Genomic DNA, 56,393 nt, shown 5'->3' with positions numbered 1-56,393 from the left:
CATCGCGAGCCTGCTCCGCAGTGCAGGAAATCGCGCCGCCGCGTCGGAGGGTTCGGTAACCGCCGTAGGCTGAACGCGGTATCCAGCCTGCGACACCGTCCCGGCTGACCCCTACGCTCAGTGGGTGCATCTGGAGCTGATCACCATCGTGGTCGCGGAGTACGACCCGGCCATTGAATTCTTTGTGCGGGTTCTGGGTTTCGACCTGATCGAAGACTCTCCGTCATCGACCAACGACGGTCGTGCGAAGCGGTGGGTGGTCGTCCGGCCGCCCGGCGCGGTGACGGGAATTCTGCTGGCGCGCGCCGATGGAGAGGTGCAGCGCGCTGCGATCGGGGATCAGGTGGCCGGCCGGGTGGGGTTCTTTCTGCGGGTCGAGGACTTCGGCGAGGCGTACCGCCGAATGAGCAGCGCCGGGGTGGAATTTGTGACCGAACCCCGCACTGAGCCCTATGGGCAGCTTGCTGTCTTTCTCGATATCGCCGGCAATCGATGGGATCTCCTCGGTCCGAGCGAGCAATAGCGCAGCGATGAGTTTCGGGTGGCCGCGGCGTCTGTGTTGTGGATGGGTTTCCTACTGCATCGAGGAGAGTTGTGGCTGACCACATTGCTGATGGATCGGTGGCGGGTCCTGGGCTGGTCGATGTCGCTGAGGTGACGACGGCCGTTGTTCGCGGCACGGTTCCGCCGTTCGGACTGCGGGACTTCTTCGATACCTCGTTCCGTGTGCTGCCGGAGGTGGTCGCCGCACAGGGGGTGGCCATCGGCGGACCGGCATTCGGGCTGTATCGGGGGGTCTCGGGCGAATCGATCGACCTCGAGGTCGGGTTCGCGGTCGACAAGGCGGTGCAGCCGGAGCGTGGCGTCACCGCCGGGCGCCTGCCCGCAGGCCGGGTTGCCCGGGTTGTCCATGCCGGCAACTTCGACGGGTTGAACGACACATGGGATCGCCTGCAGGCGTGGATCGGCGAGCAGGGCGGCGTGGCCGGTCCGGTGCGCTGGGAGGTCTACCACACCCAGCCGACCCCGGACATGGATCCTTCGGATCTGCGCACCGAACTCAACTGGCTCTTGAGCGACTGACGAGCGGCAACGAGGTTTTGGCGTTCCAGAGCACTCGCGCACTGCCGGGCGGATCGGTGGAGATCATTCAACGACTCGTCCGGCAGACGGGACTTCCGTTGCGCGCCAGGCGGGTTGGCTTCCGGCATCGCAGTGGTCGGCGGTCAGTCGGGCGCGCCCAACTGCCGACTGTCACCCGCAGATTCTCCCACCGAGGGTCGAGAGGTCGATGGCGTCGGCCATGGCCTGGTAGCCGGTCAGATTGGGATGGAGTCTGTCGGGCCCGGCAAAGCGCGGATCCAGCGCATTGGGATCGGCGGGGTCCTGGACGGCGGCGGCGAAGTCGATGACCGTGTCCGAAAGGTGCTGGGTGCGGATCCAGTCGTTGATGCGCAATCGAATCGGGTTCTGCCGCGGGGCGATCACGCTGCCGATGAACGATCCGCCCGCCGGCATCAGGGTGCCGAGGTGGACGCGCAGTCCGGCGGCCTTCAGGCGGGTGATGATGTCGGTGTAGGCGCCGATGAGACGGTCGTAGTCGGCGCCGACGGGGGAGTCGAGGTCATTGATCCCCTCCAGCAGAATGACATCGGTGACCCCCGATTGGTCCAGGACATCGCCCGCGGCGCGGGATACGGCGCTCGGGCCGAACATGGGCAGCACTCCGTCGTCGTCCAGCGCATTTCCGGAGATACCCGCATTGAGCACGGCCAGTGGAATTCCCGCCGCGTCGAGCCGGTGCTGCAGAAAGTCCGGATACCGTGCATTGGTATCGGGCAGCGCCGGATTCTGCGGTATGCCGAGGTAATTGGCGGAAACGTAGCCGTCGGTAATCGAATCACCCAGTGCGACAACGGATGAAACGTCGCTGGAAGCCGACACATCCACGGTCGACACGAGCGGAACCGCGGTGGTGTTGAAGGCATACGCCGTCCCGGCCGAATCCCCGGTGCTGTCACCCGCTCCGGGCGCGGTGTAGTAACTGGTGGCATTGCCGTTGAAGTGCTCGGTCAGCAGAGGTGCAGTCCCCGGCAGATATACGCTCACCGCGATCGGAGCCCACGCCGTCGCGGCGAATTCGACGGGATCGCTGAGGATCTCCGCTCCCGGCGCCAGCGTGATGCCCGCCTGCCCGGCGAAGGTGATCGCCCGCATGGAGGCCGCATCCACCTCGGCTCCGGCTGTGCGGTCGGCGATCGTGGCATGACCGACGTTCAGCGGCAGTGACCGGAACCGATTGGTCAGCCGAATCCGCACCTGGCCGCCACCGCGGTGCGGCGTGACCACGATCCGATAGGACTGCTCACCCACCGAAAGTATCGGCTGCAGTGCGGGATCGATGGCCTCGAGCGCATCGGAGGGGCTGGCCGCCCAGGAACCCACCCAATGCGTGGCCGGGCATTCGGCGGCGCCGGGTCCGTCGGCCGCGGCCGGTCCGGCGCTTGCGGTTGCGAAGACCGCGAGCGCGGTCAGGAGCACCGCCCGTACCCGAATGGAATTCGGATCGTTGGTCATCAGATGTCCTCCCCTGGTACGCACCGCCTGTCCGATATCAGCTGGACGGGTGCCCACATTAGCCGCGCGCGACTCCGCACGGACCCGATCCGGAAAGAAGCCCGAGCCGCCATCCGAATCCGATTTCAAGTTCATTTCGCGGTATCGCCGCGAGCCGGTGCGCGGCGAATTTCAATGGACTCACACCGGGTGGCGTAGTGATGGAGGAACGGAATGGAACCGATCGTCGAAGTGAGCGGCGGCAAGATCCAGGGACGTACGACGACGGGCGTCAGCGCATTTCTCGGAGTCCCCTATGCGGCGGCTCCGATCGGACTCACACGCTTTCTCGCACCGCAGCCGGTGGTGCCGTGGGACGGGATTCGCGCGGCGAATGCACTGGGCCCCACCTGTATTCAGCCCTCGTACCCACCCGGTATCGAGGAGATCCTGGGTACCTACACCGTGCCCGGCGCGGAGTACCTCAATGTGAATGTGTGGACCCCGGACCCCGGCGGCTCGGGTCTGCCGGTCATGGTCTGGATTCACGGTGGTGCGTTCGAGCACGGTTCCAATGCCGTGCCGGCCTATGACGGCGCTGCCTTCGCCCGCGACGGCGTGGTGCTGGTATCGGTGAACTACCGCCTCGGCATCTCCGGTTTCGCGGTACTCGGCGGCGGCCCCGCCAATCGCGGGCTACTCGATCAGCTCTACGCCCTGGCCTGGGTGCAGGACAATATCGCGGCCTTCGGCGGCGATCCGGCCAATGTCACGGTCTTCGGCGAATCGGCGGGTGCGATGAGCGTGGCGGCGCTGCTCAGCGCCCCGGCCTCGCGTGGCCTGTTCGGCAGGGCGATCATGCAGAGCGGCAACGGCAGCGTGGCGGTGACCGCGGACGATGCCCGGCTGATGAGCGCGAAGTTGGCCGAGAAGCTCGAAATAGCGCCGACCGCAGCGGAATTCGCGCACGTGACGCCTGCCGATCTACTCGCCGCTCAGCAGTCCGTCCATGCCGAATACTCCTTGAACCCGGACCCGGCGCGATGGGGCGCCTCGGTGGTCGCGGCAGGTGGCGGCGTCATGAACCTGATGCCCACGCTCGACGGTGAACTGCTGTCGGCGCTGCCGATCGACGCCATCGCCGCCGGATCCGCCCGCGGCATCCCGCTGATCATCGGCGTCACCGCCGAGGAATTCCGCCTCTTCACCGTTCCCACGGGCCTGGCGGATGCGGCCACCACCGACATGCTGCCGTTCCTGCTGGCGCGCTTCGGTATCGCGGCCTCGATCGCCGAGGAGTTCGCGGCCGCGCGCCCGGACGATACCCCCGGAGACATACTCGCGGCCGTCATCACCGACGGCATGTTCCGCCGTCCGACCGCCGAATTGGCCTCCGCACAAGCCGCCACCGGAACCCCGGCCTACGTCTACGAATTCGGCTGGCAGCGCACCGATGGCCACCTCGGCGCCTGCCATGGCCTCGAAGTCCCGTTCGTCTTCGACACGCTCGCGAATGCGGTTCCGCTCGCCGGTCCCCACGCACCGCAGCGCCTCGCCGACGAAATCCACTCGGCCTGGGTCGCTTTCGCCACCACCGGCGAGCCCGGCTGGGAGCAGTACAGCGCCGATCATCGAGCCCTCATGCGATTCGGCGATCCCCGATCACAGCTCGTCACCGGCCCGGCCGGCGGCGCGTGGAGCACCGAGCCCTTCGCAGCGGCCGATACCGCCGTGCCCGGCGCGGAACGATAGACCCGGAAAGTCGAGGAAGACATGACCGAATGGATGACCGACGAGCGGTCACAGGCGCTGCGAGCGATCTGCGACACCATCGTCCCGGCACTGCGGCGACCTGATGACCAGGATGGTTTCTGGGCGCGTACCGCCTCCGAACTCGGTGCGGATCAAGGCATTGTCGCCTATCTGGCGGGCATGCCCGAGGACCAGCGCGAGGGTCTGCTCGGGCTCATCGATGCCCTCGGCGCACAGGGCATTGTCACGGCCTCGCCGCTGTCCCGCGAGGAATTGCTCAGGCGCACAGCACTGCTCGGTCCGCTGACCGGCGCCGGAGTCGGCGTACTGATCTCGCTCACCCTGTTCCTCACCTACGGCCTGCCGGACCCGGCCACCGGCCAGAATCCCATGTGGCGCAGATTCGGCTTCCCGGGCCCGATCGGCGCACCGCAGCAGGGCACCAAGGCCCTGCACATCACAGTGCCGCAGCCTGATTCGACCATCGAGGCCGATATCGTGATTGTCGGTTCCGGCGCGGGCGGTGGCGTGATCGCCGGGCAGCTGGCCCAGGCCGGACTGCGCGTCGTGGTCCTGGAGGCAGGCGGTTACTTCGACGAATCCGACTTCAACCAGCTCGAACTCTGGGGCTTCCAGAATCTCTACTGGCGCGGCGGCCCGACCCCGACCGCCGATTTCAATATCTCGCTGCAGGCCGGTGCGACCCTGGGCGGCGGCACCACCGTCAACTGGACCAACTGCCTGCGCACCCGTCCCTGGGTACGTGAGCAGTGGGCGCGCGAACACGGGCTGAAGGATCTCGACGGTCCCGAGTTCGACCGGCACCTGGACGCAGTGGCACAACGCATCTCGGTCAACGAGCAGTGCTCCGATTTCAACGGTCCGACCAAACGCTTCGCGGAAGCGGCCGAGCATCTCGGCTGGTCGTTCGCCACCATCGCCCGCAATACCGATCCGGCGACCTACGATCCGGCCAGCGCCGGATATCTGGGGTTCGGCGACCAGTCCGGATCCAAACAGGGCACCATGAAGACCTACCTGCGCGACGCCTCCGACGCGGGCGCGCAGATCATCGCGCGCACTCGCGCCGATCGGGTTCTGGTCGACAATGGCCGGGCCGCAGGTGTTTCGGCGACCTACACCGATCCGGCGACCGGCGATGCCGCCACCTTCACCGTCCGTGCGCCCCGGGTGGTCGTCGCGGGCGGCGCGCTGGAATCACCCGCGCTGCTGCTGCGCTCCGGCATCGGTGGCCCCGCGGTCGGCAAGTACCTGCGCCTGCACCCGGTCGCCGCCGTCGCCGGTATCTACGCCGAGGATCAGCAGGCGTGGTGGGGCGCCCCGCACACCGGTCTGATCGACGAATTCGCCGATACCGGAGACGGTTACGGCTTCCTCATCGAGACGGCGCAGTACACGACCGGTCTGGGAGCCTCGGCTGTGCCCTGGGCGTCCGGCGCCGCGCACAAGCAGTTCCTGAGCCGCTATCGCAATGCGGTGACCAGCCTGGCGGTGCTGCGCGACCGCGGGCACGGACAGGTGAGCATCGATGCCGACGGCAATTCGGTGGTGTCGTACTCCATCACCGATGAGCTCGACCTCGCCAATCTGCGCCGCGGCGTGGAGGCGCTGGCCATCATGCACGAGGCCGCCGGCGCGGTGCAGATCGTGGCTTTCGCCGAGGGCTTGCCGACCTGGCGCTGGGGCGACGACCTCGACCCCTACATTGCCGCGATCAGCCGAATCCCCTTCCGCGCCGGGGGCTATCGCATGTTCTCCGCACATCAGATGGGCAGCTGCCGCATGGGCACGGACCCGCAGACCAGCGTCGCCGGACCCACCGGCGAGCTGCACGACACCCCCGGCGTCTGGATCGGCGACGGCAGCGCGTTCCCCACCGCATCGGGCACCAATCCCATGCTGTCGATCATGGCGCTGGCACACCGCACCGCCGAAGCGATCGCGGCCGATGCGGGCGCGACCATTCGCACCGGCGTCACGGCGAAGTAGAGACGAGGACGATATGACCACCACCGAACCCGCCGTACAACTGCACAACCGGGCCTATATCGGCGGCGAATGGATCACCCTGTCCGGCACCGGCACCCACGATGTCGTCAACCCCGCCACCGAGCAGACCATCGCGACGGTCCGGCTCGGCACCGCCGCCGATGTGGACACGGCGGTGCGGGCCGCGCAGGCCGGTTTCGAATCCTGGTCGCGCAGTACGGTCTCCACCCGCGCCGAGGTGCTGGCCGCCATCGCCGCCGGACTCGAGGCCCGCGGAGATGAACTGGCGGCACTGATTTCGCAGGAGGTCGGCACCCCGGTCGCCGTCTCCCGGCTGCTGCAGGCCGGATTACCCGCCATGACCTTCTCGGCGGCTGCCCGATTCGTGAGCGAGCTGCCCTGGGAGGAGGAGCTCGGCAATGCCCTGATCGTCCGGGAGCCGGTCGGAGTGGTCGGTGCGATCACCCCGTGGAACTATCCGCTGCATCAGATTGCCGCCAAGGTCGCCCCCGCACTGGCCGCAGGCTGCTCGATCGTGGTGAAACCCAGTGAGGTGGCGCCACTCTCGTCCTTCCTGTTCGCCGAGATCATCGATGCGCTCGGCCTGCCCGCCGGTGTCTTCAACCTGGTTCCCGGCACCGGACCTGTGGTCGGCGAAGCACTGGCCGCGCATCCCGGCGTGGATATGATCTCGCTGACCGGTTCGGCCACGGCGGGTGCGCGGGTCTCCGAGCTGGCCGCGCGGACGATCAAGAAGGTCGCGCTGGAGCTGGGCGGTAAATCGGCCAATGTGATTCTCGACGATGCCGACCTGATGACCGCGGTCGTCGACGGCGTCGGCAAATGCTTCCTCAATTCCGGCCAGACCTGCACGGCGCTGACCCGAATGCTGGTGCCGCGCAGCCGATTGGCCGAGGTGGAAGCCATTGCGAAGGCCGCGGTCGAGGCCGCCGTTGTGGGCGATCCCTTCGACCCGGCCACCGCCGTGGGCCCGATGGTCACCGCGGCGCACCGCAATCGGGTGCTCGGATACATCCGCCGCGGCATCGAGGAGGGCGCCACCCTGGTGACCGGCGGCACCGATCCGGTCGAGGGCCTGGAGCGCGGCTGGTTCGTGCGCCCCACCGTCTTCTCCGAAGTCGATCCGGCCATGACGATCGCGCAGGAGGAGATCTTCGGTCCGGTGCTGGCGATCCTGCCCTATGACGATGAGGACCATGCCGTCGCGATTGCCAATGGCACGCACTACGGCCTGTCCGGGGGAGTCTGGTCCGCCGATCCGGAACGCGCCCAGCGCGTGGCCCGGCGACTGCGCACCGGACAGGTCGAAATCAATGGCGGCGCCTTCAGTCCCGTCGCTCCGTTCGGCGGCTACAAGCAGTCCGGAAACGGCCGTGAACTCGGTCCGTACGGCGTGCTGGAGTTCCTCGAGACGAAGGCCATGTTCCGCTAGCGGTGACCTGGGCGGGCGTAGTCCCTATTCGGACAACCCGCCCGCCGAGCCTCGCGATGCTACGGTGTTCACCTGCGCCGGAGCCGAATTGCCCCATTCGGAGCCGGGACCGGACGGTACTTTCCTGGGAGTGGTTCACAGTTTCGGGTGATATCGTCTCGCCGCCGCAGAGGGCACATGCGGCCGGCGGTTTCGAACCGGGACGAATCGGGTCGGGACCGCGCGCCGGAGAGATCGCGTAGGAGGCTCGGTTCTGTTGCACGGCAATACTTCCTGGACTGCTGGTGGACGATCGGGTGCGCACCGGAAACCTCCGGCCATCACCATCCTGAAGGGGCGTGCGGTCATTGCCGCCGTGGCCGCCGGTGCGGCGGTCGCCGCCGGGCAGGCCGGTCTGCAGGACGTGGGCGGGCACAAGAGCACCACCACCGCCGAACCCACGACACAGGAGATTGCCGCATTGCAGCCAGCGGCCCTCACTGGCACGGACGCGCACTTCCCCGAGATCCTGGACGCCGCGCAGCCGGAGGATCCCGCGCAATACCAGGACATTCTGGAGAACGGCCAGCAGTTCGCGGCCGATATCACGGCCCGCGCGGAATCGAAACTGCGCCCGCTGTTCGTGAAGTTCGCCTCGGGCACCTTCACCTCCGGCTTCGGAACCCGCTGGGGCGCCGAGCATTTGGGCGTGGATGTGGCCGCCCCGATCGGCACTCCCATCTACGCCATCATGGACGGCACTGTCATCAGCGCCGGTCCCGCCGACGGCTTCGGCATGTGGGTCCGGCTGCAGCACGATGACGGCACCATCACCGTTTACGGTCACGTGGACACCGCGACAGTCTCGGTGGGCCAGCGGGTCCTGGCCGGCGACCAGATCGCCACGGTCGGCAATCGCGGCTTCTCCACCGGCCCGCACTGCCATTTCGAGGTATGGCTCAATGGCGCAGACAAGATCGACCCGCTGCCCTGGCTCGCCAGCCGCGGCATCTCCCTCGGCCCGGAAATCGACTGACCGTCAGGCAGTGCGCACCCGCAGCCGATCCACCCCGCGCAATGCCGGCTCGATCACCCGCGCGGCAATGGGACCCAGCACCGCCATGATCAGCACATAGGTTGTGGCGAGTGCGGCGAACTCCGGGGGGACCGCACCGGCGGTGACCGCGAGACCCGCGATGACAATGGAGAATTCGCCGCGCGCGACCAGCGCTGATCCGGCGCGGGCGCGACCGTAGCGCGAAGCCCCGGCGCGCTCTGCCGCCCACCACCCGGTGGCGATCTTGGTCGCGGCGGTCACCAGCGCGAGCGTGAGCGCCCACCCGAGCACCGGCGGAATGCTGGCGGGATCGGTGCTGAGGCCGAACAGCACGAAGAACAGCGCGGCGAACAGATCCCGCAGCGGTTCCAGCAGTTTGGCGGCATTGTGCGCGGTGGAGCCTGAGATGGCGATGCCCAGCAGGAAGGCGCCCACCGCGGCGGAGACCTGTAGCGATGAGGCCAATCCGGCGATCAGCAGGGCCGCGCCGAGCAGTTTGAGCAGGAAGATCTCACGATCGTCGCTGTCGACGATCCGGGAGACGTACTTGCCGAAGCGCAGTGCGACCACCAGTACGACCGTCACCGTCACCAGTGCGATGCCGACGGTGGTCATCCCGGCCGCGAAGCCCGCGCCGGCCAGCACCGCGGTGAGCACCGGGAGGTATCCGGCCATGACCAGATCCTCGAACACCAGAATCGACAGGATCGTCGGCGTCTCCCGATTGCCGAGGCGGCCCAGATCATTGAGTACCTTGGCGACAATGCCGGAGGAAGAGATATAGGTGACCCCGGCCATGGCGACCGCACCGGTCAGGCCCCAGCCCAGCAGCAGCGCCACCGTCACACCCGGCGCGGCATTGAGCACCAGGTCGACTACACCGGCGAGCCATGAGGTGCGCAGACCGGTGACCAATTCGGTTGCGCTGTATTCCAAGCCCAGCAGTAGCAGCAGCAGTACCACGCCGATCTCACTGGCCAGTTCGATGAACTGGTCCACATGCTCGAGCCTGATCAGACCGCCGGTGCCGAACACCAGTCCGCCGATCAGATACAGCGGTATGGGCGACATGCCGATTCGTGCGGCGAGCCGCCCGAGCAGTCCCAACCCGAAGAGCACCGCCCCGAGCTGGATGAGAGACAGCGCGGTTTCGTGTGCGACCACCGGACTCACCCGTCCGTCAGGATGGGCGCGGCGGTGCGCCCGTCGGTGGTGCCGTAGTCGCGTATGCGGAAACCGGATATGTGTGTTGCGGCAATGTTCACGCCCCTACCTTAATCGGACAAATCGGTCAGATTGACCAGTGGGGTCGAAGTGCCTACCTGCGGGTAGTGGTGAACAACGCATGGGGGCAACACAATTCGGATCAGCACGGGGGTTTCGGGGCCATCTCAGGTGCGAGAGCGGCTCGCACCGCACGGGGGCAGGGCGGGGCAGGTGAACGGGGAGTGGATCGCACATGGCATTGCCTGTTCACCTTCCGTATGGGCGCGATATCTTGGCTATACAACTTTCGGGCCGAGTGTGTGTGCTGCTGCCGGGACGTTTTCGGTTCCCGGTCGCTCATGGAATGCCGGATCCAGGAGTTCACTAGTGCGTATCGCAACTGCTCGCAATGTTGGAATCTGTCTTGTCGCAGGGGCTTTGGTCCTCGGCGTGGGCGCCTGCACGAAGAAGTCGGACACGTCGGCGGGTGGGGCCGCGACGGCGACTTCGGCTGCGGATCTCGGAGGAATGGACGCGCTGGTGGCCGCGGCCAAGAAGGAGGGCACGCTGAATCTCATGGCGCTGCCCCGTGATTGGGCCGGTTACGGCGCGCTGATGGACAATTTCGGCGCCAAGTACGGCATCAAGGTCAATGACGATAATCCCGGCGCCGCCAGTGCCGATGAGATCAATGCGATCAAATCGCTCAAGGGCCAGGATCGCGCGCCCGACGCGGTCGACGTCGGCACCTCCTTCGCCATCAGCGGCGCCAAGGACGGGCTGTACGCGCCGTACAAGGTCAGCACCTGGGCCGATATCCCGGACTCCCAGAAGGATTCGACCGGCACGTGGTACGGCGATTACGGCGGCTACATCTCCATCGGCTGTGATGCCGCGAAGGTCGCCGTCTGCCCCACGACCATCGCCGACCTGGCCAAGCCCGCGTACAAGGGACAGGTCGCGCTCAGCGGCGACCCGCTCAAGAGCAACTCCGCGCTGATGGCGGTGTGGACCGCGGCCCTGGCGACCGGCGGCTCCGCCGACAATATCCAGCCCGGTATCGACTTCTTCGGCAAGCTCAAGTCCGAGGGGAACTTCGTTCCGGTCAAGGCGACGGCGGCCACCGTGCAGTCCGGCGAGACGCCGATCATTATCGACTGGGACTACCTGAACGCCGGAATCGCTCAGACACTGGGCAATACGAACGTGAAGTGGACCGTCGCGGTGTCCACCGATGCCTCCATCGGCGGGTACTACGCGCAGGCGATCAGCAAGACCGCACCGCATCCGGCCGCGGCGCGACTGTGGCAGGAGTACCTCTACAGCGATGAGGGCCAGAACGGTCTGCTCAAGGGCTTCGCGCGCCCGGTGCGACTGCCCGCCATGCAGAAGGCCGGCACGGTAGATCCGGCGCTGGCCAAGGTGCTGCCGGCCGCCAGCGACAAGGCCGTCTACCCGACGGACGATCAGGCCGCGAAGGCCAAGGACACGCTCACCCAGAACTGGGCGAACACCGTCAAATGAGAACATCGGTTCGTTCGGCCCGGGCCCTCGGCTGGCTCGGGCTCGTTCCGTTCCTCGGCTACGTCGGTGTGTTCTTCCTGCTGCCCACCGGCGTGATCGTGTATTCGGCCTTCCAGGTCGGTGACGATGCGAATTCGTCCTTCGGGACCGCGAATGTCACGGCGGCGCTGAAGGGCGCGTATCTCACCGGGCTGAAGAACAGTGTGGTGCTGTCGCTGGTGGTCGCGATCATCGCCGCGGTGCTGGGTGTGATTCTGGCGTACGCGATTACGAGCGGACGCGGGCAGATGCTGCAGCGGGTGGTGTCCACCAGTGCGGCCGTGCTCGCGAATTTCGGCGGGCTGCCGCTGGCATTCCTATTCGTCGCGGCGATCGGCAATGCCGGTGTGCTGACGAAACTCCTCCAGGATCACCTGGGCGTTTCCCTGCGCGATGATCTGCATCTGGATTTGTACTCCCAGGCGGGCGTGCAGTTCGTCTATCTGTATTTCCTGGTGCCGCTGATGGTTCTGGTGATCACTCCGGCACTCGAGGGATTGCGCCCGGAATGGCGTGAGGCGGCCGAGAGCCTCGGTGCGCGCGGCTGGCAGTACTGGCGCTATGTCGCCGGACCCGCCCTGCTGCCGCATTTCCTCGGCAGTGTCGCGCTGCTGTTCTGCACCTCCTTCTCCTCGTTCGCCACCGCCGATGCGCTCACCAACGGCACGCTCTCGATCACGCCGCTGCAGATCGAGAGCGCCGTGTCCGGCAATGTGCTTGTCGGACAGGAGAATCTGGGCGCGGCCATGGCTCTGAACATGATCGTGGTCGTGGTGCCGCTCACCCTGCTCTACCAGTACATGCAGAACAGGACCTCGCGATGGCTACAGTGACCGATCCCGCGGCCGTGGTGGGCGGCCCGGCGGTGCAGCCGAATCCCGCCCGGCGATCGACCCGCCGGATCGCACCGCCCACGGCGTATTGGCGCTGGATTGTGCTCGGCCTCGCCGCGATCTACTTCATCGGGCCGTTCGCGGTGGCGTTCTGGTTCACCATCAACGACAAGAACGGGGTGAGTTTTCGCGTTTATACGCGAATCCTTTCCGCGAACGGACTTTCCGGCACGCTGGGCACCTCGCTGGTGCTCGGCCTGATCGCCGTGGTCATCACGCTGGTGCTGATGGTGCCGACAATGCTGCTGGTGCACTTGCGTTTACCCGCCGCGCGCCCGCTGGTCGAGCTGTTGTCCCTACTGCCGTTGGTGATTCCGCCGGTCGCCCTGGTCGTGGGTGTGCGCAGCGTGCTGTCGTGGGGCAACAACAGCGACTATGTCGAAGTGTCCCAGGTGTTCACGGCATTGCAGCAGCAGCCGCTGTCGTTGATCCTGGCGCTGGAGTACGTGGTCATCGCGCTGCCGTTCACCTTTCGTGCGCTCGATGCCGGAATCCGGGGTTCGCGCATCGGCGTCCTGGTCGAGGCCGCGCAGAATCTCGGCGCCGGATGGACGATCGTCATGTGGCGGGTGGTGCTGCCCGCACTGCGCACCTCACTGCTGAACGCGGCCTTCCTGACCTTCGCACTGGTCATGGGGGAGTACACCATTGCGAAGATTCTCATCTTCCGCACCTTCCCGGTGTGGCTCGCGCAATCGGCCAATTCCGATGGCCAGCTGCAGGTCGCGCTGTCGATTTTGAGCCTGGTACTCACCTGGCTGTTACTGCTCGTTGTCGTCTCGATCGCCGGTCGATCCCGAAAGGCCCCCCGATGACCGCCCAACCAGTTCCCGAGATCAACAGCACCGCAGTGGCTTTCGTGGATGTGCATCGCGACTACGGTTCGGTGCGGGCCCTCGACGGGCTGAATCTGGATATCGCACCCGGGGAATTCGTCGCGCTGCTCGGCCCGTCCGGATGCGGGAAGACCACGGCGCTGCGCATTCTCGCCGGATTCGATCACCCGACCTCCGGGGAGATTCTCGTCGATGGTCGCGATGCGTCCGCCATTCCGGCGAACAAGCGCGATATGGGCATGGTCTTCCAGTCCTACAGCCTGTTCCCGACCATGTCGGCGCTCGACAATGTCGCCTTCGGCCTCAATCTGCGTGGGCGGCCTGCCAAGCGGCGGCGGGAGCGGGCGCAGGAGCTGCTCGATATGGTCGGGCTCGCCGATCATGTGGCGAAGTTCCCGCATCAGCTCTCGGGCGGGCAGCAGCAGCGCGTCGCTCTGGCGCGTGCGCTCGCCATCGCCCCGCGGGTGCTGCTGCTCGACGAGCCGCTGTCGGCGCTGGATGCGAAGGTTCGCCAGCAATTGCGGGAGGAGATCCGCCGTATTCAACGGGAATTGGGCGTGACCACTGTCTTCGTGACCCACGACCAGGAGGAGGCGCTGGCGATCGCGGACCGGGTCGCGGTCATGCGCAATGGCCGGATGGAGCAGTGCGCCAGTCCCGATCAGGTGTACCAGCGGCCCGCGACACCGTTCGTGGCCGAATTCGTCGGCACCATGAATCGCATTCCGGCGACCGCGGTCGATGCCACCCATGTGCGGGTGGGGGAGCAGGTGCTGATGTGCGATGGCGAGGCGACGTGCACCGGCGAGGTGACGGTGCTCGCCCGCCCGGAGGCGGTGCTGGTGCACGAATCCGCCGAGGGCACAACGATTGTGGAGGCCGGGACCTTCTACGGTGCGACCACCCGCCTGCACCTCGCTCGGGCTGACGGGACGCACTTGCTCGCCGATATCGCCAGCCATCGCGCCGGCGACCTGTCTCCGGGTACCCGGGTCACGGTATCGCTGCTCGACCGGCCGGTGCTGCTGGCGGCGGATCCGCAGTGAATAGAGTTGGCGTGTGACCACTGGACAGCCGAAGGTGCCGCGGTATCGGGAGATCGCCGAGCAATTGCGCGAGGCGATCGAGAACGGTGAGTTCGCCGACGGTGAGTCACTGCCCTCGGAACACCATCTGAGCGAGCGCTACGGCGTCTCGCGCGGCACCATCCGGCAGACCTTCGCGTATCTGCGCGCCTCGGGGATCGTCTCGTCGCGGCAGGGCGCGCGCCGGCAGGTGCTGCGGGGTCCCCGCGCGCAGCCGATGACCGAACTGCTCAGCTTCTCGCGCTGGGCGCGCAGCATCGGCGAGACGCCGAGCAGTCGCACCGTCGGCACCGAAATCGTCACACCCTCACCGGAGGTCCGGGAGCGGCTCGGTCTGACGCAGGGGGAGAAGGCTTTTCACGTCGAGCGGGTGCGCTTGCTGAGCGGGGCGGCGATCATGCTGGAGAGCACCTACTACCCCGAACGACTCGCCGCGCCGATTCTGGCCATGGATCTGGATGCCGAGTCGATCACCGACAATCTGGAGGACTACGGCATCGTCTTCGTGGACGCCGAGCATTCGATCGAGGCGATCGGCGCGACCGCGCGCGTCGCGGAGCTGCTCGGAATCCACATCGGCACACCGCTTCTGCGCACCATGCGCCGGACCACCGACCCGGCGGGCGAGGTGCTCGAGTGTTCGTTCGACACCTACCTCGGGTCGGCGGTCGCCTTTGTCGTGCGCAATTCGGTGGCCGCGGGTGCGGTCAGCCGGGTCAGATCGAGGCTGTCGAACTGAGCGTGCGATCCATCGCCTCGATATCGGCGCGGAAATCGGCGAGGGTCAGCTGCGGTGCGTTCGGATCCTTACCGGCATCGTCGAATCTGCGCAGTGCCGTCGCGGCGTCGCAGTGCGGTTCGGCGGCGAAGGCCGCGACCTCCTCCGGGCTCATATTCCCGCCCTGTACAGCCATGGTGAATTTCGATGCCTGCGAAAGCCGTTCGTAATAGGTCGAATCCGTGGCGCACAGGTAGCGTTTGGCGGCCACGTGCAGGCGGACCGGTTCGGTGACCGCGGCGTCGAACCACTGCGAAAGCCATTCGGCGGCAATCGTGTCATGGTGATTGTCATTGCCCCGCATGAGTTCTCGGCCGCTCATCGTGCCGGAGAAATGCCCGACATCATGCACCACCGCGGCGACGACCAATGCCGTGGGAGCACCCGATTCGCGGGCCACCCGAGCGGTCTGCAACATATGTGTCGCCATCGAAACCTGTTCGCCGAGATAATCGTTCGCGCCCTCGCCCTCGAACAGGCCGGCCAGGATCTCATAGGCATGCGTCATCGCGGCTGCTCCTCCAACGTCCGCAGGGTGCTGGAAAGACCGTCCAGATCGGCATAGGCGCCCTGCAGATGGCGGCCGCCGGCGGCCGCGAAAGCCGTGCGGGCGTGCAGGGTCCGGATGTTGTCGAAGATCAGGCAGTCGCCGGTGCCGAGCCGGAAATTCAGCTGGGCCTCCGGTGCGTACAGCAGTTCGGCGAAGGTGCGGTACGCGGTGTAGAAGTCGCGCACGCGGGCGGGATCGGCCAGCGGCACCTCCATCGACCGGTTGTTGAATCGGACCTCGCGAATCCGCTGCTCGGCATCGAGACCGATCAGGGGCGCTACCGCCGCCAAGCGGGTGCCGTCACCCTCGTACCGATAGGTGACCGGGGTGCGGGTGAGCACCTCGAAGGCGGCGGGATCATGCGCACGCAGGGCTGCTGCCGCCGCGAAACCGTCGACAAGACCTGAATCCCCGCCCTCGGCGGCATTGTGCAGGCACAGCAGCAGCTGCAGCGTCGGCACCGGATCCCGGTACGGGTTATCGGTGTGCGGGGTGATGGCCAATCCCGTGAATGCCAGGTTCACCGGGTTGGGTTCCACCCGGACATCGAAGATCCGGCCGTAATTCGTCTCGCGTACGTACCCGAATGTCTCCGCGACCTGTGTGACCTGGCCGAGTTCGGCCGGGACGCCGCGCAGCAGCACGAATCCCCACTCGACCACCTGCCGCAATGCCGGAGCGGGATTCTGCAGGTATGTCTGCCAGGCGACCGGCTCGAGGTCTGCTGCTGCGTCGGCCTGTGGCCAGAGCGTCTTCGACCGTTCGCTGCGATGGTCGAGATCGCCGCGGTCGGAATCGCCCAGCAGGGTGCCGATCGCGAAGGACGTACGGTGGCTGCCCGGTGCGAAGACGACCTCGAGCCGATCGCTGCTGACCCCGGCGTCCGAGACGCGTACATCGGCGGGCAGATCCACGATGTTGAACAGCCGCTGCCCGCTCGAGGTGTCCCGGCTGAGCGCATCAGGGGCGTTGTCCCGCAACCACATTGCCGGAATCTCGACCGTGCGCCCGGCGGTCGTCAGCCACACATCCCCGTCCACGACGACGACCTCGACCGCCGCCCCGTTCTCAACTTGGCTATACATGTTGAGGAGTATGGCACGGCCTTCCCGGCCGCCTGGGTGGTCTCGTCCTGAATATCGCGTGAACAGCTTCCTTCTCCGTAGCAGTTGAGCGGGGGCGTAGCTGAAAATATCGATGTGAGTTCAGAAATGATCGTTCTTTTGATCGTGATCGTCACCGCGTTGGGATTCGATTTCACCAACGGTTTCCATGACACTGCCAATGCAATGGCGACGTCGATCGCCACCGGAGCCCTCAAGCCCCGGGTGGCGGTCGCCATGTCGGCGGTCCTCAATTTGCTCGGCGCCTTCCTCTCGGTGGAGGTCGCCAAAACTGTGTCGGGTGGTCTGCTGAATATCGGCAATGTGAACCACATGGCCATGCTGCACATCGTTTTCGCCGGCCTGGTCGGTGGAATTCTGTGGAATCTGCTCACCTGGCTGTTCGGTATTCCGTCGAGCTCCTCACATGCGCTCTTCGGCGGCCTGATCGGTGCGGCCGTGGCCGCGCTGGGCGCCAGCGGCGTGATCTGGACCGGCAATGAGAAGACCGGATTGATCAGCAAGATCATCGTTCCGGCGGTGCTGGCGCCGTTCGTCGCCGCGCTGGTCGCGGGACTGGGCACCTTCCTGATCTACCGGCTCACCCGCCGCTCGGCCAAGAAGCGGGTCGACGACGGCTTCCGCTGGGGCCAGATCGGTTCCGCCGCACTGGTTTCGCTCGCACACGGCACCAATGACGCGCAGAAGACGATGGGCGTCATCTTCATGGCCCTGGTCGCGCACGGCACCTTCAGCAATAACGACGATATTCCGCTGTGGGTGAAGTTCGCCTGTGCCTCCGCCATTGCCCTGGGCACCTACCTGGGCGGCTGGCGCATTATCCGCACGCTCGGCAAGGGGCTCGTGGAAATCGATCCGCCGCAGGGCTTCGCGGCCGAAGCCTCTTCTGCCGCAATCATTCTCACCTCGGCGCAGTTCGGCCTTCCGCTTTCGACCACGCAGGTCGCGACCGGCTCGATCCTGGGCACCGGGCTCGGCAAGCCGGGCGCGGAGGTGCGCTGGGGCGTGCTGGGCCGGATGGCGACCGCCTGGCTGTTCACACTGCCACTGGCGGGCCTGGTCGGCGCGCTGTGCTGGGGGATCGCGGATCTGTTCGGCGGACTCGGCGGCGTGCTGGTCGACTTCGCCCTGCTGATCGGCCTGTCGGTCTACATCTACCTGCGCTCCCGCCGCAATCCGGTGGACACCAGCAATGTCAACGACGAATGGGACGGCGGCCTCACGCCTCCGTCGGACGTCAAGGTCGCCGCCGGCGCGACGGTCTGAGGAGAGACGGTCCATGCATACGTTCAATGCCATCGCCAAGTCACTCGGTGAAGTGACACTGATCGCCCTGCTGCTCGGGGCCGGGCTGCCGCTGATCTTCACCATCGGCATCCGGTTCTGGTCGATGGAGACCGTCGCGGCGGACGGGGCGCCCACCGGCGCCCGCAATCCGGCCGCACTCGCGGTGGCCTACCTCTGCTTCGCGGTCGTCGTGCTGGCGATCGGGGCCGGAATCCTGTACATCGCAAAGGATTTCATCAGCCACTCGTTCGACGTCCAGCTCTTCGGCGCCAAACCTCCCAAGAAGTGAATCCATGACAATTTCGAATACGTCAATTCTCGGAGCGGTACTGCGCTGGCTGCGTGCGGGATACCCGGACGGCGTTCCGCCCGAGGACTACGTGGCCCTGCTCGCGGTACTGCACCGCAGACTCACCGAATCCGAGATCACTCAGGTCGTCGACGAACTGGTGGCCGAGAACACCGGCGGCCGCATCGATCGGGACCGCATCGAAGCCGCGATCGCCGCGCTTGCCCTGGAAAAGCCCGGCGACGAGGATGTGAACCGGGTCGCCGCACGGCTCGCTGCCGCCGGTTGGCCGCTGGCCCGTCCGTCCGAGGACTGATACCTACCGCGGAGGCTGGAAGTCCCTATGGCGTTGTCTGCACTGCTGTCCCGCATCGTCGCCTGGCTGCGTGCCGGATATCCGCAGGGTGTCCCGGATACCGATTACATCCCGCTGCTCTCGCTGCTGGCGAGGCGACTGCCCGAGGACGAGGTGCGGCAGGTCGCTGCCGCACTCGTCCAGCAGGGCACGATCCCGGCCGACAAGGCGGACGTCGGGGTGGTCATCACCAAACTCACCGATGAATTGCCGACCGAATCGGACCTGGCCCGGGTGCGTGCGCACCTGGTGGCCTCGGGCTGGCCCATCGAGGACGAGTGGAACGACATCGGCGAGTGACGGCGGTTACCGCACTGCCGCTACGGCATTGCGGGTCGCCTCCGCGATCACAGTGCTGTCCGCCTGCGCCTCTTTGGCCGGGTGGGTGGACAGCACCGCGATGACGATGGGCGCGGTGCTGCCGGTCGGCCAGGTGACGGCAACATCATTGGCCGTTCCGTAGCCGGAGCCGGTGCCGGTTTTGTCGCCGGTTTTCCAGTCGTTCGGCAGGCCCGCGCGAATACGCTGGCCGCCGGTGGTGTTGGCGAGCAGCCAATCGGTCAACTGCTTGCGCTCCGGGGCCGGTAGTGCGTCGCCGACGGTGAGGGCCTGATAGTCGTGTGCGATGGCGGCCGGTGTTGTGGTGTCCTGCTCATTGCCCGGGATCGAGTCGTTGAGCAGCGGTTCCCAGCGGTCCAGCCGGCTGACCTGATCACCGAGGGTTCGGACGAACTGGGTGACGGCCTGGGGTCCGCCGAGCAGTTTCAATACCTCGTTGCCCGCGACATTGTCGCTGTAAGTGATTGCCGCATCGCATAATTCGAGTACCGACATGCCGCTGGCGACCCTGGCGCCGGTGACCGGTGCGCCATCGGCCGCGGTGACGTCCGCATCGGTGAAATGGATGATCTGGTTGAAGTATCCGGTGTCGAGCGGGTGGGCGTGCAGCAGCGCGCCGCAGGCGAGGGTCTTGAACGTCGAGGCCATGGGGAAGCGCTCGTCCTGGCGGTAGCCGACCGTCTTTCCCGTTGCGGTGTCGAGAGCGAACACCCCGAGGCGGGCCTGCGCTTGCTGTTCGACGGCGGCCAACTGTGCGTCGGCGGCAGTGGTGGTGCTGGTGGCTGCGGGCGCTGTGGTCTTCGCGGTGTCCGACGTGTTCCCGCACGCAGCGATCGCGGGCAGCGTCAAAGTCATCATCGCGGCGAATATCCGGCGGGCCGGGGTCAGCCGCTTCCTGCTCTGAGTCATGGTGACACGACAACACGGAAGCGGTACGGCTGTCCAAGACCACGCCGATATCCACCGATATCCGAATCGATATCGGCGCAGGGTCAGTGCCGGTTCCGGTGGGCACGGGCATGGAAAACGTCGCGGTGTGTGGCGACCACATCGGGCCAGAGGGCGTGCGCCCCGGCGCGGGTGAGGCCGTCGGCATGGAGAACATCGAAGGTCTGCCAGGCGTCGAGTGCGTGGTGAGTTGCCTTCGCGCGCAATGCCTGCGGTGGTGCTCCGGCGGCTGCCTGCAGTTCCGCGGCCGCGGTGGCGGCATTCCGCAGTGCGTCGGTCAGATGGGTGATGGTGACGGGCCGCCGGAACATATAGGCGGCGACCAGTGCGATCGTGGCGCCGAGGGCTGTTTCCCAGGCTCGCGGGCCCATCGACTGAGCCGCGACGCCGGGGTGCGCGAGCTCGGGCATCAGTAGCGCCAGGGGAGTGACGAAAGCTACTGCGACGCCGTAGTTTCGCGGGAAGAACAGCTGTGCCACGAACATGCAGACGGCGATGACCGCGAGGAGCCCGGCGACATTCGGGGCGATCCAGAGCACCGCGGCGGTGACGGCGATGCCGAGCAGCGTGCCCGCGGCGCGCTGCAGGGCGCGGTGGAAGATCATGGTGGTGTGCGCGCCCTGCAGGACCGCCGCGGTGGAGACGGGCACCCAATACCAGTGCGGCATATGGGCGCCGAGAGCCAGGGCGGCGGCCAGCGCGGTGGGCACTGCCATGCGTTCGGCGTGTACGCGGGCGATCGAGTGCCGATCGGTCACGTGGCGGCGTATATCTCGCAGCAGGCTGGTGCGTGAGTGTCGCCGGTGTGACCGGCCGCCGGGTGCTGTCTTGCCGTGGCAAGTTGTCGTCGCAGCCGCGATCGTCGCATCGACGGGCCGACCTCCCGCCGTTGCGGCGGATGCCCGAACCCTCTTCCCACCGGCGAGGGCGGCGAGAGTGTCACGACGGGAGTTGTTGGCGCCGTCGTTGATCAGTGCCGTGCGATCGCCGATCAACTCGTCGAGGATCAGATCCGCCTGCTCCGCAAGGAGAGTGAGCCGCGCGACCCGGTGGTGCTCGCGCGCGGGCAGCGACAGTGCCGTCTGGACGGCTACGGCTGCCGCATGCCGTGCCGCGTCTTCTCCGGGAGTGCCCATTGCGCCGGTGAAGCGCGAAAGCTGAAGGTAGGCATGGGAGATCGCCGCGCGGTACGGGCGGGCCGGGGACGCCACGACGGAGAGCGCGGTAATCGCTATCGCGAAGCCCGCACCGGCGGCCGTCCACAGCGCGCGCTGGCCGGCCTGGTGCGGTTCGACGGGCAGCGCCAGCGCGATGCTCGACGCGATCAGGATCAGGATCATGCCGGGTTGCCCGGCGCGGGCCACGTCGATGACGAAGGTGGCGAGTCCGGCGACAACGGCAATGAGAACCGCTGCGACCCAGAGTGATCCCGCGACGGCGGAGAACACTGTGACACCCGCGACGATGGCGAGACCGGCCGCGCCGCTGATGCGCAGGCGACGTGCGCTGGGCTCGCCGATGCCGTAGACGACCGCGAATCCGCCTGCGACCGCGAGCAATCCGGCGGCTCGACCGGCAAGGGCGTTCACCGCGAGAAACGGCACCACGGTGGCGAAGAGCGCCAGCACGGCGGCCTCCCAGGCCCAGGGGCCGGGCCGGTGCGCTACGAGCGCGCGCAGCAGCGGCGGATGTGCCGGGGCGGGCGGGAATTCGGTGGCGATCGCGTGGGTCATCGAATCGCACCGGTGATCACGAATTGCAGCGTATTGCCCAGGACTTCCTCGAACTGCGCGGCGGGCAGGGAGCAGGCCGGTTCGAAGCGGAAGACATAGCGCTCCATGATCGTTCCGATGAGCAGGCAGCGCACCAGCGCATTGCGGGACGGGCCGGTGCCCTCATCGCCGAAAATGGCACGCAGCGGGGTGGCCAGCTGCACGTCGAGAACCGATCGCATGATCTGCTCGCTCGGCGCATGCGTCATGGCCGAGCGCAACAGCGCCTGCCAGGGATCGTCGGCGCTCATGTGCTCCCACCGTTCGACATAGCGCCGTGCCAGCCGGGCGCCCAGGCCCTCGAGCTCCCCGGGCAGGACGTCGTCGCGTAGTCGGAGATCACTGACGATCTCCCGGAACAAGGCCTCTTTGCTGCCGAAATAGGTGATCACCAGTGCCGGATTGACATCGGCGTCGGCGGCGATGGCGCGAATCGAGGTCTGGTCGAAGCCGCGCTCGGTGAAAAGCCTGCGCGCGGATTCCAGGACGCTGCGGCGGCGGCCCTCCGGATCGTGCGTCCGCTTGCGCTTGGTGGTGTGGTGCTCAGCGGTCGCCATCCTGTCAATCTAAACGCATGTTTAAAAAGAGTCTATGTGGGTTGATTCACTCCCGGGTACGGGCTGGTTAACTGGCCGTGTGGCTAACCCCTTCATCAAGATCTGCGGTTTGAAGACCGAAACGGATGTCGACGCGGCCGTAACCGCCGGGGCTGACGCGGTGGGGTTCGTCTTCGCGCCGGGGAGTCCGCGCACCGTCGACGCCGGCACCGCTCGGCGTCTGTCCGAGCGGGTACCGGCGAATGTGCTCACAGTAGGCGTCTTTCGCGGTCAGTCCGTGGCGGAGATCCGGCGATTCGTGCGCGAGAGCGGTGTGCGCGCAGCGCAGTTGCACGGGGAGGAGGGGCCCGAGTTCTTCGAGGCGATGCGAGATGAGGGAAAGACATTGCTGCGGGCCACCTCTCAGCATGTCGAGAAGTGCGGAGAGTACGGCGAGGATCTGCTCCTGCTCGATGCGCCCGATCCGGGTTCGGGCACACCGTGGAATTGGGGATCGGCGCAGTTCTCCGCGCCTGAGGGACAGTGGTTGCTGGCAGGCGGCCTGAGCCCGGCCAATGTTCGCGAGGCCCTGGAGCTGACGGGCGCCTGGGGCGTCGACGTCTCCAGTGGCGTCGAGAGCGCGCGCGGTGTGAAGTCGCCGGACCTGATTCGCGCGTTCATCGCGGCGGCCCGCGACGGCAGGCCGGTGACCTCCCGGAATTGAGTCCGGTCCGTGGGTCGCCACGCTGCGGTCATCCCTCGCGCGGGGGACCCGAGATCACCCGCTCGAGCGATGTTCCGGCCGGTTGCGCTGGTTAGCGTGGCGGTATGGAGCCTGCTCAGGAAGTAACCCGGCGGCAACCGCTCGCCGGCCCCCTGCGGCAATTCGAGCGCAGACATGTGATCGATGCGCTGGTGCCCAATAGCGCCTTCCTGCTCGGATATGTCATTGCGGGACCACTGATCGGGGTGACCGCGGCGCTTGTCGTGGCCTCGGTGCTGGTGCTGGTGCGGGTGTTGCGCAGCGAGCAGTTGCGACTGATCGCGATGTCCTTCGGCGCTGTGCTGCTGCAGGCCGCCCTGGTGCTGGGCACGGGGGAGGGCCGCAACTTCTTCCTGTCCTGGTTGGTGGTCAATACCGCGCTGGTTGTCCTTTTCGCGGGATCGCTGGTCCGGGGCCGCCCCATTACCGTGCGCATCGCGCGGCGCGCCGGATTGCCGGAGGACCCGGAGATTCATCAGCGGCTGACCGGCTACTGGCTCGGACTGTGGGCGCTGCACCTGGCGGTAGGGCTGCCGCTGTATCTAGCGAATCAGGTTGTCGCGCTGGGTGTTGCGCATTTTGTGCTCGGTCTGCCCCTGCTGTTCGCGCTCGCGGTGCTGTCGTGGCGTCTCCTCAGTCGGCCCGCCGCACCCGCACCCGCCCTTTACCACCGAGAGGAAGTTCGATGAAAACGCAGTCCAGTACCAAGATTCCGACTCTCGGCCGGGCACGGCTGCCGGTGTTCGGCGATATCGGCGGTTTCGCGGGGCAGCGCACGGCATTCGAATTGCCCTCGGCCTTCGGTGAACTCGGCAGTCTGATCTCCGCCAACCGGTTCGGGCGGCAGGTGCTGCTGGCCGGACGGGTCGATGTGGTCAGTGATCTGTGTGACGACTCGCGGTTCGTCAAATTTGTCGGCCCGGCGCTGAAACTGTTGCGCGGCAATATCGGCGGCGGATTGTTCACCGCCGACAATGCGGACCCGAATTGGGCGAAGGCCCACAACATCTTGATGCCCGGCTTCGCGATGGACGAGATCGACAGCTATCACCCGGTCATGCTCCGGGTCGCGGACGCGCTGATGGGCAAATGGGATGCGGCGGCAGATCGCAATCCCGTCGACGTTGTCGGTGACCTGACCGGATTGACCTTGGACACCATCGGATTGGCCGGATTCGGTTACGACTTCGGGTCCTTCGGCAGGGCGACCTCGCACCCGTTCGTCGAGGCGCTCCGTGAGGTGCTGACGAGCACTCAGCAGCGACTGCGACGTCCACCGGGCAGCGATCGGCTGTTCCGGCGGCAGGATGCCGCGCAGCGCGAGCAGACCTCGGTCATGTTGTCCACCATCGATGATGTGCTGCGGGCCCGCCGAGAGCGGGATGACACTTCGACCGATGACCTGCTGGGGCTGATGCTCAATGCGGTCGATCCGCGGTCGGGCGCGGGGCTCGACGACACCAATATTCGCGATCAGATCGTCACCTTCCTGGTCGCCGGGCACGAGACAACCTCGGGCGCACTGTCTTTCGCGCTGTACGAGCTCGTCAAGAATCCGGTCGCACTGGCCCGGGCCACCGCGGAGGTGGATGCGCTGTGGGGTGCGGCCGACAATCCGCGGCCCACCGCCGATGATGTGCGCGGATTGCGTTATGTACGACAGTGTCTCGACGAATCGCTGCGGCTGTGGCCGACGGCTCCCGGATTCAACCGGGTCAGTGCGACCGATTCGATGCTGGCCGGCCGTTACCCGGTTCCCGCCGGACAGCAGGTGCTGGTGGTGCTGCCCGCGCTGCATCGCGATCCGTGCTGGGGTGAGAATGTCGATGCCTTCGATCCCGATCGCTTCACCCCTGAACGCACCGCGGCGCGCCCGGTGCATGCCTACAAGCCCTTCGGGACCGGCGAACGTGCCTGCATCGGAAGCCGTTTCGCGGTGCACGAGGCCACGCTGGTGCTCGGACTGCTGTTGCACCGCTACGCCTTCGACGATCACCGCAATTACCGGCTGGAGGTCGCGCAGACGCTGACGGTGAAGCCACGCGGGTTCACGCTGCGGCTGCGTCGCCGTACTCCGGCTGAGCGGGCCGTTGCGGAGCTGCCCGCCGCGATTGCCGTCGAGAGTCCGAAAGCGTTGCGCGCCAAGGGGGCACCGCTGACCGTGCTGCACGGTTCGAATCTCGGCGTCACCGCGCGGTGGGCCGATACTCTCGCCGCCCGCGCCGCCGAGGCGGGGTTCACGGTGCACCGGGGCAGCCTTGACGATGCGGTCGACTCACTGCCGGCCGATCATCCGGTGCTGCTGCTCGCCGCATCCTACAACGGCCGGTGCACCGACGATGCCGCGCGGTTCGTCGAGCGGCTCGAGCATGCCCGGGACGGCGAGTTCGACGGTGTGCGGTTCGGTGTTCTCGGTGTGGGTGACCGCAATTGGAGCGCCACCTATCAGCGTGTGCCGACCTTCATCGACGAGCGGCTCGCGGCGGGCGGTGCGCAGCGGCTGGTGCCACGCGGTATCGCGGACGCCGCCGTGGGGCTGGCTGTCGCCGCGGATCCATGGATCGAGGAGGTGCTCGGCACCCTGCTGCGCGAATTCGGTGAGCCGGTCGAGGGGCCGGTCGGTGCCATCCCCTCGGGTCATCGGATCGTGAAAGTCACTGCTACCGATGCCGCTACGGCGTTGACCGCCGGATTCTCGAGCTTCACCGTGGCGGCCAATGAGCCGCTCACCGATCAGGGTCGGCCGGGCCGCACCAAAACGATGCTCCGTCTCGAGCTGCCCGCAGGAAGCGAGTACCGCACCAGTGATCAGCTTGTGGTGCTCGCCCCCAATCCCGATCGGCACGTCAAAGGCGCGCTCGCCGCGTGTGCGCTCGAGGGTGAGCAGCTGGTTGTCGTCGAACCGACGCGTACGGCCGGTGAGTCCCGCATTCCGGCCGGTATGCCGATCACCGTGGAAGATCTGCTGCGCCACACCGTCGACCTGCGTATCCCGGTCTCGGACGCGATCGTTCGCCGACTGGCCGAGCTCAATCCCTGTCCGCCGGAGGCCCGCGCGCTGGCCGATCTGGCCGAGTCGGCGGCCGAACTCGCCAGGCCCACTCTGATCGAGCTGGTGGAGCGGTATCCGGCGCTCACCGGTCGCATCGATCTCGCGACGCTGCTCGACCTGCTGCCACCCCTGCGCCCTCGCACGTATTCGATCTCCTCGAGTCCGGCGGCGAGTCCGCGGGCTGTCGAACTGCTCGTCGCGGTGGTCGAATCCGAGGTGGGTGAGCGCGGCACCGGATCCGGCTACCTCGCCGATCTCGCGCCCGGTGATCGAATCCGGGCGCGGTTGCAGCCCTGCCGTGAGGTCTTCCGCGTCGATCCGGCCAGTACGGTGCCGACGGTGTTGATCGCGGCCGGGAGTGGGCTGGCGCCGTTCCACGGCGTTATCGCGGACCGGCTGCACGCTCTGCGTCAAGGTGTGGAATTAGCGCAGGCCACACTGTATTTCGGCTGCGATCATCCTGATCTGGATTATCTGTACCGGGATGTGCTGGCCGCTGCCGAAACCGCAGGTGTGGTGCGTGTGCGGGCTGCGTTCAGCAGACAGCCCGTCGAGAACGCCCGCTACGCCCAGGACCGTCTGGCGCAGGACGCCGACCAGATCTGGGCTCAGCTGCAGGCGGGTGCGCGGGTTTACGTCTGCGGTGACGCGCGTCGTCTCGCGCCCGGTGTGCGCGAGGCGCTCATGCGGATCTACCGCGACAACACCGGTGCCGATGCCGGCCGAGCCCAGCAGTGGCTCGGTGACCTTGGGCAACAGGGGCGCTACGTCGAGGACGTCTACGCGAGCTGAGGCGCCGCACCGAATAGTCGAAAGTACCTGTCCCGCCTGCGAATATCGCAGGCGGGATTTTCGTCGTCACCCTCTCGGATGGTTTCGCATCCCCCTCGAGAGGGATATTCATACGGAAAAGTCGGTGAGAATTCAGGGTTGTGGATCACGAATGTCTTATATGAATGGCGAATTCGATTTCTATACAGGTGAATTCACGGGACGCGTTAAGTGATCTCTCAGCTGCGGTAGGCAGAGTGGGCCGTGTCAGCAGCGAAATGTAATGGCTGGCAGTGTATTCCACTATTGAGAGGCGATCGAATGATTCCCGTTATTATCAACACCGGCAGCGCTGCTCTCGGAGGTCTGCTGAACACCGGAAGCGCGGCACTGGGAGGGATCCTCGGTACGCTCTGGACCGGTTCGTTCGGCTGACAGTCGCCGAACGAGGAGTCCTGGGCGGCAGCCCTGACAAGGCGCCCAGGGTGCCGGAATACGAACACCCAGGACTCGGCCGGTCCGGAACCAGTTTCCGGACCGGCCGAATTGTTTGTGCGGGGCTGTCGATTCCTTTGGGTGGCGGCGGTGGTCTACATGGTGGAGGTGCGGCACAGGCCGGCCTCGCTCACCCGGTCGAGTAGAAAGCCGAGTACCTTGACGCTTCCCACCACCATGCGCGCCCTGCGGCAGATGTCCCTGAACGGTCCGCAGGACCTGCGCCTGATCACCGATGCACCGGTACCGGTCCCCGGCCGGGACGAGATTCTGCTGCGAGTTACCGCCGCAGGCGTCAACTTTCGCGATGTCTCGCAAACCCGGGGGACATCCGGGGGTGGCCCGCAGCCGCCGTATCTGGCGGGTTTCGAGGCTGCCGGTGAGATCGTCGCCGTAGGCGCGGCGGTGACCGGTCTGGAACTCGGATCCACCGTAATCGGTGTCGGATACGGCGCTTTCGCCGAGTACATGGTCCTGCCCGCGGCCGCAGCGGCGCCGGTGCCGCCGGGCTGGACCGCCGAGCAGGCGCTGGGCCTCGTCGTGAATCTGCCGACCGCTCTGGCCGCACTCAGGCCCCTCGGTCAGATCGCTGCCGGGCAGACCGTCCTCATCCATGCCGCAGCGGGTGGCACCGGCCAAGCCGCGGTGAAAATGGCCAAACACTATGGCGCGACGGTCATAGCCACCGCCGCGCCGAGCAAGCACGACACCGTGCGGGCTTTGGGCGCCGACCACATCCTGGACTCCCACACCGCCGATATCGCCGCCGAAGTACTGCGGCTGACCGGCGGCACGGGAGCCGATCTGGTGCTGGAGTCGCCCGGCGGCGCCACCTTCGCCGCGAGTCTGGCTGCCGCCAAGCGCGTCACCGGCCGAGTCATCGTCTTCGGCCTGGCCGGCGGCGAGGCCTCGATCACCAACTGGGACCTGGTATATCAGCACCAGGTCCACCTCATCGGCCTCAATATCGGCGTGCTGATCCAGACCGCACCACAGATCTTCGGCGAACTCATGGGCGAGCTGTTCGGGCTCATCGCCAGTGGCGTCCTCGCTCCGGGAGAGCCGACCTCGTACGAATTGGCCGACGGCCCCAAAGCTCTCGCGGAGCTGGAAAGCCGTGCGACCGTGGGCAAACTCGCACTGGTGCCCTGAAGTGGTCATCGGGCGGGTGCCGCGGCGCGATGGCCGATACCGCTGCCGTGCGATGGCGGACACGCTCGCGGTCAATCCGCGAGCGTGTCCGGGAAACCGAATGTCGTGGTGATCAGTTCGGGATGGTGGAACGCGACCGCACGGGTCACACCGGTGGCGGTGGTTTCGAGCACCACCACGCCGTATGCCTGGAGTCGGCCGTCCGGGTCACGGTGGTAGACAACAGCGGCGGGCTGGCCATTGGCGCTGGTCGGGAGCATGTGCCAGTCACCGGGGTCGCCGAGTACGTACTCGGCGAGCACGTGGATGCACATCGTCCGCCCGGCCTGCCAGTCGCGGAACGGCGTCGCCTCCAATGTGGCGTCCGCGCGCAGCACCTGCTCCAGCAGGACGGCATCGGACTGTTCGAAGGCGGCGATGTAGCCGTCCAGCAGAGCGCGGGCTCGCGGATCGGCCGGTTCGAGCAGTTCCGCGGGCTGGGGTCCGAGGTCGTCCAGCCGGGCGCGGGCGCGCTGCAGGCCGCTTTTGACTGCGGCGGTGGTGGTTTCGAGGATCTCCGCGGTTTCGGCCGCGGAGAACGCCAGCACCTCGCGCAGGATCAGGATGGCGCGCTGGCGGGCGGGCAGGTGCTGCAGGCTCGCGATGAGGGCCAGTCGCACCGATTCGCGCGCGACTACCACCACCGCCGGATCGTCGTCGGCCGGGAAGATCCAGCCGTCCGGCAGCGGTTCCAGCCATGAAACCTCGCCTGGCGCAGCGGGACTCGGCGGGCGATCGGGGCCGTCGTAGGGTCCTGCCAGGCCCGAGGGGAGAACTCGAACTCGTCGCGATTGCAATGCGGTCAGACAGACATTGGTGGCGATTCGATAGAGCCAGGACCGCATCGACGACCGGCCTTCGAATCCGGCGTAGGACCGCCAGGCCCGCAGGTAGGTCTCCTGCACCAGGTCCTCGGCGTCGTGGGCCGAGCCGACCATCCGATAGCAGTGCGCCAGCAATTCGCGGCGGAATCGCTCGGTCTCCGCCGCGAACCGGTCCTGGTTCGGCGCCGGCCGCAGATGCGACGTCATGCGCCGAGCCTAAGCTGCCGGAGGCCTCCCGGCCGGTACACACTCGCTGCTGACTGCCTGCCTGCCATGCGCGTCCTCCTTCTTCGGGGCCGGTCCCACGGGACGGAACCGTTCGCCATTACGACCGGAGCGCCTCATAAAAGGAATCGAATCCCAGGTCAGGACACCTTCGAAGACTCGGCGAGAGGTTGCGGGATCGCTCGTCCGCCGCAACTATGGCGGTAGTGGCGAACTCCGGGGCGAGGCCGGGGTGATGAGTATGGGAGAGCTATGACCGCGATCGCGCGTTTCGGAGCGATTTCGCTCGACAGCCGAGATCCTCGACGTCTCGGGCAGTTCTATCGAGCATTGCTGGACTTCGAGATTCGATACGAATCCGAGGAGCTGGTGGTGCTTCGAGGCGACGGAGTGACGCTCACAATCGAACACGTAGCCGACCATCAACCACCGGACTGGCCCGGCAACCAGGTCCCCAAACAAATGCACCTGGACCTCTTCGTGACAGACCTCGACACCGCCGAGCGGGCGGCCATCACCGTCGGTGCGCTCAAGCCCGCTTCCCAGCCCTGCCCGGACCGGTGGCGAGTCCTGCTGGACCCATCGGGTCACCCCTTCTGCCTCACAGTGATGACCAGCGGCGGTGAGTGAATCCTGATGTTCGAGTTACTCGACGACAATGCCAAACGGGTCATCCTGCTGGCAACGAAAGAAGCCGAAGCGCTGGGTGACGATCACATCCGTCCCGAGCATCTGCTGCTCGGCATTCTGAGCGCGCAGAAGACACCGGCCTTGGCCGAACTCATCAGGTCCATCGGCCTGCGGGTGGACCGCGCCCGACTGGACATCACGCCGATCGATCCGAACCCCGGAACCCCCGCCGGAATCCTCCCGTTCGACGACGACGCCAAACACGCACTGCGACAAGCGCAGCGCGCAGCCCTCTCGCTGACGCACACTCACATCGTTCCCGAACACCTACTCCTGGGAGTGCTCGGCACCGCCGCCAACGACCGCGTCCGCGCCGCAGTCGAACCACACCTGTCGGTCACCGAATTCCGACTCCGCGTCGACCAAATCCTGCGCGATGCAGACTGATTCCGAGAACGGATTCACTCCTCAGACAGTTCGTCGATTGAACCGAGTGCGACGATGTCGTTGGCGCTGTGGGCGAATTCGGTATCGAGGGTGATCAGTTTGTCTGCCTGTAGCTGCGAGCCAGATGCACAACAGCGCTGCAATCAACAACGAATCTGGTCACTGCGCCCGCTCCTGTCCTACCGCGAGGTTCCGCCTTCGATCGCTTCCAAGGATATGGTGCGAAGTTTCCGACCTGCGAGCGGTCTCGGGCGAATGGCGGCAGGATGGCGGGTATGCGTCTTCTGATTCAGCTTCGCCCGGCGGCCGAACTGGTTGCGGCAGTGGCAGATCCCGGGGTCACGGTTCGCTCTTCCGACATTCTCGGCGAATCGGGCGGGCTTGTGCTCGATGATTCGTTCGCGCCGATTGTGGTGCCCGGACCTGCGCCCAGTGGTTCGGCGGGGCCTGAGTACTCGCTGGCGCCCGAACATGCGACGGTGCTGGTGCGTGGTGAGATTCCGGATGACGACGTTGCCGCGGGGATTCGGGTGCTGAACCAATCACCCACGATCACAGGGGTATTCGCGGATCCGGTGATCGAGACGTGCCTCACGTGCGGCGGTGATCGGGCGGTCGGGAACTGGCACGATATCGAATCCCGGCTGCACGTCGATCAACTCACCGCTGCCGGGCTCAACGGTGCGTCCGTGGCGCTCGCCATTGTCGACACCGGTATCAATGCGGCGTTTGTCGGAAAGGTTCGCGGCACACCGCCGATCATCGACAAGACCCGCAGCTGGAATCCCTCGGGAGTGACCGGTACGGCGGGGGAGTTCCCCGTGGCGCACGGCTCGATGTGCGCATTCGACGTGCTCATCGCCGCACCGCAGGCGACGCTGCTCGATATTCCGGTCATGCAGAGCACCCGGCACGGCAGCACGGTCATGGACGGGCTCCTGTCCGATGCCGTCGCGGCCTACGCGCAGCTGCGCACCGTGCTGAGCAATCAGCCGGATTCCTCACGGGCACTGGTGGTCAGCAACAGCTGGGGGTCGTTCTCGCCGCAGTGGGATTTCCCGGTCGGCAATCCCGGTAACTACTCCGACAATCCCGCGCACCCGTTCAATGTCATTGTCGGATCACTCGAAGCCGCCGGGGCGGACATTATCTTCGCCGCCGGAAATTGCGGCCGGGACTGCCCGGACGCACGCTGTGCCTACCCGAGTCAGCCGATCGGCGGCGCGAATTCGCATCCGAGCGTGCTGAGCATCGGCGGTGTCGATGACACCGGCACCCGGGTCGGCTACTCCTCGCAGGGCCCGGGTCGCCTGAGCGCGCAGAAACCCGATATCTGCTCCTACACACACTTTCTCGGGTCGACGGCCTTCGGCGCGGGCGAGCCCGATACCGGCACGTCCGCCGCCTGCCCGGTGACGGCCGGTGTGGTCGCCGCCATCCGCACCGAATGGTCCGCGACCGCACTGCCGCCCGCCCAGCTGCGGGCCCTCCTGCGCAGCACCGCCACCGATCGCGGAACCCCGGGCTTCGACAACGATTACGGATTCGGCGTCATCGATACCGCCGCCCTGCTCACGCAGCTGCGCAGCACCGTCCCGCACGCGTAGCGTGAAACCATGCCGCTGCTGACCGTCCGGCTCGCCCAGGACGCGACTCTCGAGCTCGCCTTGCGCACCCTCGGGCTCGCCGTGAGCGATGTCGACGCCGGTTACGGTCTGGTTCCACTCGATCCGGCGCAGGGTCTGTACGCCCTGCGCGTCACCGATTCCGCCGCATCTCGCCTGGCGACCGCCGACGACGCGGGGGTAGGCGTCTTCGCCGACCCCCGCATCGAACCCAGCCGTGAGGGCCCCGAATCTGCTGAGTGAGAACGCATTCGGGGCGCCTCGCGACTGTCAGCGGCAGATCTTGGCGGCGACGTCGGCGGGGACGCCGATCTCGGTGCAGTGCAGGGCGCTGCCCAGATCCGCCGGTTTCCACCCGCCGTCGGCCGCGACATAGTGGAACAGGACCTGGGCGCGATTGACGGTGTTGTTGTGGGTTCCGCTGTGCGCCATCGCCCAATCACCGGCACAGTCGATCTGATCCTCGAGCTCGATCGGCTTCGCCAACCGCGACTCGATATCCGTACCCTTCAATGCCGCGAGCAGGGTGGTCTTGGAGACCGGGCACGCGGCCGGGGCCGGGGCACCTCCCGAATTCGGATCCGTTGCCTGCGTGGGGAAGTCGCGATCGGGAGTCACCGTGTGATTGTCCGAGCCCAGCGTGAGCGTGACGGTCACCGGCCCGCCCGAGGGGCAGCAGCTGGCATCCTGACCCGCCAGCCAGCGGTACTGCACCTGCACGCTCCGATCCGACGACCCGACCACCGTCGTATAGGCGGTCGAATTCTTGGTCGCGGTCCCCAGATAGCCGGCGTGATTGAACAGCATCACCTGCCAGGGCGAGCTCGCGGTGCCGTGCGGTGTCCCGGCGAGCACCCACAGCAGGCTGGGGCAGGAGCCGACCGCGGCATCGGTGCCGCTGTCCGCGTAGAACCCATCGCCGCCGACATTGGCGCCGAGCCTGCCGAGCGCCGCGGTGACCACCCCGGAGGTGAGGTCCACGCATTTGCCGTTCCCGGCGGTGGCGGGAGCATCATTGCCACCGGGCTGCGCGCCGCCCGGTGACTTTTGTCCGGAACCCGGTGACTGCTGCCCGCCGCCCGGTGATTGCTGGGTGGTCGATCCCTGGGCCGATCCCGGCGGGGCGGCAGTGACGGAAGGCGACGCCGACGACCCCCCGGCCGCAGGCGTCGTCGTGCCGTCCTGGCATGCCGTCGCCAGGGCCACCACGGCGATCGCCGCGATGATTCCGACAATTCGCTTCATGCGCTTCCTTCCACTCGGTACTACCCAACACGTCGCGCCGGAGACGAAAAACGTTGCGCCCCCGCTTTTATGGGCATACCCGGCGGACACCGTGCTGTCGAAGTCGGCGACGGGCCGCGCCGGCGAGTTATCCCGCCGGTTATCGTTGATTCATCACGTGGCGCCGGTGCGCAGATACGGCTCCGGTCCGCAGTGGGAACGGGGCGGAAACAGTGTGGCGGTTCTGAGGGAGAATACGGACATGAGTGACGCGGTAAGACAGAAGTTCAGAGATCAGCCCGGGCTACCGCCAGTAGTTGCGATGACGGGTGCCACGGCATCTGTCGGCGGTTAGCTCGATGTCGGACCAGGAAGTTCCGGGACGGGGATCCCTGCCGGGGCCCGGCGGGAACCGGTTCGATGCGGTGGAACGGTTGCGCCGGAAGCTGGAAGGCCTGAAGGCCGCCGAGACCGGTTCTCCCGAGGCGGGGCCGGACGGTTCGAAACTCACCCGCCTGCCGCGCCGCCCGCGGCGGATGACGGAGGAAACCGACGAGCGTCCCCGCAAAACGTGGCATTCGGAAATCGGCTCCGTCTACGATCCCGCACCGACCAGGCCGGTACTGCGATCGGAACTGCAGCGTGAGACCGGATGGTGGCAGGTCGATCCCGGCCAGGCCCCGCATTCCGCCGCGGCCGATGAGCCGGGCAGAGCCGAGCATGACGCGAGTGTCATCGATCTCGGCGCGGTACGACGGAAACGAGCCGGTGACGACGCCCCGGCCGCAGGTATGCGGCGTATGCCCAGACCGCGCCGAATCGGATCCGATAAAAGCGAGGAATCGGGCGGCGATCCGGACGGTGGCCAGAGCGGCGACCCCGGTTCTCCCCAGCCGGGCGGACGTTCTCCGCGGCGCTGATTTCTGCTTCGTCACAGGTGGATTCGCGGTTTTTGTCAGTGAATGACGTCGAAGACGTTCTTCTGCAGGCCGTTCGAGTAGGTCTCGGACTCGACCAGCTTCAGCTTCTGCGTGTCCTTGTCCGTAGTGCTGAACAGCCGCTTGCCCGCGCCGAGCAGGAGCGGGAACACGAGCAGGTGGTAGCGGTCGATCAGGCCCGCGTCGGACAGGCTTTGGTTCAGCGCGGCGCTGCCGTGGACGATGATCGGGCCGCCCTCGGTCTCCTTCAGCGCGGCGACCTGGTCGAGTGAGCGCAGGATTGTGGTCTCGCCCCAGTTCGAGACCAGGTCGTTCTCGGTGAGGGTGGTGGAGACGACGTACTTCGGCATCGTCTTGTAGTCGGCGAAATCTTCCATATCGGGCCATACGGGGCTGAAGGCCTGGTAGCTGACCCGGCCCAGCAGAATCGCGCTGGATTCCTTCTGTTCCCGCCCTTTGATTTCGAAGGCGTCGGGGACGAATTCGATGTCCTTGAAGGTCCATCCGGAATTGCGGTAGCCGGGTTCGCCGCCGGGGCCCTCCACGACGCCGTCGAGCGAGATGAAGGCGGTGCTGATCAGAGTGCGCATGGTTGTCTCCTGTGGTTGGTGAATGTCAGCTGACGAGCTTGGTGAGCCACTGCTGCCAGGCGGCTTCCGCCCCAGCGGTTTTCGGTGCGAACAGGTGATGGAACATCAGCGCCATACCGGTCGGGCCCTGGTGGAAGGAGTAGAGCCCGTCGGCGGTGCGAAGCCCGATGCGCTCGTCATCCGCCCAGACCACTTCGCCGTCCAGCGGCGGCAGTTGCTCCGGCGCCGCCTGCGCGCGTGCGCCCACGGTGAGCGGGGAGGGCAGTGCCAGCCCGCGCAGGAGCGCCGCGCGCACGTCCTGCGCCGACTTCCCGTGTGCCACAGCGAAAACGGGGACTCCGGTGCGACCGGGGAAGTGTGTCAGGTACTCCTGCAGCGTGTGCAGGTGGAAGGGCCAGCCACGGCGCAGGGCGTCGTACTCGTCCTGCCAGTTGTCGCCGAGCATGCCGCTCTGCACGACCCGCAGTACGGTGCTGCCGCCCTCACGGCCCTCGATCAGATACTCGAAGGCCATGAACCGGCCGTCCTCGGCGGCGGCGGTGCGAGAGGCGAGACGCTTACCGGGCTCGTAGGCGGTGATCACCGCTTCCTCCCGATGGCCGCCGGTGTCCATGGCGGCCACCCCGCCCTCGCATGGCTCGATGTCATTGCGCCCCATGAACCAGGAGTCGACCCCCGGTCCCGTGGCGATGGCCTCCCAGACCTGTTCCGGGCTCGCCGGCAGTGTCGTCTCCAGTTCGATCTCGAACGGATGCGGCATTGTCAGTTCTCCTGTCCTGCTTCGGTTTCGGAAATTTCCGGCAGTTGTCTCGGGGCTGTCGGCGTGGCCGGGATCTGGTGGAGTCCGACGACCACGCGGTGGGTGCGCCCTCCCGCGGCGGACTCATCGTGGTAGCGGCCGACCAGGGTTGTCACCGCCTGGGCCAGCTCCTCGGTGAACGCCGCCCGATCGGCCGCGGAGGCGAACCGCACCTGGGCGTCGATACCGAAGGTGGCGACCCGCTGTTTCGCGCGCTGGGCGCCGGTCAGCAGTGCGCCGACCTCCTGCAGCAGCCGGGAGCCCAGGGCCAATAGCCAGTAGCCCGACAGCTGGTCGGGGGACCGGGCCGGGTCCGGACTGATGGCCCCCAGCGCGCTGGGGGAGATCACGTACGAGCCTGCGGTGGCGCGGTACACCCGCTCGGTGACATTGCCCTTGCGGCGTTCCACCTCGAGCTCGACCAGCCCGTGCCGTTCCAATTCCTTGAGGTGGTAGTTGACCTTCTGCCTCGGCAGCCCCAGTCGAACGGCCAGCATGGCAGCCGAGCCGGGCTCGGCCAGTGCGGCGAGGATCCGGGACCGGATCGGGTCCAGGGACGCCTCGGCCGCAGCGGGTTCTTCGATCACTGCTACGTCCAGCACGGCTCCATCCTGCAACCGACGAAAAAAATTGTCAAGGACAATTCTGTTGTCATTGCAGGTAAGCGAAATAGATCCTCTTAGGTATCCGATACTTATCGGTATCCGTTATGCTGTGCGGGTGCCCAAAGGTGTCACCAAACGCAGACCCATCACCGTGACCGCACTGCTGGATGCGGCGCTGGCGCTGTTCGCTGAGCAGGGATTCGGGGCCACGTCGATCGCGGAGATCTGCGCGCGCGCCGGATTGACCAAGGGCGCCTACTACTCCAACTTCAGCGATAAGGACGAACTATTTCTGGCGCTGTTCGACCGGGAGTGGAACGTCCGGCTGCAGCGGCTGCGGCAGGCGCTGCCGTCCGGTACGGACGGCAGCGCCGCACTGAGCGATTCGGCGCTGCTGCCGACGGTGATGGATGAGGCGGAACGGCGGTGGCTGCTGGTGTCGGCGGAATTCGGTCTGCACGCGGTACGCCGGCCGCCGCTGGCCCGGATGCTGCTCGAGCACGAGGCGCGCGGGCGCGCGGCGCTGGCCGCCGTGCTGACCGAGGCGCTCGCGGCCGCCGGGCGCGTACCGCTGCTACCGGTGGCCGACCTCACCCGGCTGATCGTGATGGTCGTCGAGGGGGAGAACCTGCATACTCTGACCGAGCACGCTGCGGGACATGCCGAATCGACCACTGCGCGTTGGGGACTCGTCGAAACCCTGATGGATCGACTGTCCGCTCCCGAAGGAGACATAGATGACTGACCAGGCAATCAGCCCGGATATCGCCGCCCTGGACCACGTGGCCGCCCTGGACGGCCTACTGGCGAACCTCGGAATCGCGGCCGAAAATGTCGGCGGCAGTGTCAGTTTCGACGGTCAGGATCCGATTCTGCCGGCCCGGCATCGGCTCGGCGCCAGTATCGGTATTCCGATCATGGCCGCGGCCGTCGGCGCGGTCGCCCTGCATCGCCGCCGCGGGGGTCCGGATCAGGATGTGCGTCTGGATCTGCGGCAGGCCGTGCACGGCATCACCCCGCATGCGTTCTGGCATCCCACGCTGGCCGGTGAACTGCCGCCGCATCCACTGGTCGCGGACAATCCTTTTCTGCTCGCGCCCTACCGCACCGCGGACGGTCGCACGGTGATGGCGTCGGGCGTCTATCCGCACCTGGCCGCGAAATGGTGCCGATTCCTCGATGTCCCACCCGATTACGCGAAGGTCGCCGCCGCCTTCGCGACCCGCGAGGCGGCCGAACTCGAGGAATCCGCCAATGCGGCCGGGCTGCCGCTGTGCATCGCCCGCACCCCCGAGGAATGGCTCGCCCACCCGCAGGGCACGCTGCTGGCCGAGCAACCGGTGATCGGTCTGCGGCGTATCGGCGATGCCCCTGTTCACGATTTCGGCCCTGCCGCACGGCCTTTGGATGATATCCGGGTGCTGTCGTTCACCCACGCCATCGCCGGACCGACGGTCGGGCGCACCCTCGCCGAGTACGGCGCGGAGGTGCTGTGCGCTACGCGCCCGAACGACTACGAGCACGACTTCATCTATGCCGAAGCCAATGTCGGCTCTCGCAGTGCGTATCTCGACCTCACCACCGATGCCGGGCGTGAGCGCGCCGACCGGCTGCTGGCCGACACCCACATCGTGGTCAACAACCATCGCGGCGACAAACTCGAGAAGCTCGGCCTCGACCCGGAGCAGCTCGCCGCCCGCTATCCGGGCATCATCGTCGTCTCGGTGAGTTGCTACGGTTCCGAAGGACCGTGGCGCACCCGCGGCGGCTTCGATATGAATGGTTCGGCGGCCTCGGGTCTGATGACGCTCGAAGGCAGCCCCGAAAACCCGAAACTGCCTGTCACCGGGATGATCAACGATTTCATCACCGGCTATATGGGAGCGATCGGTGCGCTCGCCGCACTCGGCAAGCGAGCTGGTGAGGGCGGCTCCTGGCACGTCACCGTCAACCTGACCCGCACCGCCATGTGGTACCAAACCCTCGGCCTGGTCGACCCCGAGGGCGCCGGCATCGGTGACCAGCACACGCTGCGCGAACCCGCCGCCTACGATGCCCCCAGCCCGCTCGGCGACATCCACATGCTCGCCCCGCCGGTCCAGTTCTCCCACTTCACCCCCGCATGGCCCGACCCGCCGCTCGTACCCCGTGGCTCCAGTCGGCCCGAATGGCAAGCCGGCAAGCGTGAGTGACACTCGAATCCGCCCATGTCAGACGGTAGCGGCATGCCCGATAATGATGTTGCCGTACGAGTTTCGTGCATAGACCTGCACGGTGTCCTGTCCCTGACCGACCGCCGCCAGCTGGTTGTGCACGCTGCCGTTACGGGTGGTGGTCTCCAGCCGTGCCGTGCTGCCCGGGCTGATGCCGACTTCCAGTTCGCCCATGCATGTTTCGAGCTCGAGCACACCGTGTGAGGCTTCGCCGATGCGGATATTGCCCTTGGCGGTCTTCGCGGTGACCGATCCGCGCACGCGGTCGATGGTGATATCGCCTGCGGCCAGCTCCAGTTCGCAGGGCCCGAGTTCGCCGACGCTCCGCAACACGCCCATACCGGCGATGGCTGTGAGCCGGGAGCCGCTGGGGACCTGAATGGTGACCTCGATCGAGGGGTTGCCGCTGAAGGGCGTGTAGGTGCGCCACCCCTTCGGCGTTTTCACGGTGAGGGTACCGGCGGAGAAATCGACCTGCGTGTGCGTGGCAGCGCGCACGTCGTCTCGCTTGGACTGATCGGTGGGGTGGATGTCGACGACGGTGTCGGTGCGGTCGGAGGCGACGACGGTGACGTTGCCGTACAGCACATCGACGGTGATGGCGATCGGTTCCGGTGTGGCGAATGCGATGTTGTTCATGTGAATACTGTCGCGAGTAGCGCTGATACCGCCCTGATGCCGACCTGACACGTCCGAGATCGGGTGCGAACTATGAGGATCTGGACTGAAAGTGCTCTAACGCTTGCTTCGGGTAACCGTTGGACAGGTCTCGTCAGTACTGTCGGGGGTCGTGCGGCGTCCCGGCCGGGTGGCTGTGACATTGCGCGACAGATTTACTCGAACGCAAAGGATGAGTAGTTGACGTTTCAGAAGACTGGACGCATTGCGATCGCGGCGCTGGCTGCCGTGACCGTGCTCGGGTTGTCGGCGTGTGGCAGCGGTGACAAGACGACGAGCGCCAAGCCCGCCAAGACCTCCACGTCGCAGACGGTGGCCGCCCAGACCTTCCCGCCGGCCCCCACCGCGGCGGACCTGAACACCGCAATGCAGAGGGTGCTCGACCCCAGCGTTCCCGACTCCGAGAAGCTTGACCTGATGCAGGGCATGCAGGCGGACCCGGGCCTGCCCACGCGGATTATCGACGCCTACAAGCAAAACAATGCCACCATCACCGTCACCAGCGTCACCGACTTGGGCAACGGCACCCTCACCGCCGACGCACAGGCCGCGATCAATGGCGGCGCACCGCAGCAGGCCGTGGTGCCGTTCGTGGTCGAGGACGGTAAGTGGAAGGTCCAGAAGGAATGGATCTGCAACATCCTGACCCTGGGCAACCAGAGCTCGCCCGCCTGCAGCTGATTCGGGTGCGAATGGTCCGCGCCGAGGATCGCGCGGACCTTTCGGTGCTGTAGTGGAGTGCGCGTTAGGGCGGATCCGCTTGGGGCTAGGGCGATTCCAAGTGGACCGGGAGTTGGGCGTGGCCGTTGGAGATGAAGCTGCCGACTGTCTTCAGGGTGGCGGGGGCGGCGGCGAGGGTCAGGGTGGGGAAGCGGGTGAAGAGCGCGGGCAGGGCCACTGTGGCTTCGAGTCGGGCCAGGGGAGAACCCAGGCAGTGGTGGACGCCGTGGCCGAAGGCCAGGTGCTGGTCCTTGGTGGTGCGGGCCGGATCGAACTCGTCCGCGGTGGGGCCGTGCACCTTCGGATCGCGGTTGGCGCCGGCGTAGGACGCCAGAATGGGGTCGCCCTTGGGGATGAGGCGGCCTTCGATATCGATGTCCTCCACGGCATATCGGAGCGGGAGGTGGGCGACGGGCGCTTCGAAGCGAAGGGTCTCCTCCACCAGATCCGTCCAGGAGACGCGCCCCTCGGTGACGGCGGCGCGGTGCTCGGGGTGGGTGAGCAGCGTGAAGACCGCCTGGTCGAGCAGGTTGACCGTGGTTTCGTGGCCGGCGTTGATTATCAGCATCAGGGTGTCGACGAGTTCCTTCTCCGACAGCCGGGAGCCGTCGTCCTCGTCCCGCGCCGCGATGAGTTCGCTGATCAGGTCGTCGCCGGGGGTCTCCCGCTTGAGCTGCACGATTTCCGTGACCAGGCCGTACATTTCGACGTAGTTGGCCATGCCCTCCTCCGGCCCGAGCGAGCCGTCGAAGAATCCGTCGACGCATGTGCGCAGCGCCGGATTGCGCTCCTCCGGTACCCCCATCAGCTCGCTGATCACCTGGATCGGCACCGGATAGCAGTACGCCTCACGCAGATCGACCACCGTGCCCGCGGGGGTCTGCGCCAGCTGATCGAGCAGGCCGGAGGTGATCGCCTCGATACGGGACCGCAGTGCGGTGGTGCGGCGGTGGGTGAAGGCGGGCGCGACCAGTTTGCGCAGGCGACGATGGTCGCTGCCGTAGGCGGTGAACATATTGTCGACGGCCACCCAGGGCAGCAGCGGCCACTCGCCGGTGATCTCGCCGTTCATGTACGCCGTCCAGTGCTGCGCAGCGTCTTTCGAGACGCGCGGGTCGGTCAGCAGACGCTTCAGGACGCCGGCATCGGTGACCGACCAGGCGCGCACGCCGCCGGGCAACTCGACCAGGGTGACCGGACCGCTCGCGCGAATATGGGCGGATTCACCCTGGATATCGGAACCCATGGGGTCCAGGACAATCGGCTGTGCATTCATCGTATTCTCCTCACAACTCCGACAGCAGTCTCCCGCGTTGCGCGGACAATGTCGATGGTTGTGCGGTTGCCCCAAATGTGCTGTGTGGCAGTTGCTTCGGGTACGAACTACCCCTCCACAAGCGCGGCGAGCAGCTGATCGTGGGGGAGCGCGGGGGAGTGATGGCCGTCGCGGCCGGTCATATCGGTATTGACGATGAGGCTGTTCAGAACAGCTTCCTCGACTGCTTCGACGACGGCGGTGTAGAGGGAATCCATACGGTTCCAGGGCATTCGGGCGGTGGTGACCAGTTCGTCGCCGCTGGGATCGCCGATCGGAAACCCGGTGTCGGAAGCGCGGTCGCCGGCCGTGGAGAAGGCGAGGAACAGATCGCCGGAGAAGAGGCTGCCGGTGGTTCCCGTGCGCGCGAGCCCGAACGGGACTCGGCGGGCCATGGCCTTGCACTGCAACGGTTCGAGAGGGGCGTCCGTGGCGAGGATGACGATCACCGAACCCGAACCGCCGGGCGCGGCCGGAACCTGGTCCGGCGCCGTGCCCCAACTGGTGGACTCCTGCGGATTGGCCACCGTGAGCCGCTCGCCGACGCGCCGCCCTCGAATCGTAAGTTCTTGTCGCGAGCCGAAATTCGCCTGTAGGAATACCCCGACGGTGTACGTCTGCGCGCCGAATTCGACGAGCCGGGACGCGGTGCCGCTGCCGCCCTTGAAGGCATAGCAGTTCATCCCGGTGCCGCCGCCGACTGAACCCTCCTGAACCGGACCCGACTGTGCCGAATCCAATGCGGCCCCAACAAGTTCCGGCGTGACATGCTGGCCGTTGATGTCATTGAGGTAGCCGTCCCAGGTCTCGGCGCAGACCGGCAGCAACCACTGCCGGCTCAGATCCGGTCGCACGGCATTGATCCAGCCGATGGTGCCCGTGTGACAGGCCCCGATGGCATGGGTATTGGAGATTGTCACAGGCATCGACAGCTGGCCGACCTCGTCGATCCATGCGGTGCCGGTCATTTCGCCATTGCCGTTGAGCGAGTAGCGCCCCGCGGCACAGGGCCTGCCCACACCGTCCCGGCCCCGCGGCAGGATCGCCGTCACTCCGGTTCGCACCGGCCCGTCGCCCACTCGCAGCGGTCCCACACCCTCGATCAGGGTCCGGTACCCCACCTCGACTCCGGGAACATCGGTAATGGCATTCCACGGTCCGGGCGTCCCCGCCGGATGCAGGCCGAGGGCGCGGGCCCGGGGTCGTCCGTCGGGGGAGAACGATTGAGACTCGGTCATTCAGAAGCCTTTCGACGGGGTCGCAATATCCGGGCAGCAGGTCGCTGTCCGGGCATAGGAGCAAATCAGCTGAGCGGCACGGGCTTTGGTCACCGACCGATTCCCGGTGACGATGTGCAGGCCGTATGCGTCCTCCAGGGCAACCAGATTCGCGGCCACCTCCAGGATCGGCGCGTCGATCATGAAGTGCCCCTGGGCACTTCCGACCTCGAGTGCGCTCATATAGACCGCGACCTGCGTGTCGAACAGCGCAGTGATCAGATCGCCGTGTTCGGCCGCGATATTGCGATACGCCACCAGCCGGTACAGCGCGACGACCAGTTGGTCGTTGTCGTCGGCGGGCAATCCGGCCCAGATCAGCGCCCCGATCTTCGCCCTGGCATCCGGGATGTCGGCGACCATGGCCAGGCGCGCACCGAAGAATCGATCGCTCGCCTCCCGGTGGACTTCCCGCAGCAGCGTGTCCAGATCGTCGAAGTAGTAGTGCACCGTCGCGGGTGAGACGCCCGCGAGTTCGGCCACGTCCCGAATCCGGAGCCGGCCGACCTCGCGGTGGGACACCGCCGTCAGCGCAGCGTCGAGGATGGTGCGGCGTGCCCGCACCTGATCCTTCCGGCGTGCCATCCGTTCCCTCCCGTTTCTTGCCTTGATGATGAGTTAAGTACTTGTTACGTCTGAAACACCGTATTGCCAGCGAGTTTGGATCATTCTTTGATTGTAAATCAAAGAAAGGAGTCGGTCATGGCGATGCACCCTTCGACCGGCCGGACAGCCGCTGGCGCCCCGGAAAACAGTTACGAACAACAGCTTTCGCGGGCCCTCGGGATGGGGGAGAACATTCTGATCACGCTGTCGGCGGTGACGCCGGCCTCGAGCGTGTTCATCATCATTCCGTCGATCCTGCTGGCGGTGGGCGGAGCGTCGGTGCTGACGCTGGGCATCGCCGCGCTCGCGTCCGTGTGCGTCGGCCTGTGCTACGCCGAACTCTCGGCGCGGTATCCGATCGCGGGCGGCGAATACACCTGGGCCGCACGGCTGCTCGGACGTCCCCTCGGCTTCGCGATGTTCCTGCTCACCATGGTCAACGGGGTGCTGATCATCTCGGTCATCGCGCTGGGGACCGGCGACTACCTCGGCGTGGCCATCCCGAGACTCGGGGGCAAATGGGTCGGCGTGGCCGTCATCGTGGTGACCACCGGTGTGGCGCTGCTCAATATCAAGACCAATGCCTGGGTCACGGGGGTGTTCCTGGCCGTGGAGGTCGCGGCCATCAGTGTGCTGGTCTTCCTGGGCTTCCGGCATGTCGAACGTGGTCCGGCGGAATGGTTCCATCCGCTCACCGCAGGTGGCAGCGGCACAATCGGAGTCGGTATGGGTGCACTACCTGCCCTGATTCCGGTAGCGCTGTTCGCCTACAACGGTTACGGCGCCGCCATCTACTACTCGGAGGAAACCAAGAACGCCACCAAGACGATCGGCCGGGTCATCATGGTCTGCCTGGCCGCGACCGTCGCCATCGAAATCCTGCCCATCGCTGCGGTGGTGCTCGGCGCACCGTCGATGACCGACCTGCTGCAGAGTCCCGCCCCGCTGAACTACTTCCTGACCGCGCGCGGCGGTTCTGCCGTGAATACCGTTGTGAGCGTGGGCATTGCGATCGCCATCATCAATGCGGTCATCGCGATCATCCTGCAGATCTCCCGCCTGGTCTTCGCCTCGGCCCGCGATCGCAGCTGGCCCGCGCCGATCGACCGCACCCTGTCGGCCGTGCACCCGCGCCTGCACACCCCGGTGGCCGCCACCCTCCTGGTGGGCGCGATCGCCGCGATCGCCGCCGCGGTCCTGCCTCTCAACTGGCTGATCACCGCGACCGGTGCGGGCCTGGTCCTGGTGTACCTCTTCGTGGCACTGGCCGCACTTCGCGTGCGCCGCACGGGCGCTTCGGAGACCTATCGCATGCCGCTGTGGCCGCTGCCGCCGCTGATCGTCATCGCGGTCATGGTGTACGCCGGATACAGCCTCGGAAAGGACTCCTGGCAGCAACTGGTGGTAGCGATCGTCACCATGGCACTCGGCATCGCGTACTACCTCATCTACCTGCGTCCCCGCGCCTCCGAACGCTGGCTGCTGCCCGATCCGGTGCACGAACCCTGAACCGGCGCTCGGCCGGCCCGGGAAGACGTGGTGCGCTCGGAGCGCCGATCAAGCGGCGGAACTGGTCCCTTGTGGGTTGAATTGTGGCCTTATCAAACCTTCTCGCAATTTCGCCGATAGTGCGACCAGTTCGTTTCTATTCTCCACACCGAGCTTGGCGTAAAGTTTCGTGAGATTGTTCCTGACGGTCTTCTCTGCAATGCCGAGGCGCTCGGCGATCTGCTGGCTGGAACGGCCTTCACCGACCGAGTCGAAGAGTTCCAATTCACGGAAGGTCAGCTCGCGAAGGGCGCTGTCGACCGCGGCCGACTGACGAACATGCCTGATGAGAATCTCGATCAGCCGCTGGTCGAAGGCGAGTCTTCCGGCGGAGACCATGTGCATTGCCTGGAGGATCGTCTCGCCGGGAAGATTGCTGGTGAGATACCCGAAAGCCCCGGCCAGAGCTGCCCGCGTCAATGTTTCGGCGTCGGCGGGGGCGCTGAATATCACACATTTGATATCGGGGAAATTCACCTGTAGTCGGCGGCATAGCTCTATTCCGCTTCCGTCTGGCAGTTCGAGTCCTACGATGGCGATATCCACCGATTTCGGATCGATTGCCTTCAGGGCGCTTGCCATGTCGCGAGCTTCCCCGGTAACGGTCATTGACCGGTTGTTTCTCAAGAAGGATTTGAGACCGGCCAGGGCGATGTTGTTATCGTCAACAATGAAAATCTGGATCATCTCGATACTTACCCTCGGCTGTGCCGTTCGGTGCTCCGGCAGGTTTCAGTGGTCTGTCATCTCGAGCGTGTGCGGCGGTAGCCCGAGTTCTCGTTCGGCGGTTGCCAGGACGAAATCGGCTACGAGCAGGAATTCGTCGTCGTCCTGCAGTACGGCTTGGATCGTGACGGCGTGGGCGGTCGCGAGAATTCGAGTGGCCGAGGCTCGCGTGTCGGTTGTCGAGAACTGACCGGCGTCGACGCCGTCGCTGATGATCCGGCCGATGATGGCTCGGGCATGGTCCATCTGCCGTACCACCTCCTCGCGCATGTGCGGTTCGCTGTAGGCGGCTTGCCATCCATCGACCCACAGCAGCGGAACCGGGAATTCCTCGCGGTGCCGCCGGTAGTCGAGCAGCCGGCGGAGTTGGTCGACGGGGGCCTGTGCGACCCGGGCGTAGGCGTCCCATGCGTCGAGGGAACCCCTGCCCGCATGGGCGAAACCTTCGGTGACCAGGTCGTCGATCGACGCGAAGTAGTGGCTGATGAGTCCGGTGGCGACACCGAGTTCGTCGGCCACGCTGCGGAGGGTGAGGTTGCGGACCCCGGTGGATGCGATCAATCGACCGGCGGTGTCCACGATTTCGGCGCGTCGCTGCGCCGGTGGTAGGCGTCGCCTGCGGGGTTCGCTCGGCTCCGGAGGCGAATTCGCTTTCGGCATCAGGCTCCTTATTGGTCGATCTACCAATAACGAGCACATTATCAGCTATTGGCAATCATGCCAATAGCCTGGGTCGGGATGTGGTTGAAAGTCGGCGATGACGTGCGGGCTACGGTGTAGCATCCGCCGAAATGTTACTTTTCGGTGATGGACGCGTGATCGAGTCGCGGCCCCTATTGATCTTGATCGCTGTTGTGCTGACTGCTGTGGCGTTGACGGGGATCGACCGGGTGGAGGCCGTCGATGGGCGGCACGATTTCTATCTCAGTAACTCCGGAGATGACGGTGCGGACGGCCGCACGCCGGGTACCGCATGGCGGACGCTCGAGCGGCTCGCTCGGCAAACTCTCGAACCGGGCGTTCGAGTCCTGCTCGCGGGCGGCGACACGTTCGAGGGCACGCTGCGGCTGGGCGCGAGCGACGCGGGTGACGCCACCCGGCCGGTGTGGATCGGGTCCTACGGAACCGGGCGCGCGGTAGTCGCCGCCGGTGCAGGTCCCGGAGTGCTGATCCAGGACACCGGCGGCGTCAGGGTCGGCGATCTCACGATCGCCGGCACCGGTGGCGGCGCGGCCGACGGGGTCACGGTCTACACCGGTCGACCTGCGACTCACCCCTCGGGAATCGTGGTCGAGGACCTGGAGGTCAGCGGTTTCCGTAATGGAGTGTCGATCGGGGCCACGCGATCGGACTCCGGTTTCCACGGCGTGCAGGTGCGCCGGGTGGTTGCGCGGGATAACCGTGAGTCGGGGGTGACGACCTATGGTCCCGCGTTCGACGCGGTCACCCCCGTGTACGTCAATACCGATATCACGGTGTCCGAGGTGGTCGCATACCGCAACCTCGGAGACCCTGCGGCGCAGGTGAACACCGGTAATGGCATTGTGCTCGGCAGCGTATCCGGTGGCCGCGTGGCCGGGTCGGTGGCGTACGAGAACGGCGCGCAGTCCGTGGCGCCGGAGGGTCCGTATGGCATCTGGACCTACGATTCGACCGGAGTTGTCATCGAGCGCAATATCTCTCATCACAACCACACCGGCGGCGCGGACGGCGGTGGATTCGATCTGGACCAGAACACCTCGCATTGCGTTCTCCAGCACAATCTTTCGTACGCCAACGACGGGCCTGGCTATCTGCTGTTCAGCAATGCTGCCAACCGTGCCAATACCGGCAACGTGGTGCGCTTCAACAGCTCGGTCGATGACGGGCGGCGCGGCGACTTCTACGGCGGCATCACGATCATGGGCGGTCTGTCCGGTCCGGCATCGGCCACCGGGGTGTTCAATGCCCAGGTGTACGGCAATGCGGTGACCGTGGGTAGATCCCCGGCCAAAACTCCTCCGGTAGTACGGATCGCGGGGACCCTGGGCGGAGTTGTGGTGTACGACAATGTGTTCACCGCGTACGACGATGCCGAGCTCATCCAGGCCGAGAACTTCACCGTCGAGGGAATTGCGTTGCGCGACAACACCTATCACTCGCCTTCCCCGGTAGTGGGCTGGGCCGGCAATCGGTACGCCACGACGGCGGACTGGCACTCGGCTACCGGGCAGCACTGACCGGCAGCCGACTCCGGAACGCCTGTCAATAACGACCGAGGCCGCGATAGGTCCATCCGGCCGCGGTCCAGCGCTGGGCGTCCAGGCAGTTTCGCCCGTCCAGCACACGCGTGCCGCGGACCAGTTCGGCGAGGTCGGCGGGATCCAGGTCACGGAACTGCTGCCATTCGGTGAGCACCAGCACCGCGTCGGCGCCCTCGCACGCCTCGGTCAGACTTGTGGCGTACTCGAGCGTCGGAAAAAGCACGCGGGCGTTGTCCATGGCCTGGGGGTCGTACACGGTGACATTGGCCCCCTGTAACTGCAGTTGCCCGGCGACATTGAGCGCGGGGGAGTCGCGCACATCGTCGGAATCGGGTTTGAACGCCGCGCCGAGCACCGCCAGCCGGGTGCCGATCAGCGAACCGTCGAACGTCTCCCGGGTCAGCTCGACCATGCGGGTCCGGCGGCGCATATTGACGTTGTCGACCTCGCGCAGGAAGGTCAGCGCCTGGTGCGCCTGCAATTCGCCCGCGCGGGCCATGAAGGCGCGGATGTCCTTGGGCAGGCAGCCACCGCCGAATCCCAAGCCGGCGTTCAGGAATCGGCGTCCGATGCGCGCGTCGTGGCCGATGGCGTCGGCCAGCACGGTCACATCGGCATCGGCGGCCTCGCACAGTTCGGCCATGGCGTTGATGAACGAGATCTTGGTGGCGAGAAAGGCATTGGCCGCCACCTTCACCAATTCGGCGGTGGCCAGATCGGTGACGAGGAAGGGAGTCTGCGCGGCGATGGCCGTGGCGTAGATCTCCCGGCTCAGTTCCTCGGCTCGGCCGGGCCGCTGCGGGTCGATGCCGACCACGAGCCGGTCCGGATGCAAGGTGTCCCCGACCGCGAAGCCCTCGCGCAGGAACTCCGGATTCCAGGCCACTTCGAGTTGTGCACCCGCCGGGGACAGTGCCCGGGCCCGCGCCCCGAGCCGGGCCGCGGTGCCGACCGGAACCGTCGACTTGCCGTAGATGACTGCCGGTTCGGTGATGTGTGGCGCCAATTCGTCGATGACCGATTCCACATAGCGCAGGTCGGCGGCGTACTCACCGCGCTTCTGCGGCGTGCCGACGCACAGGAAGTGCGCGGTGCCCCATTCGGCTGCCTCGCGATACGAGGTGGAGAAGCGCAGTCGCCCGGCCTTGATATTGCGTTGCAGCACCTCTTCGAGTTCGGGCTCGAAGAACGGCACCTGCCCTTCCTGGAGCTTGGCGATCTTGCCTTCGTCGATATCGACGCCGAGTACCTCGTGGCCCAGTTCGGCCATGCACGCCGCATGCGTCGCGCCCAGATATCCGGTTCCCAGCACTGTCAGCTTGGTCATGATCTTTTCCTCGGAGAGTGGTCAGCGCACGTAGCCGTGCGGGTTCGTACGGGTGAATTTCCAGGCGTCGCGGCACATGTCGGCCAGGTCGTGGCGGGCTCGCCAACCCCATTCCCGATGGGCCTTGTCCGCGTCGGCGATGAGCGCGGCCACATCGCCCGGGCGCCGGTCGCGCACGCTGTAGGAAATCGGGTGGCCGGTGGCCCGGGCGACCGCCGCTCGCAGCGCCAGTACCGAAGTGCCTTGTCCGGTACCGAGATTCACCACTCGATGCCCCGGCGCGTCGTCGATATGGTCGAGTGCGGCGAGGTGCCCATCGGCGACATCGGAGACGTGGATGTAATCGCGGATCGCCGTGCCGTCCGGTGTGGGGTAGTTCTGCCCGTACACGATGAGTTCGGGACGACGGCCCGTCGCCACCCGCATCAGGTGCGGCATCACATTGCGTGGTTCGCCGAGTGGGTCTTCCCCGAGCAGGCCGCTGGGGTGTGCGCCGATGGGGTTGAAGTAGCGCAGGCTGATCGCCCGCAACGCCGGATGGAAGGTGCAGCCCTGCTCGATCATCTGCTCGCACACCCATTTGCTCCATGCGTACGGGTTGGTCGGGCGAGCCGATGCGGTTTCGGTCAGGGGAGTGCCATCGGAGGCGCCGTCTCCGTAGATCGAACACGAGGAGGAGAACACCAGCCGGTCGACTCCGTGTACGTCCATCGTCCGCAGCAGGCTGGTGGTGCCGCCGAGGTTGACGTCGAAGTACTCCAGCGGAATCTCGGTGGATTCACCGACAGCCTTGCGTGCCGCGAAGTGGATGACCGCGTCGATCGGGTGAGCGTCGAATACCCGGTCCAGCGCCGGTCGATCGTTGAGATCGAGTGAGTACAGCTGCGGCGCAACACCACTGATGGCCGCGACTCGGTCCAGCGCGATCGGTGAACTGGTGGAATGGTCGTCGACCACGACCACCCGATGTCCGCGTTCCTGCAGCGCGACAACGGTATGACTGCCGATGAATCCACCACCTCCGGTGACGAGAACGGTGCCGGGTTTCATGCTGAGAACTCCTTCAGGGCGAAGACGGGAAAGGCGCCGAGGGTGAACGAGACGAGCGGTACCGCGACCGCGACCGCGAGCAGGGGCCGCCAGACCAGAGCGGAGCCGGTGCGGGTGGCGCCGGCGAGCCGGGCGGCCTCACGGGCATGCAGGCTCACGACCGATGCGGCGACGGTGAGGTAGGTCAAGGCACCGAGTACGCACAGTCCGATGTAGCCGACCGGTCCGCCGGTCCGCATGCCGATGTCGGCGGACACGGCCAGCAAGCTCGCGAAGAGCAGGTACGGGGCTGCCAGGCGTACCGGCATCGCTTGCACCGCACCGTCTTTCGGGGTGACCTTGAAGTCGAGGGGGCGCGGGCTGAGGCGCTGCGCCACCGCGGCGAGGACGCCCCAGGCATTGAACGGCCATTTTGCGAAGATGTAGAGGGCCTGCTCCCAGCTGAGCAGTGGGGCGTTCACCGGCCGCAGTAAGCGGGCACGGCGGACCACGGCGACGATGCTCATCAGGCACACCCCCTGTGCCACAACGAATCCGATGAATACGCCGTAATTGATGCTGACCCACGAATTCCCGGTCACCGCCGCGACCGCGGGCATCAGGACACCGGCCGCTGCGGTGAGGACCGACAGTGGGTAGTACAGCAGGGCGAAACCGAAGCGCAGCCGCAATCCCCACGGCAGCAGGCGCAGGGTGCGGGGCATGAGTTCGAGCAGTTCCGTGCTCAAACTACGGGACCACTGGAACTCCTGGGTCAGCATCGCGGCGAAGGTGGCCGGCCCCTCGCCGTGCGCCTCGGCATCGATTGCGAACGCACTGGACCAGCCCGCGATCGTCAGCAGGTAGCTGGTCGAGAAGTCCTCCGCCAGTTCGGGTCCGAGTCCGCCGATGCTCCGCACCGCCGCGGTGCGCACGGCGTAGTGCGAACCGATACCGACCGGAGCGAGCCCGCCGTTGTGCCCGAGCTGATGCGGACCGTGGAACGTGGCTTCGTGAAAGAGCCGGCCGCGCACCGCCCAGGAGGTGCGTGCGTTCGAATCGCAGATGCTGGGAGCGGCGACATACCCGATCGCGGGATCGGCGAAGGGGCGCACCATCGCGGCGAGGTACCCGGAGTCCGGGACATGGTCGGCATCGAGCTGGCTCACGACGTCGTAGTCGCGGTAGCCCCAATTGTCGTAGAACCATGCCAGATTGCCTTCCTTGCAGCGTCTGCGCCGAGGCCACGTCGTGCGCTGATACTCCGCGACCCCACGGCGGGTCGACACCCGGATCCCGTGCAGCCGTGTCCATTCCAGCACCTCGGGCTGCGGGTCTTCATCGGCCAGCCAGATATCGAACCGATGTGGGTAGTTTTGGGAAAGCATGGCCTGCAACGTCTTCCGAACCATGGGCCAGGGTTCGGAGGGCGCCTTGGTGACGACCATCGCGACCCGCAGCGCCGGTACAGCCCGGCCGGTCCACACGCGGCGCAACCGATTGACGGTGAGCAGGAAATAGATCGGCAGCAGTGTCACATAGGCCACCAGCAGGGTGGTCACCACGAATCCGGCAAGCCCGAGCCGATGCTGTGGCTGCATCCACCACACCCAGAACAGCGCGATGACGATTGCCCAGGCGAGCGTGCCCACGGCCACGGCAAGCCGGGCGCGGATCCCGAGGGCGGGTGCGAAGGTGCGCGTGCGGGTGCGCTGGCGTTGCGGAACCGGCTGGGCGAAAACGGGTCCCGACGGTTCGATGGTTCGGACGGCGCCGCCGGAGATCCGCCGCACATAGGATTCCACCGACTCCGCCGCGGGCTCCAGGGTGAGTGAGTTCGTCATGGTGGTCCGATCAGCTCGCCAGCGGCACGGCGGAGGGCTGGACCGGAGCAGTCGGATGATGGTCGCGGTGCCAGGTGATGGTCCGCTCGATGCCGGTCACCACCGCAGTGGACGGCTGCCACCCGAGTCGTTCTGCGGCACGGGTGATGTCGGGCCGGCGACGTACCGGGTCATCGACCGGCAGTGGGCGCCACTCGAGGTCCGAAGGCGATCCGGTCAGCTGCAGCACCAGGTCCGCGATCGCCCGGACCGACATTTCGACCGGGTTGCCCAGATTGATGGGGCCGCGCTCGCCGCGGGCATCGATCATCGCGATCAGTCCTCGCACCAGATCGTCGACATAGCAGAGGCTGCGCGTCTGATTGCCGTCACCGTAAATCGTGAGCGGGCGTCCCTCGAGCGCTTGGGCGATGAAGTTCGACACCACCCGCCCGTCCTCGGGGCGCAGCCGCGGGCCGTAGGTATTGAAGATCCGGACGATGCCGGTGTCCACGCCTCGGCTGTCGCCGAACGCGGTGGTCAACGCCTCGGCATAACGTTTGGCCTCGTCGTACACCGCCCGCGGGCCGACGGAATTCACATTGCCCCAATAGTTTTCGGTCTGCGGATGGACCTCCGGGTCGCCGTACACCTCGCTGGTTGAGGCCAGCACCACCCGGGCGTGCTTGCGTTCGGCGAACTCCAGCACCTGCTGCGTGCCCAGCGCGCCGGTGGTCAGGGTGAACACCGGTCTGCGCAGGTAGTCCGGCGGGGAGGCCGGGCTGGCCAGGTGCGCGACCGCATCGAAAGGTCCGTCGAGCAGGAGCGGAGCTCGCACGTCGGCGTGCACGATCGTGAGCCCCGGGCGTGACGGGTCCAGGTTGGCGGGATTCCCCGTCGACATATCGTCCAAGACGACTACCTCATCGCCGCGGTCGAGTAATACGTCGGTGAGGTGTGATCCGAGAAAGCCGGCTCCACCGGTGACGAGAATTCGCATGAGATCCTCCGGATGCGGAAAATGATGTGGTGATTCGATCCAGAGTTTCAGGCGGTGCCGGCAACTGCTGGTATTCACTCAGCGAACACTCACGCAAATCGCGTTGCAATGGAAATCGGCGGCCGTCACAGTAAATAGAATCTGTGGCGTGAATAACTTCTGGGGCGAACTTTCGCGTCTGGACCGGGAAGCATTGCAGGAGCAGACCGATATATCCGGCACCGGAGTGACTGCGCGTGACATAAACGTTAGAAAGGCGCAGCGGATATGTCCCGTATTCAGGGACATGTCATTGCCGATTGATGCACGGCCTGCTTGTAATTGAAAAGTTCCGCCATATCTCAGAAGATCGGAAGAAAGGTCGTCCACAATGTCGAACATCCGAGGAGCGGCAGTTCGCCGCTGGATAACGGCTGCGGCACTCGTGGTCACCGGTGGTGTGGTTGCGACGGCGACCGCTGGATCGTCGTCGGCGGATGCGGTGGCCGACAAGTCCCGCACCGTCGTCACCGAGGACGGCTGGTCACTGTCGGTATCCAAACTGGGCGAGACCGTAGATCGGGTCCCGAACCTGGCCTCCGCCCCGTTCACCAGGGAAGGTTTCGTCTCGTTGCGTGCCGCCGCGGATATCACCGGCAACGGCAGATCCGACGTCAAGTGGGGAGTATTGGATACCGGCTACCAGATCGGCTGCCAGGTCGACGTGTCCAACGGACTCCATCTGGGTCTCGGTTTCTCCATCGGACCCTCGGTCGGCCTGAGCATTATCGGACCCGATGTCGGCGCACACGCATCGGTCAGTCCCAATGTGTCGACAACTCTCAAACCGGGCTCGATCAACACCGTGTCTTTCGCGACCAAGTCGGTGGTCGACCATCACGCCTCGGTCGCCGACGACCAAGAGGAGGTCAAAGTCGACGGGTGTATGGGTCCGGTCACTTTGCGTTCATTCGCCACGATCACCATATCTACCGACACGGCCGACAATTCCACAACCGTATACGGCGATCCCGTGTGGCTTTAGCCATGCTGCGGCATTTTTGTCCCGACCTGAGGGATGAATTGTCCCGATATCAGGGACGTGCTGAATTCGGAGGTGCCCGCTCGCCGTCAATGGGCGAAGCCGTCGCGGTGGATATCGGGGAGTGGCCCGTCGTGCGCATCGAGTTCGCCGATGGAGTCGTCGATGGCACGGACCAGTCGCTCCGCGAGATCGAGCGTCAGGCCGTAGCGGCAGACGATGCGTGCCACGACGGTGTCCTCCGCGTCGGGCGCGAGGGTGTACGTGGGTACCTGCCAGCCACGTTCGCGGAGTTTCGCGGAGAAGTGCCGCATCCAGGGGCCGTCGGGACCGTGTGTCCCGAAGGCGATGACCGGCAGGTCGCTACCGTCGCCCCAGATGCGGAAGCCGCGTTCGGCGATCGCCTCGGCGAGGTATGCGGCGACCCTCGAGGCCTGAGCGACCAGGCCGGCGAACCCGGGCCGGCCGAGCCGCAGGAAGGTGGCGTACTGGTCGATCACGGGCGCGGCGGGCCGGGAGTAGGTCAGGGAGAAGGTGGGTGCCGGTTCGCCACCGAGCAGATTGATCTGGAAGGTCAGGGACTCGGGAAGATACTGCCGCTCGCGCCACAATGCCCATCCCAAGCCGAGATTGGCCAACCCGAACTTGTGACTCGAGGCGTCGATCGAGACCACACGGGGTAGCTGGAAGTCCCACGGGGCAGCGTCCGGCTGGAACGGGGCGTAGAAGCCGCCGCTGGCGGCGTCCACGTGTATGCCGATGTCGGGGCCGCCACGTGCGGCCAGCGCGTCGAGCGCCTCGGAGATCTGCAGCACGGGGTCGTACCGCCCGGTCGCGGGGTAGCCGAGGGTCGCTACCACGCCGATGGTGTTCTCGTCGCACGCGGCGGCCACCTCTGCGGGATCCAGCGTCGTCTGATCGTGGCGGATCGGCAGTTTCCTCGGCTCGACATCGAAGTACAGGCATGCCTTGTCCCAGCACGGGTGGCAGGCGGAGGAGAAGACGATATTGGGCGTACCGAGTTCCGAAGATGTTCCTGCGCTGCGAGATTCGCGCCACCGCTGACGAAAAGCGAGTACGGCCAACATGACCGCTTCGCTGGAGCCGGTCGTGGCCACGCCCACGGTTATCTCATTGCTGTGCCACAGATCGCCGATGATGGCCAGGCAGCGGCGTTCTATTTCCACGCTCGCGGGGTACTGGTCGTGGTTGGCAATGTTCTTGGTGAGGTTCTCGGCGGCGAGCAGGGCGAGTTCCGGTTCGAGGTAGGTCGAACAGAACGAGGCGACATTGAGCTTCTCGCGGCCGTCGAGCAGCAGCTCGTCGCGAACGATAGCGACAGCCATGCTGGGCGCGATGGAGAAGTCCGCCAGCCTCGTCCGCGGAATCACGGTCTCGTCCAAGGAGTGCGAGTACAGCGGTGATACATCGAGGTCTCCCCAGTTCGCATCGGAATGGGCGTGGAGGGTCATGCTTGTGCCTCGATTCGATGCTGAGGATCTGGGTGCCCGCTAGCCATGCGGTGTCACCACACCGGCCTCGCCGGGGAGCGGATCGATCGGCCAGCGGACGTCATAGGCCCAGTCCAGGCGTTCGAACAGGCGAATGAGGGCCGCGGTCAGGTCGTGCTGCCCGGGGAGCCCACCGTGGCGGGCGCTCGTCGGGTTGGCATGGTGCAGGTTGTGCCACCCTTCTCCGAAGGTCAGCAAGGCAATCCAGCGCACGTCCCGGGATTGGTCGACGCCGGGCGTCGGATGATGGCGGTCGCCGAACGCATGGCAGATCGAGTTGACCGACCAGGTGACGTGATGCACCAGCGCATAGCGAACGAGCCCGGCCCAGAGGAACGCGGTGATGGCGCCGTGCCAGCTCGATGTCGCCAGCCCACCCACCGCGGCCGGCACGAGCAGCGAGCATGCGGCGGTCACCGGGTAGCAGCGGTCGATCCGCCGAAGGATCGGGTCGGCGAGCAGATCGGGGACGTAGCGTCGCTGGTTGGACCTGGTCGGCGCCGTGAAGAACCAGCCGACCTGGGCGTGCACCAGGCCGCGGAGCAGCGCGGTCCGGCCGGTGCCGAATCGCCACGGCGAATGCGGGTCGCCCGGCCCGTCGGAAAACCTGTGGTGGCGCCGATGTTCGGCCGCCCACAGCGTGGCGGGTCCCTCCAATGCGATGCCGCCCGCCAGCGCCAGTGCCACCTTCAGCGGCCCGCGCGCCGCGAACGACCGATGGGTGAAGCAGCGGTGATATCCGGCGGTGATGCCCATGATGGCCACGGCATACAGGACGACACCCAGGGCAATGTCCAGCCAGGACGGCC

At 66.4% G+C, this 56,393-nt stretch carries 54 protein-coding genes and 1 pseudogene (2 of these 55 cut by a window edge); 31 read left to right on the top strand and 24 right to left on the bottom strand.

Going from position 1 to position 56,393, the window contains the following annotated elements; genetic code table 11:
- The 3 genes from ABZX86_RS26980 to ABZX86_RS26970 form a co-directional block, all read left to right on the top strand.
- Positions 1-73 carry the end of an alpha/beta fold hydrolase gene (locus ABZX86_RS26980; protein ID WP_355127448.1) on the top strand. It extends 1,667 nt beyond the left edge of the window, so only the last 73 of its 1,740 coding nucleotides appear in the window; its start codon lies off the left edge, out of view; its stop codon occupies positions 71-73.
- A 51-nt stretch (positions 74-124) separates the two neighbouring features.
- Positions 125-523, top strand: a complete 399-nt coding sequence (locus ABZX86_RS26975; protein WP_355127447.1) for a VOC family protein — start codon at positions 125-127, stop codon at positions 521-523.
- Positions 524-594: 71 nt separating this feature from the next.
- A complete protein-coding gene (locus ABZX86_RS26970) occupies positions 595-1,083 on the top strand; it encodes a GyrI-like domain-containing protein (protein WP_355127446.1) in 489 nt (162 codons plus the stop codon).
- Positions 1,084-1,254: 171 nt separating this feature from the next.
- Here the strand turns inward: ABZX86_RS26970 and ABZX86_RS26965 are convergent, their stop codons facing one another.
- Positions 1,255-2,577 (bottom strand): GDSL-type esterase/lipase family protein, encoded by a 1,323-nt coding sequence (locus tag ABZX86_RS26965; protein ID WP_355127445.1) that lies wholly within the window; start codon positions 2,575-2,577, stop codon positions 1,255-1,257.
- 213 nt (positions 2,578-2,790) lie between these two features.
- On the opposite strand from ABZX86_RS26965, the gene ABZX86_RS26960 reads away from it, so the two are divergent.
- The 4 genes and pseudogenes from ABZX86_RS26960 to ABZX86_RS26945 form a co-directional block, all read left to right on the top strand.
- Positions 2,791-4,308 carry a carboxylesterase family protein gene (locus tag ABZX86_RS26960; RefSeq protein ID WP_355127444.1) on the top strand — a complete coding sequence of 506 codons (1,518 nt, stop codon included), beginning with the start codon at positions 2,791-2,793 and terminating at the stop codon, positions 4,306-4,308.
- Positions 4,309-4,329: 21 nt separating this feature from the next.
- Complete coding sequence (locus tag ABZX86_RS26955) at positions 4,330-6,318, top strand: FAD-dependent oxidoreductase (protein WP_355127443.1); 1,989 nt, start codon at positions 4,330-4,332, stop codon at positions 6,316-6,318.
- A gap of 13 nt (positions 6,319-6,331) precedes the next feature.
- Entirely contained in the window at positions 6,332-7,771 is a 1,440-nt protein-coding gene (locus tag ABZX86_RS26950; protein ID WP_355127442.1) for an aldehyde dehydrogenase family protein, read from the top strand.
- A 289-nt stretch (positions 7,772-8,060) separates the two neighbouring features.
- Positions 8,061-8,786, top strand: a pseudogene (locus ABZX86_RS26945) (M23 family metallopeptidase); the annotation flags it as partial.
- Between the two features lie 3 nt (positions 8,787-8,789).
- On the opposite strand, the gene ABZX86_RS26940 reads toward ABZX86_RS26945, so the two are convergent.
- Positions 8,790-9,971, bottom strand: a complete 1,182-nt coding sequence (locus ABZX86_RS26940; protein WP_355127441.1) for a cation:proton antiporter — start codon at positions 9,969-9,971, stop codon at positions 8,790-8,792.
- 570 nt (positions 9,972-10,541) lie between these two features.
- On the opposite strand from ABZX86_RS26940, the gene ABZX86_RS26935 reads away from it, so the two are divergent.
- The 5 genes from ABZX86_RS26935 to ABZX86_RS26915 are packed head-to-tail and all read left to right on the top strand — an operon-like array spanning position 10,542 to position 15,129.
- Entirely contained in the window at positions 10,542-11,537 is a 996-nt protein-coding gene (locus ABZX86_RS26935; protein ID WP_355127440.1) for an extracellular solute-binding protein, read from the top strand.
- Positions 11,534-12,409: an ABC transporter permease subunit gene (locus tag ABZX86_RS26930; RefSeq protein ID WP_355127439.1), complete on the top strand. Its 876-nt coding sequence runs from the start codon at positions 11,534-11,536 to the stop codon at positions 12,407-12,409. Before ABZX86_RS26935 ends, ABZX86_RS26930 begins: the two co-directional genes overlap by 4 nt.
- On the top strand, positions 12,397-13,284 hold the full coding sequence (locus ABZX86_RS26925; RefSeq protein ID WP_327146120.1) for a hypothetical protein: 888 nt from the start codon (positions 12,397-12,399) through the stop codon (positions 13,282-13,284). Before ABZX86_RS26930 ends, ABZX86_RS26925 begins: the two co-directional genes overlap by 13 nt.
- Entirely contained in the window at positions 13,281-14,351 is a 1,071-nt protein-coding gene (locus tag ABZX86_RS26920) for an ATP-binding cassette domain-containing protein (protein ID WP_355127438.1), read from the top strand. Before ABZX86_RS26925 ends, ABZX86_RS26920 begins: the two co-directional genes overlap by 4 nt.
- A gap of 13 nt (positions 14,352-14,364) precedes the next feature.
- A complete protein-coding gene (locus tag ABZX86_RS26915) occupies positions 14,365-15,129 on the top strand; it encodes a GntR family transcriptional regulator (protein ID WP_355127437.1) in 765 nt (254 codons plus the stop codon).
- On the opposite strand, the gene ABZX86_RS26910 is transcribed toward ABZX86_RS26915, so the two are convergent.
- Positions 15,107-15,676, bottom strand: coding sequence for an HD domain-containing protein (locus ABZX86_RS26910; protein WP_355127436.1), 570 nt, complete (start codon positions 15,674-15,676; stop codon positions 15,107-15,109). The genes ABZX86_RS26915 and ABZX86_RS26910 overlap by 23 nt on opposite strands.
- Positions 15,673-16,803 (bottom strand): TauD/TfdA family dioxygenase, encoded by a 1,131-nt coding sequence (locus ABZX86_RS26905; protein WP_355127435.1) that lies wholly within the window; start codon positions 16,801-16,803, stop codon positions 15,673-15,675. Before ABZX86_RS26905 ends, ABZX86_RS26910 begins: the two co-directional genes overlap by 4 nt.
- A gap of 114 nt (positions 16,804-16,917) precedes the next feature.
- Here ABZX86_RS26905 and ABZX86_RS26900 point away from each other — a divergent pair, with 114 nt between their 5' ends.
- The 4 genes from ABZX86_RS26900 to ABZX86_RS26885 are packed head-to-tail and all read left to right on the top strand — an operon-like array spanning position 16,918 to position 19,073.
- Positions 16,918-18,108: an inorganic phosphate transporter gene (locus ABZX86_RS26900; RefSeq protein WP_355127434.1), complete on the top strand. Its 1,191-nt coding sequence runs from the start codon at positions 16,918-16,920 to the stop codon at positions 18,106-18,108.
- A gap of 13 nt (positions 18,109-18,121) precedes the next feature.
- Positions 18,122-18,418 carry a hypothetical protein gene (locus ABZX86_RS26895; protein ID WP_355127433.1) on the top strand — a complete coding sequence of 99 codons (297 nt, stop codon included), beginning with the start codon at positions 18,122-18,124 and terminating at the stop codon, positions 18,416-18,418.
- Between the two features lie 10 nt (positions 18,419-18,428).
- On the top strand, positions 18,429-18,734 hold the full coding sequence (locus ABZX86_RS26890) for a DUF3349 domain-containing protein (protein WP_355127697.1): 306 nt from the start codon (positions 18,429-18,431) through the stop codon (positions 18,732-18,734).
- Positions 18,735-18,761: 27 nt separating this feature from the next.
- Positions 18,762-19,073 carry a DUF3349 domain-containing protein gene (locus ABZX86_RS26885; protein WP_355127432.1) on the top strand — a complete coding sequence of 104 codons (312 nt, stop codon included), beginning with the start codon at positions 18,762-18,764 and terminating at the stop codon, positions 19,071-19,073.
- A 6-nt stretch (positions 19,074-19,079) separates the two neighbouring features.
- Here ABZX86_RS26885 and bla read toward each other — a convergent pair whose 3' ends face one another.
- The 3 genes from bla to ABZX86_RS26870 all read right to left on the bottom strand — a co-directional run bounded on the left by bla (position 19,080) and on the right by ABZX86_RS26870 (position 22,389).
- A complete protein-coding gene (bla, locus tag ABZX86_RS26880) occupies positions 19,080-20,021 on the bottom strand; it encodes a class A beta-lactamase (RefSeq protein ID WP_355127431.1) in 942 nt (313 codons plus the stop codon).
- A gap of 83 nt (positions 20,022-20,104) precedes the next feature.
- Positions 20,105-21,793: an FUSC family protein gene (locus ABZX86_RS26875; RefSeq protein WP_355127430.1), complete on the bottom strand. Its 1,689-nt coding sequence runs from the start codon at positions 21,791-21,793 to the stop codon at positions 20,105-20,107.
- The gene (locus ABZX86_RS26870) at positions 21,790-22,389 is read right to left on the bottom strand and encodes a TetR family transcriptional regulator (protein WP_355127429.1); all 600 of its coding nucleotides are present in this window, start codon (positions 22,387-22,389) and stop codon (positions 21,790-21,792) included. Before ABZX86_RS26870 ends, ABZX86_RS26875 begins: the two co-directional genes overlap by 4 nt.
- Before the next feature lie 79 nt (positions 22,390-22,468).
- Here ABZX86_RS26870 and ABZX86_RS26865 point away from each other — a divergent pair, with 79 nt between their 5' ends.
- From ABZX86_RS26865 to ABZX86_RS26850, 4 genes are all read left to right on the top strand, one after another.
- Positions 22,469-23,092, top strand: coding sequence for a phosphoribosylanthranilate isomerase (locus ABZX86_RS26865; RefSeq protein ID WP_355127428.1), 624 nt, complete (start codon positions 22,469-22,471; stop codon positions 23,090-23,092).
- A gap of 104 nt (positions 23,093-23,196) precedes the next feature.
- Positions 23,197-23,820: a DUF3159 domain-containing protein gene (locus tag ABZX86_RS26860; protein ID WP_355127427.1), complete on the top strand. Its 624-nt coding sequence runs from the start codon at positions 23,197-23,199 to the stop codon at positions 23,818-23,820.
- Positions 23,817-26,975, top strand: coding sequence for a cytochrome P450 (locus ABZX86_RS26855; RefSeq protein WP_355127426.1), 3,159 nt, complete (start codon positions 23,817-23,819; stop codon positions 26,973-26,975). The genes ABZX86_RS26860 and ABZX86_RS26855 overlap by 4 nt, the downstream gene beginning before the upstream one ends.
- Before the next feature lie 633 nt (positions 26,976-27,608).
- Entirely contained in the window at positions 27,609-28,601 is a 993-nt protein-coding gene (locus tag ABZX86_RS26850; protein WP_355127425.1) for a zinc-binding dehydrogenase, read from the top strand.
- A 71-nt stretch (positions 28,602-28,672) separates the two neighbouring features.
- On the opposite strand, the gene ABZX86_RS26845 is transcribed toward ABZX86_RS26850, so the two are convergent.
- The gene (locus tag ABZX86_RS26845; RefSeq protein ID WP_355127424.1) at positions 28,673-29,671 is read right to left on the bottom strand and encodes a sigma-70 family RNA polymerase sigma factor; all 999 of its coding nucleotides are present in this window, start codon (positions 29,669-29,671) and stop codon (positions 28,673-28,675) included.
- Between the two features lie 270 nt (positions 29,672-29,941).
- Between ABZX86_RS26845 and ABZX86_RS26840 the strand changes: the two genes are divergently transcribed.
- From ABZX86_RS26840 to ABZX86_RS26825, 4 genes are all read left to right on the top strand, one after another.
- The gene (locus tag ABZX86_RS26840; protein WP_355127423.1) at positions 29,942-30,319 is read left to right on the top strand and encodes a VOC family protein; all 378 of its coding nucleotides are present in this window, start codon (positions 29,942-29,944) and stop codon (positions 30,317-30,319) included.
- 6 nt (positions 30,320-30,325) lie between these two features.
- Positions 30,326-30,766 carry a Clp protease N-terminal domain-containing protein gene (locus tag ABZX86_RS26835; RefSeq protein WP_355127422.1) on the top strand — a complete coding sequence of 147 codons (441 nt, stop codon included), beginning with the start codon at positions 30,326-30,328 and terminating at the stop codon, positions 30,764-30,766.
- 275 nt (positions 30,767-31,041) lie between these two features.
- The gene (locus ABZX86_RS26830) at positions 31,042-32,373 is read left to right on the top strand and encodes a S8 family serine peptidase (protein ID WP_355127421.1); all 1,332 of its coding nucleotides are present in this window, start codon (positions 31,042-31,044) and stop codon (positions 32,371-32,373) included.
- Positions 32,374-32,382: 9 nt separating this feature from the next.
- A complete protein-coding gene (locus ABZX86_RS26825; RefSeq protein WP_355127420.1) occupies positions 32,383-32,634 on the top strand; it encodes a hypothetical protein in 252 nt (83 codons plus the stop codon).
- 27 nt (positions 32,635-32,661) lie between these two features.
- Here ABZX86_RS26825 and ABZX86_RS26820 read toward each other — a convergent pair whose 3' ends face one another.
- A complete protein-coding gene (locus tag ABZX86_RS26820; protein WP_355127419.1) occupies positions 32,662-33,636 on the bottom strand; it encodes an LppP/LprE family lipoprotein in 975 nt (324 codons plus the stop codon).
- A gap of 338 nt (positions 33,637-33,974) precedes the next feature.
- On the opposite strand from ABZX86_RS26820, the gene ABZX86_RS26815 reads away from it, so the two are divergent.
- Positions 33,975-34,535: a hypothetical protein gene (locus tag ABZX86_RS26815; RefSeq protein ID WP_355127418.1), complete on the top strand. Its 561-nt coding sequence runs from the start codon at positions 33,975-33,977 to the stop codon at positions 34,533-34,535.
- 35 nt (positions 34,536-34,570) lie between these two features.
- Here ABZX86_RS26815 and ABZX86_RS26810 read toward each other — a convergent pair whose 3' ends face one another.
- Genes ABZX86_RS26810 through ABZX86_RS26800 form a run of 3 tightly spaced genes read right to left on the bottom strand, consistent with a single transcriptional unit; the run spans position 34,571 to position 36,544 of the window.
- A complete protein-coding gene (locus ABZX86_RS26810) occupies positions 34,571-35,143 on the bottom strand; it encodes a dihydrofolate reductase family protein (RefSeq protein ID WP_355127417.1) in 573 nt (190 codons plus the stop codon).
- Between the two features lie 25 nt (positions 35,144-35,168).
- Positions 35,169-35,903, bottom strand: coding sequence for an SRPBCC domain-containing protein (locus ABZX86_RS26805; RefSeq protein WP_355127416.1), 735 nt, complete (start codon positions 35,901-35,903; stop codon positions 35,169-35,171).
- A gap of 2 nt (positions 35,904-35,905) precedes the next feature.
- Positions 35,906-36,544, bottom strand: coding sequence for a helix-turn-helix domain-containing protein (locus tag ABZX86_RS26800; RefSeq protein ID WP_355127415.1), 639 nt, complete (start codon positions 36,542-36,544; stop codon positions 35,906-35,908).
- Positions 36,545-36,662: 118 nt separating this feature from the next.
- Between ABZX86_RS26800 and ABZX86_RS26795 the strand changes: the two genes are divergently transcribed.
- Together ABZX86_RS26795 and ABZX86_RS26790 are read left to right on the top strand one after the other, a co-directional pair.
- Positions 36,663-37,292 (top strand): TetR/AcrR family transcriptional regulator, encoded by a 630-nt coding sequence (locus ABZX86_RS26795; protein ID WP_355127414.1) that lies wholly within the window; start codon positions 36,663-36,665, stop codon positions 37,290-37,292.
- On the top strand, positions 37,285-38,739 hold the full coding sequence (locus tag ABZX86_RS26790) for a CoA transferase (RefSeq protein WP_355127413.1): 1,455 nt from the start codon (positions 37,285-37,287) through the stop codon (positions 38,737-38,739). The genes ABZX86_RS26795 and ABZX86_RS26790 overlap by 8 nt, the downstream gene beginning before the upstream one ends.
- Before the next feature lie 18 nt (positions 38,740-38,757).
- Here ABZX86_RS26790 and ABZX86_RS26785 read toward each other — a convergent pair whose 3' ends face one another.
- A complete protein-coding gene (locus tag ABZX86_RS26785) occupies positions 38,758-39,399 on the bottom strand; it encodes a hypothetical protein (RefSeq protein WP_355127412.1) in 642 nt (213 codons plus the stop codon).
- A 219-nt stretch (positions 39,400-39,618) separates the two neighbouring features.
- On the opposite strand from ABZX86_RS26785, the gene ABZX86_RS26780 reads away from it, so the two are divergent.
- The gene (locus tag ABZX86_RS26780; protein WP_355127411.1) at positions 39,619-40,119 is read left to right on the top strand and encodes a hypothetical protein; all 501 of its coding nucleotides are present in this window, start codon (positions 39,619-39,621) and stop codon (positions 40,117-40,119) included.
- An 85-nt stretch (positions 40,120-40,204) separates the two neighbouring features.
- Here the strand turns inward: ABZX86_RS26780 and ABZX86_RS26775 are convergent, their stop codons facing one another.
- The 3 genes from ABZX86_RS26775 to ABZX86_RS26765 all read right to left on the bottom strand — a co-directional run bounded on the left by ABZX86_RS26775 (position 40,205) and on the right by ABZX86_RS26765 (position 43,335).
- Complete coding sequence (locus ABZX86_RS26775; RefSeq protein ID WP_355127410.1) at positions 40,205-41,434, bottom strand: cytochrome P450; 1,230 nt, start codon at positions 41,432-41,434, stop codon at positions 40,205-40,207.
- Positions 41,435-41,541: 107 nt separating this feature from the next.
- Positions 41,542-42,711, bottom strand: coding sequence for a P1 family peptidase (locus ABZX86_RS26770; protein WP_355127409.1), 1,170 nt, complete (start codon positions 42,709-42,711; stop codon positions 41,542-41,544).
- Complete coding sequence (locus ABZX86_RS26765; RefSeq protein WP_355127408.1) at positions 42,712-43,335, bottom strand: TetR/AcrR family transcriptional regulator; 624 nt, start codon at positions 43,333-43,335, stop codon at positions 42,712-42,714.
- Between the two features lie 117 nt (positions 43,336-43,452).
- Between ABZX86_RS26765 and ABZX86_RS26760 the strand changes: the two genes are divergently transcribed.
- The gene (locus ABZX86_RS26760; protein WP_355127407.1) at positions 43,453-44,865 is read left to right on the top strand and encodes an APC family permease; all 1,413 of its coding nucleotides are present in this window, start codon (positions 43,453-43,455) and stop codon (positions 44,863-44,865) included.
- A gap of 48 nt (positions 44,866-44,913) precedes the next feature.
- Here ABZX86_RS26760 and ABZX86_RS26755 read toward each other — a convergent pair whose 3' ends face one another.
- Both ABZX86_RS26755 and ABZX86_RS26750 read right to left on the bottom strand, forming a co-directional pair.
- Positions 44,914-45,591 (bottom strand): response regulator transcription factor, encoded by a 678-nt coding sequence (locus tag ABZX86_RS26755; protein ID WP_355127406.1) that lies wholly within the window; start codon positions 45,589-45,591, stop codon positions 44,914-44,916.
- Positions 45,592-45,636: 45 nt separating this feature from the next.
- Positions 45,637-46,290: a TetR family transcriptional regulator gene (locus ABZX86_RS26750; RefSeq protein WP_355127405.1), complete on the bottom strand. Its 654-nt coding sequence runs from the start codon at positions 46,288-46,290 to the stop codon at positions 45,637-45,639.
- A 206-nt stretch (positions 46,291-46,496) separates the two neighbouring features.
- Here ABZX86_RS26750 and ABZX86_RS26745 point away from each other — a divergent pair, with 206 nt between their 5' ends.
- On the top strand, positions 46,497-47,849 hold the full coding sequence (locus ABZX86_RS26745) for a right-handed parallel beta-helix repeat-containing protein (RefSeq protein ID WP_355127404.1): 1,353 nt from the start codon (positions 46,497-46,499) through the stop codon (positions 47,847-47,849).
- Between the two features lie 25 nt (positions 47,850-47,874).
- On the opposite strand, the gene ABZX86_RS26740 is transcribed toward ABZX86_RS26745, so the two are convergent.
- The 4 genes from ABZX86_RS26740 to ABZX86_RS26725 are packed head-to-tail and all read right to left on the bottom strand — an operon-like array spanning position 47,875 to position 53,052.
- A complete protein-coding gene (locus tag ABZX86_RS26740) occupies positions 47,875-49,200 on the bottom strand; it encodes a UDP-glucose/GDP-mannose dehydrogenase family protein (RefSeq protein ID WP_355127403.1) in 1,326 nt (441 codons plus the stop codon).
- Positions 49,201-49,221: 21 nt separating this feature from the next.
- Positions 49,222-50,250, bottom strand: coding sequence for a UDP-glucose 4-epimerase GalE (gene galE, locus ABZX86_RS26735; RefSeq protein WP_355127402.1), 1,029 nt, complete (start codon positions 50,248-50,250; stop codon positions 49,222-49,224).
- Positions 50,247-52,073 (bottom strand): glycosyltransferase, encoded by a 1,827-nt coding sequence (locus ABZX86_RS26730; protein ID WP_355127401.1) that lies wholly within the window; start codon positions 52,071-52,073, stop codon positions 50,247-50,249. Before ABZX86_RS26730 ends, galE begins: the two co-directional genes overlap by 4 nt.
- Positions 52,074-52,083: 10 nt before the next feature.
- A complete protein-coding gene (locus ABZX86_RS26725) occupies positions 52,084-53,052 on the bottom strand; it encodes an NAD-dependent epimerase/dehydratase family protein (RefSeq protein ID WP_355127400.1) in 969 nt (322 codons plus the stop codon).
- Positions 53,053-53,422: 370 nt separating this feature from the next.
- On the opposite strand from ABZX86_RS26725, the gene ABZX86_RS26720 reads away from it, so the two are divergent.
- The gene (locus ABZX86_RS26720) at positions 53,423-54,076 is read left to right on the top strand and encodes an MspA family porin (protein ID WP_355127399.1); all 654 of its coding nucleotides are present in this window, start codon (positions 53,423-53,425) and stop codon (positions 54,074-54,076) included.
- 86 nt (positions 54,077-54,162) lie between these two features.
- Here ABZX86_RS26720 and ABZX86_RS26715 read toward each other — a convergent pair whose 3' ends face one another.
- On the bottom strand, positions 54,163-55,545 hold the full coding sequence (locus ABZX86_RS26715) for a glutamate decarboxylase (protein WP_355127398.1): 1,383 nt from the start codon (positions 55,543-55,545) through the stop codon (positions 54,163-54,165).
- Between the two features lie 39 nt (positions 55,546-55,584).
- On the bottom strand, positions 55,585-56,393 hold the 3' portion of the coding sequence (locus ABZX86_RS26710; RefSeq protein WP_355127397.1) for an acyl-CoA desaturase. 166 nt of this gene lie beyond the right edge of the window; only the last 809 of its 975 coding nucleotides appear in the window; the start codon falls outside the window, past its right edge — the gene reads right to left on this strand; its stop codon occupies positions 55,585-55,587.

Source organism: Nocardia sp. NPDC006630 (assembly GCF_040611495.1).
Classification (GTDB): domain Bacteria; phylum Actinomycetota; class Actinomycetes; order Mycobacteriales; family Mycobacteriaceae; genus Nocardia.
Note: the sequence above shows the minus strand (reverse complement) of the source record. Positions and strands in the feature narration are given on the sequence as shown.

Excerpts from the sequence above, each read along its gene's own strand:
- ABZX86_RS26815 (WP_355127418.1), top strand. The coding sequence starts at position 33,975 with ATGTCGGACCAGGAAGTTCCGGGACGGGGATCCCTGCCGGGGCCCGGC.
- ABZX86_RS26905 (WP_355127435.1), bottom strand. The coding sequence starts at position 16,803 with ATGTATAGCCAAGTTGAGAACGGGGCGGCGGTCGAGGTCGTCGTCGTG.
- ABZX86_RS26775 (WP_355127410.1), bottom strand. The coding sequence starts at position 41,434 with ATGAATGCACAGCCGATTGTCCTGGACCCCATGGGTTCCGATATCCAG.
- ABZX86_RS26730 (WP_355127401.1), bottom strand. The coding sequence starts at position 52,073 with ATGACGAACTCACTCACCCTGGAGCCCGCGGCGGAGTCGGTGGAATCC.
- ABZX86_RS26785 (WP_355127412.1), bottom strand. The coding sequence starts at position 39,399 with ATGAACAACATCGCATTCGCCACACCGGAACCGATCGCCATCACCGTC.
- ABZX86_RS26810 (WP_355127417.1), bottom strand. The coding sequence starts at position 35,143 with ATGCGCACTCTGATCAGCACCGCCTTCATCTCGCTCGACGGCGTCGTG.
- ABZX86_RS26920 (WP_355127438.1), top strand. The coding sequence starts at position 13,281 with ATGACCGCCCAACCAGTTCCCGAGATCAACAGCACCGCAGTGGCTTTC.
- ABZX86_RS26855 (WP_355127426.1), top strand. The coding sequence starts at position 23,817 with ATGAAAACGCAGTCCAGTACCAAGATTCCGACTCTCGGCCGGGCACGG.
- ABZX86_RS26885 (WP_355127432.1), top strand. The coding sequence starts at position 18,762 with ATGGCGTTGTCTGCACTGCTGTCCCGCATCGTCGCCTGGCTGCGTGCC.
- ABZX86_RS26720 (WP_355127399.1), top strand. The coding sequence starts at position 53,423 with ATGTCGAACATCCGAGGAGCGGCAGTTCGCCGCTGGATAACGGCTGCG.
- ABZX86_RS26910 (WP_355127436.1), bottom strand. The coding sequence starts at position 15,676 with ATGACGCATGCCTATGAGATCCTGGCCGGCCTGTTCGAGGGCGAGGGC.
- ABZX86_RS26950 (WP_355127442.1), top strand. The coding sequence starts at position 6,332 with ATGACCACCACCGAACCCGCCGTACAACTGCACAACCGGGCCTATATC.
- ABZX86_RS26740 (WP_355127403.1), bottom strand. The coding sequence starts at position 49,200 with ATGACCAAGCTGACAGTGCTGGGAACCGGATATCTGGGCGCGACGCAT.
- ABZX86_RS26725 (WP_355127400.1), bottom strand. The coding sequence starts at position 53,052 with ATGCGAATTCTCGTCACCGGTGGAGCCGGCTTTCTCGGATCACACCTC.
- ABZX86_RS26935 (WP_355127440.1), top strand. The coding sequence starts at position 10,542 with ATGGACGCGCTGGTGGCCGCGGCCAAGAAGGAGGGCACGCTGAATCTC.
- ABZX86_RS26825 (WP_355127420.1), top strand. The coding sequence starts at position 32,383 with ATGCCGCTGCTGACCGTCCGGCTCGCCCAGGACGCGACTCTCGAGCTC.
- ABZX86_RS26845 (WP_355127424.1), bottom strand. The coding sequence starts at position 29,671 with ATGACGTCGCATCTGCGGCCGGCGCCGAACCAGGACCGGTTCGCGGCG.
- ABZX86_RS26765 (WP_355127408.1), bottom strand. The coding sequence starts at position 43,335 with ATGGCACGCCGGAAGGATCAGGTGCGGGCACGCCGCACCATCCTCGAC.
- ABZX86_RS26875 (WP_355127430.1), bottom strand. The coding sequence starts at position 21,793 with ATGACCCACGCGATCGCCACCGAATTCCCGCCCGCCCCGGCACATCCG.
- ABZX86_RS26715 (WP_355127398.1), bottom strand. The coding sequence starts at position 55,545 with ATGACCCTCCACGCCCATTCCGATGCGAACTGGGGAGACCTCGATGTA.
- ABZX86_RS26860 (WP_355127427.1), top strand. The coding sequence starts at position 23,197 with ATGGAGCCTGCTCAGGAAGTAACCCGGCGGCAACCGCTCGCCGGCCCC.
- ABZX86_RS26760 (WP_355127407.1), top strand. The coding sequence starts at position 43,453 with ATGGCGATGCACCCTTCGACCGGCCGGACAGCCGCTGGCGCCCCGGAA.
- ABZX86_RS26960 (WP_355127444.1), top strand. The coding sequence starts at position 2,791 with ATGGAACCGATCGTCGAAGTGAGCGGCGGCAAGATCCAGGGACGTACG.
- galE (WP_355127402.1), bottom strand. The coding sequence starts at position 50,250 with ATGAAACCCGGCACCGTTCTCGTCACCGGAGGTGGTGGATTCATCGGC.
- ABZX86_RS26870 (WP_355127429.1), bottom strand. The coding sequence starts at position 22,389 with ATGGCGACCGCTGAGCACCACACCACCAAGCGCAAGCGGACGCACGAT.
- ABZX86_RS26835 (WP_355127422.1), top strand. The coding sequence starts at position 30,326 with ATGTTCGAGTTACTCGACGACAATGCCAAACGGGTCATCCTGCTGGCA.
- ABZX86_RS26895 (WP_355127433.1), top strand. The coding sequence starts at position 18,122 with ATGCATACGTTCAATGCCATCGCCAAGTCACTCGGTGAAGTGACACTG.
- ABZX86_RS26770 (WP_355127409.1), bottom strand. The coding sequence starts at position 42,711 with ATGACCGAGTCTCAATCGTTCTCCCCCGACGGACGACCCCGGGCCCGC.
- ABZX86_RS26820 (WP_355127419.1), bottom strand. The coding sequence starts at position 33,636 with ATGAAGCGAATTGTCGGAATCATCGCGGCGATCGCCGTGGTGGCCCTG.
- ABZX86_RS26955 (WP_355127443.1), top strand. The coding sequence starts at position 4,330 with ATGACCGAATGGATGACCGACGAGCGGTCACAGGCGCTGCGAGCGATC.
- bla (WP_355127431.1), bottom strand. The coding sequence starts at position 20,021 with ATGACTCAGAGCAGGAAGCGGCTGACCCCGGCCCGCCGGATATTCGCC.
- ABZX86_RS26840 (WP_355127423.1), top strand. The coding sequence starts at position 29,942 with ATGACCGCGATCGCGCGTTTCGGAGCGATTTCGCTCGACAGCCGAGAT.
- ABZX86_RS26930 (WP_355127439.1), top strand. The coding sequence starts at position 11,534 with ATGAGAACATCGGTTCGTTCGGCCCGGGCCCTCGGCTGGCTCGGGCTC.
- ABZX86_RS26790 (WP_355127413.1), top strand. The coding sequence starts at position 37,285 with ATGACTGACCAGGCAATCAGCCCGGATATCGCCGCCCTGGACCACGTG.
- ABZX86_RS26830 (WP_355127421.1), top strand. The coding sequence starts at position 31,042 with ATGCGTCTTCTGATTCAGCTTCGCCCGGCGGCCGAACTGGTTGCGGCA.
- ABZX86_RS26925 (WP_327146120.1), top strand. The coding sequence starts at position 12,397 with ATGGCTACAGTGACCGATCCCGCGGCCGTGGTGGGCGGCCCGGCGGTG.
- ABZX86_RS26805 (WP_355127416.1), bottom strand. The coding sequence starts at position 35,903 with ATGCCGCATCCGTTCGAGATCGAACTGGAGACGACACTGCCGGCGAGC.
- ABZX86_RS26755 (WP_355127406.1), bottom strand. The coding sequence starts at position 45,591 with ATGATCCAGATTTTCATTGTTGACGATAACAACATCGCCCTGGCCGGT.
- ABZX86_RS26965 (WP_355127445.1), bottom strand. The coding sequence starts at position 2,577 with ATGACCAACGATCCGAATTCCATTCGGGTACGGGCGGTGCTCCTGACC.
- ABZX86_RS26750 (WP_355127405.1), bottom strand. The coding sequence starts at position 46,290 with ATGCCGAAAGCGAATTCGCCTCCGGAGCCGAGCGAACCCCGCAGGCGA.